Source organism: Pseudomonas sp. PDM09 (assembly GCF_014852305.1).
GTDB lineage: Bacteria > Pseudomonadota > Gammaproteobacteria > Pseudomonadales > Pseudomonadaceae > Aquipseudomonas.
The window spans coordinates 56,851-114,521 of record NZ_JACVBI010000006.1 but is presented as its reverse complement, the minus strand read 5'-3'; the positions used below and the strand labels follow the sequence as shown (position 1 = coordinate 114,521).

50 protein-coding genes and 1 tRNA gene (2 of these 51 only partly in view) are annotated in these 57,671 nt (G+C 59.0%); 22 read left to right on the top strand and 29 right to left on the bottom strand.

Annotated elements, in window-relative coordinates; all coding sequences use genetic code 11:
- The 3 genes in view from IB250_RS16005 to creC are tightly spaced (at most 59 nt apart) and all read left to right on the top strand, a layout consistent with a single transcriptional unit that may run on beyond the window.
- Nucleotides 1–400: the 3' portion of an ATP-dependent zinc protease gene (locus tag IB250_RS16005; protein WP_192344837.1), read on the top strand. 107 nt of this gene lie to the left of the window's left edge; 400 of the gene's 507 nt are visible here — the last part of the coding sequence; the start codon falls outside the window, past its left edge; the stop codon is at nt 398–400.
- Nucleotides 401–459: 59 nt separating this feature from the next.
- On the top strand, nt 460–1,140 hold the full coding sequence (creB, locus tag IB250_RS16000) for a two-component system response regulator CreB (protein WP_192344836.1): 681 nt from the start codon (nt 460–462) through the stop codon (nt 1,138–1,140).
- On the top strand, nt 1,140–2,573 hold the full coding sequence (creC, locus tag IB250_RS15995) for a two-component system sensor histidine kinase CreC (protein ID WP_192344835.1): 1,434 nt from the start codon (nt 1,140–1,142) through the stop codon (nt 2,571–2,573). The genes creB and creC overlap by 1 nt, the downstream gene beginning before the upstream one ends.
- 1 nt (nt 2,574) lies before the next feature.
- On the opposite strand, the gene IB250_RS15990 is transcribed toward creC, so the two are convergent.
- Nucleotides 2,575–3,585 carry an acyltransferase family protein gene (locus tag IB250_RS15990; RefSeq protein WP_192344834.1) on the bottom strand — a complete coding sequence of 337 codons (1,011 nt, stop codon included), beginning with the start codon at nt 3,583–3,585 and terminating at the stop codon, nt 2,575–2,577.
- A 235-nt stretch (nt 3,586–3,820) separates the two neighbouring features.
- On the opposite strand from IB250_RS15990, the gene creD reads away from it, so the two are divergent.
- A complete protein-coding gene (creD, locus tag IB250_RS15985) occupies nt 3,821–5,191 on the top strand; it encodes a cell envelope integrity protein CreD (RefSeq protein ID WP_192344833.1) in 1,371 nt (456 codons plus the stop codon).
- A 180-nt stretch (nt 5,192–5,371) separates the two neighbouring features.
- Here the strand turns inward: creD and IB250_RS15980 are convergent, their stop codons facing one another.
- The 8 genes from IB250_RS15980 to IB250_RS15945 all read right to left on the bottom strand — a co-directional run bounded on the left by IB250_RS15980 (nt 5,372) and on the right by IB250_RS15945 (nt 14,535).
- A complete protein-coding gene (locus IB250_RS15980) occupies nt 5,372–6,001 on the bottom strand; it encodes a glutathione S-transferase (RefSeq protein ID WP_192344832.1) in 630 nt (209 codons plus the stop codon).
- Between the two features lie 83 nt (nt 6,002–6,084).
- The gene (locus tag IB250_RS15975; protein WP_192344831.1) at nt 6,085–6,264 is read right to left on the bottom strand and encodes a hypothetical protein; all 180 of its coding nucleotides are present in this window, start codon (nt 6,262–6,264) and stop codon (nt 6,085–6,087) included.
- A complete protein-coding gene (locus IB250_RS15970; RefSeq protein WP_192344830.1) occupies nt 6,261–7,391 on the bottom strand; it encodes a PepSY-associated TM helix domain-containing protein in 1,131 nt (376 codons plus the stop codon). The genes IB250_RS15975 and IB250_RS15970 overlap by 4 nt, the downstream gene beginning before the upstream one ends.
- Before the next feature lie 77 nt (nt 7,392–7,468).
- Nucleotides 7,469–9,898, bottom strand: a complete 2,430-nt coding sequence (locus tag IB250_RS15965; protein WP_192344829.1) for a TonB-dependent siderophore receptor — start codon at nt 9,896–9,898, stop codon at nt 7,469–7,471.
- 257 nt (nt 9,899–10,155) lie between these two features.
- A complete protein-coding gene (locus IB250_RS15960; protein WP_192344828.1) occupies nt 10,156–11,127 on the bottom strand; it encodes a FecR domain-containing protein in 972 nt (323 codons plus the stop codon).
- A complete protein-coding gene (locus tag IB250_RS15955; protein WP_192344827.1) occupies nt 11,124–11,642 on the bottom strand; it encodes an RNA polymerase sigma factor in 519 nt (172 codons plus the stop codon). Before IB250_RS15955 ends, IB250_RS15960 begins: the two co-directional genes overlap by 4 nt.
- Before the next feature lie 248 nt (nt 11,643–11,890).
- On the bottom strand, nt 11,891–12,598 hold the full coding sequence (locus IB250_RS15950; protein WP_192344826.1) for a PolC-type DNA polymerase III: 708 nt from the start codon (nt 12,596–12,598) through the stop codon (nt 11,891–11,893).
- The gene (locus IB250_RS15945) at nt 12,595–14,535 is read right to left on the bottom strand and encodes a putative nucleotidyltransferase substrate binding domain-containing protein (RefSeq protein WP_192344825.1); all 1,941 of its coding nucleotides are present in this window, start codon (nt 14,533–14,535) and stop codon (nt 12,595–12,597) included. The genes IB250_RS15950 and IB250_RS15945 overlap by 4 nt, the downstream gene beginning before the upstream one ends.
- A gap of 264 nt (nt 14,536–14,799) precedes the next feature.
- Here IB250_RS15945 and IB250_RS15940 point away from each other — a divergent pair, with 264 nt between their 5' ends.
- The gene (locus IB250_RS15940; protein ID WP_192344824.1) at nt 14,800–15,252 is read left to right on the top strand and encodes a response regulator; all 453 of its coding nucleotides are present in this window, start codon (nt 14,800–14,802) and stop codon (nt 15,250–15,252) included.
- 169 nt (nt 15,253–15,421) lie between these two features.
- Here IB250_RS15940 and IB250_RS15935 read toward each other — a convergent pair whose 3' ends face one another.
- Nucleotides 15,422–17,599, bottom strand: coding sequence for a malate synthase G (locus IB250_RS15935; protein ID WP_192344823.1), 2,178 nt, complete (start codon nt 17,597–17,599; stop codon nt 15,422–15,424).
- On the opposite strand from IB250_RS15935, the gene IB250_RS15930 reads away from it, so the two are divergent.
- Nucleotides 17,582–17,848 carry a hypothetical protein gene (locus IB250_RS15930; protein WP_192344822.1) on the top strand — a complete coding sequence of 89 codons (267 nt, stop codon included), beginning with the start codon at nt 17,582–17,584 and terminating at the stop codon, nt 17,846–17,848. The genes IB250_RS15935 and IB250_RS15930 overlap by 18 nt on opposite strands.
- 238 nt (nt 17,849–18,086) lie before the next feature.
- Nucleotides 18,087–18,605, top strand: coding sequence for a glycine cleavage system protein R (locus IB250_RS15925; RefSeq protein ID WP_123497323.1), 519 nt, complete (start codon nt 18,087–18,089; stop codon nt 18,603–18,605).
- Nucleotides 18,606–18,820: 215 nt separating this feature from the next.
- On the opposite strand, the gene rarD is transcribed toward IB250_RS15925, so the two are convergent.
- From rarD to IB250_RS15900, 5 genes are all read right to left on the bottom strand, one after another.
- Nucleotides 18,821–19,708 carry an EamA family transporter RarD gene (gene rarD, locus IB250_RS15920; protein ID WP_038981175.1) on the bottom strand — a complete coding sequence of 296 codons (888 nt, stop codon included), beginning with the start codon at nt 19,706–19,708 and terminating at the stop codon, nt 18,821–18,823.
- Nucleotides 19,709–19,869: 161 nt separating this feature from the next.
- Entirely contained in the window at nt 19,870–20,844 is a 975-nt protein-coding gene (locus tag IB250_RS15915; RefSeq protein ID WP_192344821.1) for a serine/threonine protein kinase, read from the bottom strand.
- A 208-nt stretch (nt 20,845–21,052) separates the two neighbouring features.
- A complete protein-coding gene (locus IB250_RS15910) occupies nt 21,053–22,954 on the bottom strand; it encodes a PhoX family protein (protein WP_192344820.1) in 1,902 nt (633 codons plus the stop codon).
- A gap of 216 nt (nt 22,955–23,170) precedes the next feature.
- Nucleotides 23,171–23,935 (bottom strand): TOBE domain-containing protein, encoded by a 765-nt coding sequence (locus IB250_RS15905; protein WP_192344819.1) that lies wholly within the window; start codon nt 23,933–23,935, stop codon nt 23,171–23,173.
- A gap of 63 nt (nt 23,936–23,998) precedes the next feature.
- Nucleotides 23,999–24,739, bottom strand: coding sequence for a ComF family protein (locus IB250_RS15900; RefSeq protein WP_192344818.1), 741 nt, complete (start codon nt 24,737–24,739; stop codon nt 23,999–24,001).
- A 90-nt stretch (nt 24,740–24,829) separates the two neighbouring features.
- Here IB250_RS15900 and bioB point away from each other — a divergent pair, with 90 nt between their 5' ends.
- The 10 genes from bioB (at nt 24,830) to IB250_RS15850 (ending at nt 37,451) form a co-directional block, all read left to right on the top strand.
- Entirely contained in the window at nt 24,830–25,885 is a 1,056-nt protein-coding gene (gene bioB / locus IB250_RS15895) for a biotin synthase BioB (RefSeq protein WP_007904183.1), read from the top strand.
- A gap of 238 nt (nt 25,886–26,123) precedes the next feature.
- On the top strand, nt 26,124–27,302 hold the full coding sequence (gene bioF, locus IB250_RS15890) for an 8-amino-7-oxononanoate synthase (RefSeq protein WP_192344817.1): 1,179 nt from the start codon (nt 26,124–26,126) through the stop codon (nt 27,300–27,302).
- Nucleotides 27,295–28,026 (top strand): alpha/beta fold hydrolase, encoded by a 732-nt coding sequence (locus IB250_RS15885; RefSeq protein ID WP_192344816.1) that lies wholly within the window; start codon nt 27,295–27,297, stop codon nt 28,024–28,026. Before bioF ends, IB250_RS15885 begins: the two co-directional genes overlap by 8 nt.
- The gene (gene bioC / locus IB250_RS15880; RefSeq protein ID WP_192344815.1) at nt 28,019–28,831 is read left to right on the top strand and encodes a malonyl-ACP O-methyltransferase BioC; all 813 of its coding nucleotides are present in this window, start codon (nt 28,019–28,021) and stop codon (nt 28,829–28,831) included. Before IB250_RS15885 ends, bioC begins: the two co-directional genes overlap by 8 nt.
- Entirely contained in the window at nt 28,828–29,508 is a 681-nt protein-coding gene (gene bioD, locus IB250_RS15875; RefSeq protein WP_192344814.1) for a dethiobiotin synthase, read from the top strand. Before bioC ends, bioD begins: the two co-directional genes overlap by 4 nt.
- A 120-nt stretch (nt 29,509–29,628) precedes the next feature.
- Nucleotides 29,629–29,925 carry a hypothetical protein gene (locus tag IB250_RS15870; protein WP_030129975.1) on the top strand — a complete coding sequence of 99 codons (297 nt, stop codon included), beginning with the start codon at nt 29,629–29,631 and terminating at the stop codon, nt 29,923–29,925.
- Between the two features lie 277 nt (nt 29,926–30,202).
- Nucleotides 30,203–32,008, top strand: a complete 1,806-nt coding sequence (locus IB250_RS15865; protein ID WP_007904189.1) for a phenylacyl-CoA dehydrogenase — start codon at nt 30,203–30,205, stop codon at nt 32,006–32,008.
- A gap of 227 nt (nt 32,009–32,235) precedes the next feature.
- Entirely contained in the window at nt 32,236–33,525 is a 1,290-nt protein-coding gene (locus tag IB250_RS15860; RefSeq protein WP_192344813.1) for a GGDEF domain-containing protein, read from the top strand.
- A gap of 90 nt (nt 33,526–33,615) precedes the next feature.
- Nucleotides 33,616–35,412 carry an acyl-CoA dehydrogenase C-terminal domain-containing protein gene (locus IB250_RS15855; RefSeq protein WP_192344812.1) on the top strand — a complete coding sequence of 599 codons (1,797 nt, stop codon included), beginning with the start codon at nt 33,616–33,618 and terminating at the stop codon, nt 35,410–35,412.
- 260 nt (nt 35,413–35,672) lie between these two features.
- On the top strand, nt 35,673–37,451 hold the full coding sequence (locus IB250_RS15850; protein WP_192344811.1) for an acyl-CoA dehydrogenase C-terminal domain-containing protein: 1,779 nt from the start codon (nt 35,673–35,675) through the stop codon (nt 37,449–37,451).
- Nucleotides 37,452–37,678: 227 nt separating this feature from the next.
- Here the strand turns inward: IB250_RS15850 and IB250_RS15845 are convergent, their stop codons facing one another.
- Complete coding sequence (locus IB250_RS15845; protein ID WP_192344810.1) at nt 37,679–38,608, bottom strand: LysR family transcriptional regulator; 930 nt, start codon at nt 38,606–38,608, stop codon at nt 37,679–37,681.
- A 169-nt stretch (nt 38,609–38,777) separates the two neighbouring features.
- On the opposite strand from IB250_RS15845, the gene IB250_RS15840 reads away from it, so the two are divergent.
- Nucleotides 38,778–40,061: an aspartate aminotransferase family protein gene (locus IB250_RS15840; RefSeq protein ID WP_192344809.1), complete on the top strand. Its 1,284-nt coding sequence runs from the start codon at nt 38,778–38,780 to the stop codon at nt 40,059–40,061.
- Nucleotides 40,062–40,262: 201 nt separating this feature from the next.
- Entirely contained in the window at nt 40,263–40,421 is a 159-nt protein-coding gene (locus IB250_RS15835; RefSeq protein ID WP_007904205.1) for a YqaE/Pmp3 family membrane protein, read from the top strand.
- A gap of 88 nt (nt 40,422–40,509) precedes the next feature.
- Here IB250_RS15835 and IB250_RS15830 read toward each other — a convergent pair whose 3' ends face one another.
- From IB250_RS15830 to IB250_RS15785, 10 genes are all read right to left on the bottom strand, one after another.
- On the bottom strand, nt 40,510–42,342 hold the full coding sequence (locus tag IB250_RS15830) for a S9 family peptidase (RefSeq protein ID WP_192344808.1): 1,833 nt from the start codon (nt 42,340–42,342) through the stop codon (nt 40,510–40,512).
- On the bottom strand, nt 42,308–43,444 hold the full coding sequence (pqqE, locus tag IB250_RS15825; protein WP_192345008.1) for a pyrroloquinoline quinone biosynthesis protein PqqE: 1,137 nt from the start codon (nt 43,442–43,444) through the stop codon (nt 42,308–42,310). The genes IB250_RS15830 and pqqE overlap by 35 nt, the downstream gene beginning before the upstream one ends.
- Nucleotides 43,445–43,454: 10 nt before the next feature.
- Nucleotides 43,455–43,730 (bottom strand): pyrroloquinoline quinone biosynthesis peptide chaperone PqqD, encoded by a 276-nt coding sequence (pqqD, locus tag IB250_RS15820; protein ID WP_192344807.1) that lies wholly within the window; start codon nt 43,728–43,730, stop codon nt 43,455–43,457.
- Nucleotides 43,727–44,479 carry a pyrroloquinoline-quinone synthase PqqC gene (gene pqqC / locus IB250_RS15815; protein ID WP_063342344.1) on the bottom strand — a complete coding sequence of 251 codons (753 nt, stop codon included), beginning with the start codon at nt 44,477–44,479 and terminating at the stop codon, nt 43,727–43,729. The genes pqqD and pqqC overlap by 4 nt, the downstream gene beginning before the upstream one ends.
- A gap of 148 nt (nt 44,480–44,627) precedes the next feature.
- Complete coding sequence (gene pqqB / locus IB250_RS15810) at nt 44,628–45,539, bottom strand: pyrroloquinoline quinone biosynthesis protein PqqB (RefSeq protein WP_192344806.1); 912 nt, start codon at nt 45,537–45,539, stop codon at nt 44,628–44,630.
- An 84-nt stretch (nt 45,540–45,623) separates the two neighbouring features.
- Nucleotides 45,624–45,698 (bottom strand): pyrroloquinoline quinone precursor peptide PqqA, encoded by a 75-nt coding sequence (gene pqqA, locus IB250_RS15805; RefSeq protein WP_009045898.1) that lies wholly within the window; start codon nt 45,696–45,698, stop codon nt 45,624–45,626.
- A gap of 156 nt (nt 45,699–45,854) precedes the next feature.
- A complete protein-coding gene (gene pqqF / locus IB250_RS15800; protein ID WP_192344805.1) occupies nt 45,855–48,293 on the bottom strand; it encodes a pyrroloquinoline quinone biosynthesis protein PqqF in 2,439 nt (812 codons plus the stop codon).
- A 38-nt stretch (nt 48,294–48,331) separates the two neighbouring features.
- Nucleotides 48,332–49,126 carry a carbon-nitrogen hydrolase family protein gene (locus IB250_RS15795; RefSeq protein ID WP_192344804.1) on the bottom strand — a complete coding sequence of 265 codons (795 nt, stop codon included), beginning with the start codon at nt 49,124–49,126 and terminating at the stop codon, nt 48,332–48,334.
- Nucleotides 49,127–49,138: 12 nt separating this feature from the next.
- On the bottom strand, nt 49,139–50,821 hold the full coding sequence (locus tag IB250_RS15790) for a flavin monoamine oxidase family protein (protein WP_008067390.1): 1,683 nt from the start codon (nt 50,819–50,821) through the stop codon (nt 49,139–49,141).
- 215 nt (nt 50,822–51,036) lie between these two features.
- On the bottom strand, nt 51,037–51,498 hold the full coding sequence (locus IB250_RS15785; protein WP_007980298.1) for an Lrp/AsnC family transcriptional regulator: 462 nt from the start codon (nt 51,496–51,498) through the stop codon (nt 51,037–51,039).
- Between the two features lie 158 nt (nt 51,499–51,656).
- Here IB250_RS15785 and IB250_RS15780 point away from each other — a divergent pair, with 158 nt between their 5' ends.
- Nucleotides 51,657–52,304 (top strand): peptidase M41, encoded by a 648-nt coding sequence (locus tag IB250_RS15780; RefSeq protein ID WP_192344803.1) that lies wholly within the window; start codon nt 51,657–51,659, stop codon nt 52,302–52,304.
- A gap of 19 nt (nt 52,305–52,323) precedes the next feature.
- Here the strand turns inward: IB250_RS15780 and IB250_RS15775 are convergent, their stop codons facing one another.
- Nucleotides 52,324–53,115 (bottom strand): helix-turn-helix transcriptional regulator, encoded by a 792-nt coding sequence (locus IB250_RS15775; protein ID WP_192344802.1) that lies wholly within the window; start codon nt 53,113–53,115, stop codon nt 52,324–52,326.
- A gap of 139 nt (nt 53,116–53,254) precedes the next feature.
- Here IB250_RS15775 and IB250_RS15770 point away from each other — a divergent pair, with 139 nt between their 5' ends.
- Both IB250_RS15770 and IB250_RS15765 read left to right on the top strand, forming a co-directional pair.
- Complete coding sequence (locus IB250_RS15770) at nt 53,255–54,358, top strand: polyamine ABC transporter substrate-binding protein (protein WP_192344801.1); 1,104 nt, start codon at nt 53,255–53,257, stop codon at nt 54,356–54,358.
- A 217-nt stretch (nt 54,359–54,575) separates the two neighbouring features.
- Nucleotides 54,576–54,884 carry a hypothetical protein gene (locus tag IB250_RS15765; RefSeq protein WP_192344800.1) on the top strand — a complete coding sequence of 103 codons (309 nt, stop codon included), beginning with the start codon at nt 54,576–54,578 and terminating at the stop codon, nt 54,882–54,884.
- A 61-nt stretch (nt 54,885–54,945) separates the two neighbouring features.
- Here the strand turns inward: IB250_RS15765 and IB250_RS15760 are convergent.
- Together IB250_RS15760 and IB250_RS15755 are read right to left on the bottom strand one after the other, a co-directional pair.
- Nucleotides 54,946–55,022: transfer RNA gene (locus IB250_RS15760), tRNA-Ile, on the bottom strand.
- Nucleotides 55,023–55,037: 15 nt separating this feature from the next.
- Nucleotides 55,038–57,671, bottom strand: the 3' portion of a protein-coding gene (locus tag IB250_RS15755; RefSeq protein WP_192344799.1) for a bifunctional diguanylate cyclase/phosphodiesterase. The gene runs 1,113 nt beyond the window's last position; the window shows 2,634 of its 3,747 coding nt (coding positions 1,114–3,747); its start codon lies beyond the right edge, outside the window; its stop codon occupies nt 55,038–55,040.

The following is a 57,671-nucleotide window of genomic DNA, read 5'->3' as shown; positions in this document are numbered from 1 at the left end:
CGAAGTCCTCAAGGCCAAAATGGACACCGGCGCCCTGACCGCGTCGCTGTCGGCCAAGGACATCGAAACCTTTACCCGCGACGGCGACGAATGGGTGCGTTTCCGCCTCGCCACCAAAGGCGCGAGCAACAAGGTCTACGAACACAAGATCGCGCGGATCAGCAAGATCAAGACCCGCTCCGAAGAAGACGACGATGACAAGGACGCGATCGAACCCACCAAACGGCCAGTGGTTGATCTGGAACTGTGCCTGGGCAATGTCAAGCGCACTGTCGAGGTTAACCTCACCGACCGCAGCAGCTTCAATTACCCGCTGTTGATCGGTGCCAAAGCACTGCGTGAATTCGGTGCGGCGGTGAACCCGGCACGGCGTTTCACGGCAGACAAACCCGACTGCTGATTGACGGCTCATCAGCCTTGGGGCACCGTTCGCCCACTTAACTAGCGGGCTCGGACGCCATGCCTCATATCCTGATTGTCGAAGACGAAGCGGCGATTGCCGACACCCTGATTTTCGCCTTGCAGGGCGAGGGCTTCACCACCACCTGGTTGAGCCTTGGCGCAGCGGCGCTCGAGCATCAGCGCGCCACGCCGGCCGACCTGATCATTCTCGATATCGGCCTGCCTGATATCAGCGGCTTCGAGACCTGCAAGCAATTGCGGCGTTTCAGCGAAGTGCCGGTGATGTTCCTCAGCGCCCGTGATGCCGAGATCGACCGCGTGGTGGGCCTGGAGATCGGCGCCGACGACTATGTGATCAAACCGTTCAGCCCCCGGGAAGTGGCGGCGCGGGTCAGGGCGATTCTCAAGCGCATGGCGCCACGACCGGTGGCGGAGATGGCGCCAGTGCTGTTTCGTATCGACAACGAACGGGTGCAGATCAGCTATCGCAATCAAGCTTTGAGCCTGACCCGCCACGAATTCCGTCTGCTGCAGTGCCTGCTGGAACAACCTGAGCGAGTCTTCAGCCGCGAGCAATTGCTCGATGCGTTGGGCGTGGCCGCCGATGCCGGTTACGAGCGCAGCATCGACAGCCACATCAAGAGCGTGCGCGCCAAATTACGCCTGGTGAAGGCCGATGCCGAGCCGATCCAGACTCATCGCGGCCTCGGTTACAGCTACAGCCCGGGGCACAGCTGATGCCACTGGGGATCCGGATTTTTCTGGTCTACGTGCTGTTCATCGGCCTGACCGGCTACTTCGTGCTCAACACCGTGATGGAAGAAATCCGCCCCGGCGTGCGCCAATCCACCGAAGAAACCCTGGTGGACACCGCGAACCTGATGGCCGAGATCCTGCGCGACGACTTCAAGGCCGGCACCCTCAGCCAGAACCGCTGGCCCGAGTTGCTCAAGGCTTACGGTGAACGGCAGCCGAAGGCGAATATCTGGGGAATGCCGAAGAATCAGGTCAACCACCGCATTTACGTGACCGATGCCAAGGGCATCGTGGTGCTCGATTCCAGCGGCATCGCGGTGGGCCAGGACTACTCGCGCTGGAACGACGTCTACCTGACCCTGCGCGGCGAGTACGGCGCACGTTCGACGCGCAGCAACCCGGATGATTCGAATTCGTCGGTGATGCATGTCGGGGCACCGATTCGCGACAACGGACAAATCATTGGCGTGGTGACGGTGGCCAAGCCCAACAGCTCGCTGCAGCCTTACGTTGATCGCACCGAGCGACGATTGCTGATTTATGGCGCCGGGCTGATTGGCCTTGGTTTGCTGTTCGGTGCGCTGTTGTCGTGGTGGCTGAGCGCGGCGCTGCGGCGGTTGACGGCGTATGCCCAGGCCGTCAGCGAAGGCCGGCGGGTCGAGGTGCCGCATTATCGTGGCGGCGAGCTGGAGCAACTGGCCACGGCGGTGGAGCAGATGCGCACCCAGCTCGAAGGCAAAGCCTACGTCGAGCGTTATGTACACACCCTGACCCATGAATTGAAAAGCCCGCTGGCGGCGATCCGTGGTGCGGCGGAATTGCTGCAAGGCCAGATGCCGCTGGCTCAGCAGCAGCGTTTCGTCAGCAACATCGACAGCGAAAGTGCGCGCATGCAGCAGTTGATCGAACGACTGTTGAACCTGGCGCAGGTGGAACAGCGCCAAGGGCTGGAAGAGCGGGTGGCCGTGCCGTTGGCGGGTTTGGTGGATGAACTGTTAAGCGCGCAGGCTGCGCGAATCGAAGGCAAGCAGTTGCGTGTGGAACTGCAAATTTCTGCGGATCTGAACCTGCTCGGCGAGCCGTTTCTGTTGCGCCAGGCGCTGGGTAATCTGCTGGAGAATGCCTTGGACTTCACCCAGGCGTACGGTGTGCTGCGCTTGCGCGCCGAGCGAGTCGGTGAGCAGATTGAGTTCAGGCTGTTCAACCAGGCCGAGGCGATTCCCGACTATGCATTGCCGCGCTTGAGCGAGCGCTTCTACTCACTGCCGCGTCCGGACAGTGGGCGCAAAAGCACGGGGTTGGGGCTTAACTTCGTTGAAGAAGTGGTCAAACTGCACAACGGCCAACTGTGGGTAGGCAACGTTACTGGCGGTGTAGAGGCCAAGTTGCATTTGCCTGAGGCGACTCGTCATTGACTCAAGGAGCTACCCAACCAGGCACTGATTTTCGGGCCTTGTTTCTATGCACGAACTTGAGTGCCGGCTGCTCGATGAACAACCATGAAAGTGTCGCCAGACCGATGACAATAAAAGTCGTGACAACAATAGACGGTACAAAGGCCAGTGGGGTTTTATTGATGACCAGTTGTTGTACGGGAAAGGCATACAGGTAGATGCCATAGGAGATATCAAACCGGCCCCTGATGGTTTTATCTACGTACAACAGGCCCAGGCTGATGGTTGCCAGACTGACCCCTAGAGTGGCGGTGACCCACACCGACGAAGTCCCCAAGGAAACTACTATCAGTAGGATGGAGGCGGCCAATACGATTGCTTTTGTGCGAGGGCTGTTGAAGTGATGTCGATGAAAGGCGATCAATGATCCCGAGAAAAACGCTATGCCCGCGGCGCAGTAGGCCAGAAATTTCTGCGCCAGTGCGTCCGTGATGTAGTTGCTCAGGACAAGGGTTGCGAGGCCAAACAGCAGTAACAAAGCCAGAGGCATCAAGGGGCTGCGATACAAGGTCAGTATCACCGCCAGCAGAATGTAAAAAACGAATTCGATCTTTAACGTCCACAGGCTTCCGTTAAAGGATTCGCTGAAGATGAAGTCGCTGGTTACTTCATCAATGGAGGCACGTCCAAAAGCTGAAATGCGCAGAAAGTCGACCAAAGCCTCTTTTCCCAAAACATAGTCGCTGGCAAAGAACGCTCCGGCCACGTAGGTCATCAAAAATGAGCAAGCGATAAGCGCCGGAAAGATTCGAGCGACACGCTTTGCCAAGTAGTCTTGAAAGCTAGCGGCGTTCAAATAACTGAGGGTGATCAACAGCCCGGAAATAGCGAAGAAGCAAATGACCGCTATACCGCCCAACGAGTTGTAACCAGTTATCCCCGGCTCGCTCATGCCCGACAGCACAAAGTGATGGCTGACCAGGACCATGAGGGCAGCGAGGTGTCTGATCAGGTCAAATGAGTTGTTTCGCAAAGAGGCGCTCCTTGTCTGGCCTCCTCTATATCAAACAAAGGGGCGAAAATCTGAACTGTAGCTGGCAGTAAAATGTATCCGGAATGGGTGCAGATACCCGCAGGGGCCTGAAGGTAGCGCAGTGTGCCAAGACCCAAAAGGCTTTTACAGGTATTTACACACAATCCCCACAGATCCTCCACGAAACCCCCACACAACTGACCCAGACTTTCCCCATCCAAACAGGGAGAGTCCCATGAACCGTAGCCTGACCCTAAAACTGGGGGCGATTGCCCTTTTGATTCTGTTGCTGCTGATCCCGTTGCTGATGATCAACGGTGTGATCCAGGAGCGCCAGCAACTGCGCGACGGTGTGCTCGAAGACATCGCCCGCAGTTCCAGTTACAGCCAGCAACTGAGCGGCCCGCTGATGGTGGTGCCCTATCGCAAAACGGTGCGCACCTGGAAAACCAACGAAAAAACCAATCAGCGTTACCAGGACGTTCGCGAGGAACGCGGCCGTTTGTATTTCCTGCCGGAGCGCTTCGAACTGGACGGCCAGGTCCAGACCGAACTGCGTGCTCGGGGTATTTACGAGGCGCGGCTGTTCCACGCCGATAACCGCATCAGCGGGCATTTCTCAGTCCCGGCACAACTGGGCATCAAAGAGGACTTCGCCGATTACCGCTTCGATCAACCGTTCCTGGCCGTCGGCATCAGCGACATTCGCGGCATCGAGAATGCGCTGAAGCTCGAACTCAATGGCCAGAGCCAGGATTTTGTACCGGGTAGCCAAGTGGGGTGGTTGGGCGAAGGCGTGCACGTGACGCTGCCAGCGCTGGACACCCAACAGGCCACGGAACTGGCATTCGGTTTCGACTTGCGCCTGCAAGGCACCGGCCAGTTGCAGGTGCTTCCGGTGGGCAAGACCAGCAAGGTCTCACTGGCCGCCAATTGGCCTCACCCCAGCTTCATCGGCAACTACCTGCCGGCCCAGCGTGAAATCACCGATCAGGGCTTCACCGCTAATTGGCAGACCTCATTCTTCTCCACCAACCTGCAAGAGGCGTTGAACAGTTGCGTGTCTGGCGGCCAGTGCGAGGCGTTCAGCGGTCGCAGCTTCGGCGTGAGTTTCATCGACCCGGTGGACCAGTACCTGAAAAGCGACCGGGCAATCAAATACGCGCTGCTGTTCATCGTCCTGACCTTCGCCGGTTTCTTCCTCTTCGAAGTGCTGAAAAGCCTGGCGGTCCACCCGGTGCAATACGCGCTGGTGGGCGTGGCGCTGGCGTTCTTCTACCTGTTGCTGTTGTCGCTGTCCGAACACATCGGCTTTGCCCTGGCGTATCTGCTGTCGGCGAGTGGCTGTGTGGCGTTGATCGGATTCTATGTCTGCCATGTGCTACGCAGCGTGCGTCACGGCGTGAGCTTTTCGGTGGGGTTGGCGGCGTTGTATGGCTTGCTCTATGGCTTGCTGAGTGCCGAGGATTACGCGCTGTTGATGGGCTCGTTGCTGTTGTTCGGGCTGCTGGGCGTGTTCATGGTGCTGACCCGCAAGCTGGACTGGTATGGGATCGGGCAGAAACCGGCCAAGCCGCTGGCCTTCGATATTGGAGCCGTGGAATGAGTCGGTCGTTGGGGTTGCGTGAGGATCAGCGGGTGGGCGAGGTGTTGGCGACGCGGATTGCAGGGTTGTTTCCGTTGGATTGCGGTGGTTCCTTCGCGGGCAAGCCTCGCTCCTACGGATTACTTGGACCTGTAGGAGCGAGGCTTGCCCGCGAAGACGGCAGACCAGTCACCGCGAGTTTCAGACCTTCGGCATCGTCGCAATCATCGAAGGCCGCTGACTCACCTCGAAATACCACTCTGCCAACTTCGGATTCTCTTTGCGCCATTCCAGATCCGGATGGCGCAGATCCAGGTAGCCCAAGGCACAGGCCACACTGATCGCCGCCACATCGAAATGGCTGGTCAGCTCGGCAATCGCGTCGGCTTCCAGCAGGGCCAGGGCGCGACGAATCTTGTCGCGCTGACCGTCAAGCCATTCGTCCCAGTGTTTTTCCGGCGCGCGCAGGGCTACTTCATAGCGAATCATCACCGCGGCATCCATGATCCCGTCTGCCAGCGAAGCCAGGGTCAGACGCCGCCAGCGTGCCGAGCCTTCACGAGGAATCAGCGGATTGCCGACGTGCTGATGATCGAGATAGTCGAGGATCACCCGGCTGTCGTACAACACATTGCCGTCGGCCAGGCGCAGGGCCGGAATCTTGCCTAGCGGGTTGTCTTCGTTGAGGGCCAGATCCGGGCTGACCGGCGTGAGCTGGCTGGCTTGCAGCGCCACGCGGTTCGTTTGCCCGGTTTCGTGCAGCAGCACCATGACTTTGCGAACGAAGGGCGACGCGGGGTTGTGGAACAAGGTCATGCTGGGGGCGGACATGGCAACGATCTCGATCATGGGCAGTGTCGGCAGCATAGCGCGTTGACCCGATAGCTCAAGATGGCTTTAACCCTTGTAGGTTTTTAGCGGTGTTGCAGAAATCCGCGCAGGGCGAGGAAGGCAGGGATGCCCAGCCCGAGCCAGCTCAATGCATCCCACACGCCATCGCCCAGCAACGCGGCAAACAGCCCGGCGGCGCTGAGCAGGGCGATGACGGTGGGCGTGGCGAAGACTTTCCAGAAACTCGACTGTCTCGGCCTCATGTCGGGCACTCCGCGTTTTCGAGCACAGGTTTCGCGACCTTGCGCCGTACCACCCACAAATAAACACCACTGCCGAGCACGATGATGGTCAGCACATCGAGGATCGCCCAGAGGATTTTCATCGGCATGCCGCCGTAATCACCGAAGTGCAGCGGCTGCGACATGCCCATGGCGTCCATGTACCACGGCCGTTCGGCCACCGCCGTGACTTGCAGGGTGCTGGCGTCGATCAGCACCGGGGTCAACAGGTGCGAAGTCAGGTGAGTGCTGCCTTTCATGAACACGGCGTAATGGTGTTCGCTGGAAAATCGCGTGCCGGGGAAGGCTATGAAATCGGGCTGCATGTCTGGCGCGACTTCTTTGGCGATGTCGAGCAGACGGGTCGCAGGCGCCAATTGAGTCAGCGGTGGCGCATCGCGATAAGGCGCGACCATCGCGCTCAGGCTGTCGTTGCGCCACGCGGCGATCAACAAGTCGGCGCAGGCGCTGATCACGCCAGTCACTCCGACCACCAACGCCCAGGTCAGCGTCACCACGCCGATCAGGTTATGCAGATCGAGCCAACGCAAGCGAGTGGATTTGTCGTGGCGCACGGTGGCGAACTTCAAACGCCGCATGAACGGCAGGTACAGCACCGTCCCGGAGACGATCGCCAGCACAAACTGAATCCCCATGAACGCCAGCAGCAACTTGCCCGGCAGGCCGGCGAACATGTCCACGTGCAGGCGCAGCATGACCATCATCAGGCCGCCATTGGCCGAGGGCATTTCCAATGCTTCGCCGGTGCGAGCGTCGAGCATGAAGGTGTGGGACGAGTTCGGCTCGGTGCCGGCGGTGGGCGCCATGATGGCGATGACGCCGTTGGGGTCTTCGTCGTCGTAGCCGAAATACTGCACGACGTCGCCAGGACGATGCTTTTCAGCCGCTTGCACCAACTGCTGCGAATTCAGCTGCGGGGTATCGGCCGGCATGGATTTCAACTCGGCGGCATCGCCCAGCAGATGGTCGATCTCGTGGTGGAAGATCAACGGCAGGCCGGTGAGGGCCAACATCAACAGGAATACCGTGCAGATCAGGCTGGTCCAGGTGTGAACGAATGACCAGCGGCGGATGGTTTTGCTTTTCATTTCACTTCATAGCCTTCAGAAATACCAAAGTCGTCCAGGTAGGACGGCTCGGGTCTTGGGCGTGTCAGTTCAGGCGATTACCACTTGTACGTAGCACTGGCGACGACACTGCGTTGGTCGCCGTAGTAGCAGTAGAAGCTGTCGCAAGTGGAGATGTAGTCCTTGTCGAACAGGTTGGTGGCATTCAATGCCAGTGACGCACCTTTCAGACTGTTATCCAGACGGCCCAAGTCGTAATGAACCGCCGCATCGAACACCGTGTAGGCATCAGCCTTGCCCAGCCAGGTGTTGCCCTGGTCGCCATAAGTATTGCCGGTGTAGCGTGCGCCGGCACCGATGCCGAAACCATCCAGCACACCGTTGTGCCAGGTGTAATCAGCCCACAGAGAGGCTTGCTGGTTAGGCATCAGTTGCAGGCGATTGCCCTTGAAGTCACCCTTTTGTACTTCGGACTTGGCCAGGGTGTAGGCGGCGATGACTTTCAGGTTGTCGGTGACGTCGGAAACGGCTTCCAGCTCCAGGCCTTTGACCTTCACTTCGCCGGTCTGGCTGGTAATCGAGACATTGTCCGCGTTGGTCGTGGTGACGGAGACGTTTTTCTGGGTCAGGTCGTAGACCGCAGCCGTCAGCAGGGTGTTGCTGCCTGGCGGTTGGTACTTGATGCCCAGTTCCCATTGCTTGCCTTCAGTCGGCTTGAACGACTCGGTCGGCGATGCCACGGCTTTGCTCGTCGGCTGGAACGACTCGGCGTAGGACAGGTAGGGCACGAAGCCCGAGTCGAACACATAGCTGATCGCTGCGTTGCCGCTGAATTTCTTGTCCCGTTCGGTATTGGTGGCATCATCTTTGTTGAAGAATTTGGTGCCCGTATGGACCCAGTCCTCACGACCACCGAGGGTCAGACGCCATTGGTCGAGGGCCATTTGGTCCTGGACGTACAAACCGCTCTGGTAGGTCTTCTGGTCATAGTCATAGAACGCCGTCGAGCGCGCCGGGCGAACGATTGGCTGGCCATAGATCGGGTTGTTGACGTTGGTGGTCAGACCGTCACCGAAGATCGAGGTGTAGTTGGTATTGGTGCGCTGGTGATCGAGGCCGATCAACAGGGTGTGACGGATGTCGCCGGTCGCAAAGTCGCCCTGGAAGTTGTTGTCCACGGCGAACTGGCTGATGTCCTCGTCGACACTGGTGCTCGAACGGCCAACATTGCCCTCGGCATCCACTTGGGTGAACGGGTAGGCGCCGGGGGTGAGGGCCTGGAAGGACAGGTCCGACTTGGTGTAACGCAGGTTCTGCTTGAACTGCCAGACATCATTCAAGCGATGTTCAAAGGCGTAACCCAGTGCGTAATAGGTGCGGTCGTAGTATTCCCAGTCCGGGTCACCAAGGTTTTTGTGATGGGAAATATCACCGAGCGGCGAATGGATCTTGGTGCCTTGCACAGGCAGAAACTGGCTGGTAATGCCGGTATCGTCGCGGGTGAATTGCGTCAGCAGGGTGAATTTGGTGTCTTCGTCGATGTTCCAGGTCAGGCTCGGCGCGATGTTGTAGCGTTTGTTATCGATGTGATCGACCTGTGAGCCGCTGTCGCGCAATACACCGCTCAGACTATAGATAAACCGACCGTCGTCATTGATCTTGCCGGTGCTGGCGAAATTGATTTGACGATGGTTGTCGCTGCCGTATTGCACCTGAATTTCGTTGCTCGACTCGGCGCTGGGACGGCGGCTGACCATGTCCAGCAGACCGCCCGGCGGGGTCTGGCCGTAAACCGAAGAGGCCGGGCCGCGCAACAGGGCGAGGCGATCAAGGTTCCAGGTTTCCTGTTTCGGATTGGCGTAGACGCCTTTTGGCAGTGGCAGGCCATCGAGGAATTGCGTCGGTTCGAAACCGCGCACGAGCAACCAGTCGGCGCGGGTGTCACTGCCGAAGCTGCTGGCGACGATGCCAGGCATGTAACGCACAGCGTCATCGAGGTTTTGCACACCGCGATCTTCCATTTGCTGGCGGGTAGCGACGGATATCGAACGCGGCGCTTCGACGAGCGCGGTGTCGGTCTTGGTGCCAGTGGCGGTGCGCGTGGCAACATAACCTTCGACCGGGCTCCAGGCAGTTTCCGCATTTTCCAGGCCAATGACGGCGGTTTCCGGCAAGGCCATTACGCCCTCGGGCACGGCCACCAGGCTGTACGTACCGGCGCTGCTCTGTTCCAGTTGCAGGCCGGTGCCACGCAGGGCTTCACGCAGGGCGCCGGTGGCGTCGAACTGGCCCTTCACCGGGGCCGAGGTCTTGCCCGCCGCCAGCGATGGATTCAACGACAGCGCCAAGCCGGCCTGGCTGGCAATCTGATTCAGGGTGCTGGCCAAAGGCGCAGCGGGCAGGTTGTAGGCGCGAACACTGGACGCCTGTTCGGCGGCCATCAGTGGACCGCTGGCCAAAGGGGCGCAAAGGGCAATGGCGACCGCCAGCAAACGGGGGCGCAACACGGTGTCTAGCGAACGGGACATACAGCGGCTCCTGAATGGAAATATTTCTCAATTGCCTAGATGCCGGACGAGAATTCAAAAGTGATAGGGCGAGATGAAAATAATTTCTATTCGGCCATTTCTAATGTGGGGAGGGGGACTTGCCCTAATGCCAGCCAGTTATGCGCAATGCATGTGGGAGCGGGCTTGCTCGCGAAGAGGGCGTGTCAGTCGACATTAATGTTGCCTGGGACACCGCTTTCGCGAGCAAGCCCGCTCCCACAGGATCTGCGCTGAATTCAGGGCTTGGCGTCAGCCTTCGTCACCGTCACCCACCACGGCGTGTGCTGTTCGATCTGCACCGGCAGGGTCGGTAAAAGCGCACTCAACGCCTTGTCGGTATCGTTCAGCGGGAAGCTGCCGGTGATGCGCAGGTCGGCGACCTCTGGCGTGACGCCAAGATGCCCGCGACGATAGCGAGCGAGTTCCTGGACCAGATCCTCTAGCCGCGCGTTGTCCACCACTAGCATGCCGCGGGTCCAGGCATCGGCGCCGAGGTTGAGGGCGATGATCGGGTCCAGGCCATTGCTGCGCATCAGCACTTGCTGGCCTTCGCGCAGGATCTGTTCCTCGGAACTTGATTCGGGATGGGCGGCTACCGCTGATTGCAACACGCTCAGGCGTGTGCCTTGATCTTCACGCTTGACCAGGAACCGTGTCCCCAGTGCTCGCATGCTGCCTTCGCGAGTTTCGACAATAAACGGCCGGGCATCGCCATGGCCGGTTTCGACGAGGATTTCCCCTTCCTGAAGGACGATCAGCCGCTGCTTCTCATCGAAGCGCACATCCACTGCGCTGTGGGTGTTGAAGTTGATCTGAGTGCCGTCGCTCAGGCGCAGGGTGCGCTGCTCGCCAGTGGCGGTGCGCTGGTCGGCCAGCCAATAGTCGATGGGCAGATAACGATCACCGGCGAACAGCACCAGGCCGATCACCGCGACGACGCTGGCCAGACCGCTGCCGAGCTTGCGCACCCGTCGCCGGATGATTTCGCGCGATTGCAGCAGGGCAGTGCGGGCCGGGCCGCTGGCGACGCTGAAACGCTGGTCCAGCATGCCTAACTGACGCCACGCCCGAGCATGTTCTTCGTGGGCGGCGTGCCATTTAGCGAACTCTTCGCGCTCGACCGCGTTACCGGAATCCAGCGACAGTTGCCAGGCAATCGCGGCATCCAGCACCTGCGCCGACACGGGCTTGGAGTTGACCGGGCTCATACTGGCTCACCGTACAACGCGATGTAGCACTGACGAATGCCTTGGGCCAGGTACTGACGAACCCGCGGCACCGACACCCCCAGGCGCTGAGCGATTTCGGCGTGACCGAGACCGTCGAGACGGTTATAGAGAAACGCCGCCCGGGCCTTGCTCGAGAGCTTGCCCAGCAGATGGTCGATGGCTTTGAGGTCTTCGAGGATCAGTTGCTGTTCTTCCACCGAGGGTTGTTCGCCTTCGGGGATCAGCAGCAATTCGGTGAGGTAGGCCTGTTCCAGTGCGGCGCGGCGGAAATAGTCGAACAGCAGGCCTTTGGCGATCGCCACCAGAAATGCCCGAGGTTCGCGAGGCGCCTTCAGTTCGTCACGGCCCAGCAAGCGCACGAAAGTGTCCTGGCTCAGGTCTTCGGCCCGTTGCGGGCAGGCCACGTTGCGCCGTAGCCAGGCTAATAGCCAACCGCGATGGTCGCGATACAACGCACCAACGAGCTCACTCTGGGGGCTTTGGACTGACGACACGCAACATCACCGAAGGGGAAGTGTTAAGTAACGAGAATTGTTCGCGATTGTGGCAGAGGCGGGGGAGGTAAGCAATTGGTGCTGGTCGGGTGGTTTTGGCGGGGGGATATCCAGTCAGACCAAGTTATCGTTCATCGCGGGCAAGCCACGCTCCCACAGGTTTTGTGCCGCTTGCGAAATCGGCGGACGACGAAAAACCTGTGGGAGCGTGGCTTGCCCGCGATGGGGCCCGAACAGTCACCGAAGATCTAGAAAGACGGAGCCTGTCGCCGCCGCTTCCACTGACTTAGCCGCTGCTGCAAATTCAACGGGCTATGAATCTGCTGCTGTCGCGCCCGGCTGAACAGAATCAGCACCAGCTCCGCTGTCGCCAAGGCATCGGCACTGGCGTTATGCCGCTCGAAAACCTCCAGCTTGAACCAGTCGATCCACTCGTCCAGCCCGGCCTCGCGAATGTGTGCCTGTGGACAAAGCAGCGGCGCGATGTCAGCCACGTCCAGAAACGGATGCTGCAACTTGTAGCCCAGATGTTCTTTCAGCGCCCGCCCCAGCATGTGCTGGTCGAACGGCGCATGAAACGCCAATACCGGACTGTCGCCGACGAACTCCATGAATTCGAGCAAGGCTTGCGCGGGGTCGCTGCCGGCGGCAATGGCGCTCGGGCCCAGACCGTGAATCAACACGCTGGGGCCGAGTTTGAGTTCGGTGCATTGCAGCGTGCGTTCGAACTGCCGGCTGAAATCGATCGCCCCGTCCTCGATCACCACCGCGCCGATGGACAACAGCCGATCTTTATTCAGGTTCAGCCCGGTGGTTTCCAGGTCGAGTACTACCCAGCGTTGTTCGCGCAGGCTGCAATCGCCCAGCTCGGCCACGGCAGGCAAGCACTCCAGACGTTGTTGCAGTTCGCCGGGCAAAACGGGGCTGACCGGGCGCAGCCATGAAAACAGGCTCATAACTGATACCGCAGGGTCAGGCTGCTTTGCAGGCGTTGGGCCTGGCGCAGGGATTCACGCAGGATGCGTCGGTCCAGATGATTGAGGCTGTCGGGATCGACGCGGTTGGAGTAGGGAAAATTCTCCCGGGTCTGTAGCTGATGTTGCTGCATGCGGGTTTGCTGGATGAAGTGATACGCCTCTTCATACGCCGCGCCGTCCAGCCGCTCAATGACCTCTTTGTCTACCAGTTGGCGAAAACGCTCCAGGGTATTGTTGGCGTCGATGCCGTGGGCCAGGGCCAACACTCGCGCACCGTCGACGAAGGGAGTCAGGCCCTGGAGCTTCAGGTCGAGGGTGGCTTTCTCGCCATTCTTGCGCGCCAGCACGAATTCGCGGAAACGGCCCACGGGCGGGCGGTTGCGCAGGGCGTTTTCGGCCATCATGCGTTGGAACAAGCGGTTGTCGCCGACCTGATCGAGAATGCCTTGGCGCAGTTGCTCGCAGCCTCGCTCGTCGCCCCAGACCACGCGCAGGTCGAAATAGATGCTCGACCCCAGCAGGTTTTCCGGAGTCGCCTCGCGGATAAACGCCGCAAAACGTCGCGCCCATTCGGCCCGGGACAAACACAGCTCGGGGTTGCCGGCCATGATGTTGCCTTTGCACAGAGTGAAGCCGCACAGCGCCAGGTTCTGATTGATCTGCTGGGCGATGGGCAGCAACTTGCCGCGAATCTCGGCGGCGTGGGCCGCGTCGCGGGCCTCGAACAGAATGCCGTTGTCCTGATCGGTGTGCAGCGTCTGCTCGCGGCGGCCTTCGCTGCCGAAGCACAGCCAACTGAACGGCACGCCGGGGTCACCTTTCTCGGCGAGCACCAGTTCGATCACCCGGCACACGGTGTGGTCGTTGAGCAGGGTAATGATGTGGGTGATCTGGGTCGAGGACGCGCCATGGGCCAGCATCCGCTCCACCAATTGGCCGATCTCGCCGCGCATCGCCACCAGGTTTTCCAGCTTCAGGGCACTGCGAATAGTCCGCGCCAGATGCACCAGATCGACCCGCTGCAGGGAAAACAGGTCGCGTTCCGAGACCACGCCGCACAGGCGCTGATCCTTGACCAGGCAGACGTGGGCGATGTGCCGTTCGGTCATTGCAATCGCGGCATCGAAGGCGCTGTGGTCCGGCGTCAGGTAAAACGGCGCCCGGGTCATGTGTCCTTCGATGGCTTCATTGAAGTCGCTGGTGCCGTTGGCCACCACATGTCGCAAGTCGCGCAGGGTGAAAATGCCCAGCGGCGCCTTTTGCTCATCAACCACCACAATGCTGCCGACTTGTTGATTGTGCATCAGCGTTACGGCTTCACGTAGCGCAGTGATCGGGCTGCAAGTCACTGGGTGACGCATGGCCAGTTCACCCAGTCGGGTATTGAGCGAGTACTGGGTGCCGAGGGTTTCCACGGCTTTTTGCTGAACTTGCTGGTTGACCTGATCCAGCAAACTGCTGACTCCGCGTAGGGCAAAGTCGCGAAACGGGCTGGAAAGTGCGAACAGTTTGATGAACGCCAGCTTATTCAGCTGTAGGCAAAAGGTATCTTCGGCCGCCAGATGTTCGGTGCGAGTCGCCCGTTCCCCCAGTAGCGCGGCGAGGGGAAAACACTCGCCGGTGGTGATTTCGAAGGTAGTTTCCGTCCCGCCCTTGGCCGTGTGCGGGCGTTCGCCCACGACCCGGCCCTGTTTGACGATGTAGAAATGCTCAACCGGGCCATCGGCAGGTTTGATGATGCTTTCGCCGGGGGCATAAAAACGCAGCTGACATTGCTCGACCAGATAGGCCAGGTGGGCGTTTTCCATCTGATTGAACGGCGGGAAGCGCTGTAGGAATTGCAAAGTGCCCTGGATGTTCTGCAACACCGCGGTTTTCCCTGCCTGGGTGAAGGCGTCCGCTTTACTCATAACCATTACCGCAGTCTTTTTCTGATTGTTGTGTCGGATCGTTGTGTCAGATCGTTACAGGCATGGTCGGCCCCTACGGGCAGGGTGCCCATTGGACGTAAGTCTAGGTAGGCAGTGTTACGGTCGGAATATGGGAAATGTCTGACACAACTGTGGGAAAAACCTCCTACATTGTCTATTGGAAAAGTTTCCGACGAAGTGCACATTGAAGTCTGCTGAGCGATGTCTGACCACTGTGTCAGGGATCGAATCGAAAACGTTGAGAAAGCCATGTCCGACCACGATATTTTGAGTGATGCCGAGCGCGAAGCGCTCAGTGCCGTCATGTTGGAACCAGACTTGCCGCCGCAGCGGGTGTTGATCGTCGATGACGATAAGGACTCCAGGGAATTGCTGTCGGAAATTCTGGGGCTGGACGGCATTCACTGCATGATGGCGGCCAGTGGCGAAACGGCGCTCAAATTACTGGAGACGAAGTCATCAATCGGGTTGGTGATTACCGACCTGCGAATGCGGCATGTCGATGGTCTGGATTTGATTCGTCAGGTGCGGGAGTCGGCGCGTGCGGCGTTGCCGATCATCATCGTCTCCGGCGACGCCGACGTGAAGGATGCCATCGAAGCCATGCACTTGCACGTAGTGGACTTTCTGCTCAAGCCCATCGATAGCGGCAAACTGCTTGAATTGGTCAAGCATGAGCTGGGGATTGAGTCTTTGCCGTGATCGTTCCCATGCTCCGCGTGGGAATGCCTCCATAGACGCTCTGCGTCCGTTTTTGGACGCGGAGCGTCCCGGGCTGCATTCCCACGCGGAGCGTGGGAACGATCAATCTGAAGCAAAAAAGCCCTGATCTTTCGATCAGGGCTTTTTCATGTCCGGCGTCAGCGTTTACTCAAAGGCCATTGGCAGCCTTGAATTCGCGACGACGACGGTGCAGAACCGGCTCGGTGTAGCCGTTTGGTTGTTTGGTGCCTTCCACCACCAATTCGACCGCCGCCTGGAAGGCGATATTGCTGTCGAAATTCGGTGCCAACGGACGGTACAGCGGGTCGTTGGCGTTTTGACGGTCAACCACCGGCGCCATGCGCTTGAGGCTTTCCATCACCTGATCTTCAGTGACGATGCCGTGGCGCAGCCAGTTGGCGATGTGCTGGCTGGAAATACGCAGCGTCGCACGGTCTTCCATCAGGCCGACGTCATTGATGTCCGGCACTTTCGAGCAACCCACACCCTGGTCGATCCAGCGCACCACGTAGCCAAGAATGCCCTGGGCGTTGTTATCCAGTTCGTTCTTGATCTGCTCCGCGGTCCAGTCTGGGTTGACGGCCAGCGGGATGGTCAGAATGTCGTCCACCGAAGCGCGAGCACGTTTAGCCAGCTCGGCCTGACGGGCGAACACGTCGACCTTGTGGTAATGCAGCGCGTGCAGCGCGGCGGCGGTCGGCGATGGGACCCAGGCGGTGTTGGCACCCGCCATCGGGTGAGCGATTTTCTGTTCGAGCATCGCTGCCATCAGGTCCGGCATGGCCCACATGCCTTTACCGATCTGGGCGCGACCTTGCAGGCCGGTGCTCAGGCCAATATCGACGTTCCAGTTCTCGTAGGCGCTGATCCATTTTTCAGCCTTCATGTCGGCCTTGCGCACCATCGGGCCGGCTTCCATGGAGGTATGGATTTCATCGCCCGTGCGGTCGAGGAAGCCAGTGTTGATGAACACCACGCGCTCGGCGGCAGCCTTGATGCAGGCCTTGAGGTTGACCGTGGTACGGCGCTCCTCGTCCATGATCCCGACTTTGAGGGTGTTGCGTGGCAAGCCCAGCACGTCTTCGATGCGACCAAACAGCTCGTTGGTGAACGCCGCTTCTTCCGGGCCGTGCATCTTCGGCTTCACGATATAGACCGAGCCGGTACGGCTGTTCTTGCGCGAGCTATTGCCGTTGAGGCTGTGAATCGCCGCAAGGCAAGTCAGCAGACCGTCGAGAATACCTTCCGGTACTTCGTTGCCGTCTTTATCGAGGATCGCATCGATGGTCATCAGGTGACCGACGTTGCGCACGAACAACAGCGAGCGACCGTGCAGGCTCAGTTCGCTGCCGTCGAGGGCGGTATAGGTGCGATCGGCGTTCATGGTACGGGTAAAAGTCTGACCGCCCTTGGCGACTTCTTCCGACAGATCGCCCTTCATCAAGCCGAGCCAGTTGCGGTAGATCACCACTTTGTCATCGGCATCGACGGCGGCGACCGAGTCTTCGCAGTCCATGATGGTGGTCAGCGCGGCTTCCATCAGGATGTCTTTGACGCCGGCCGCGTCGGTCTGGCCGACGGGGGTGCTGGCGTCGATCTGGATTTCGAAGTGCAGGCCGTTGTTTTTCAGCAGGATCGCAGTTGGAGCCGCTGTATCGCCGTGGAAACCGATCAGTTGCGCATCGTCGCGCAGGCCGGTGTTGCTGCCGCCTTTGAGGGCGATCACCAGTTTGCCGTCAATGATCTTGTAGCCGGTGGAGTCGACGTGGGAGCCGGCAGCCAATGGCGCGGCTTCGTCGAGGAAGGCGCGGGCGAAGGCGATGACCTTGTCGCCGCGAACCTTGTTGTAGCCTTTGCCTTTTTCCGCGCCGTCCGCTTCGCTGATGGCGTCGGTGCCATAGAGCGCGTCATACAGCGAACCCCAGCGGGCGTTCGAGGCGTTGAGCGCGAAGCGCGCGTTCATCACCGGCACCACCAGCTGTGGACCGGCCATGCGGGCGATTTCGTCATCGACGTTTTGTGTCGTTGCCTGGAAATCAGCCGCTTCTGGCAGCAGATAACCGATGTCTTGCAGGAAGGCTTTGTAGGCCACCGCATCGTGCGCAACACCTGCACGAGCCTGGTGCCAGGCATCGATACGTGCCTGGAAATCATCGCGTTTGGCGAGTAGGGCTTTGTTCTTCGGCGCCAGGTCATGGATGACCTTGTCGGCACCGGCCCAGAACGTGTCGGCGTTGAGGCCGGTACCGGGAATGGCTTCGTTGTTCACGAAGTCGAACAGGACTTTGGCGACCTGCAGGCCACCGACTTGAACGTGTTCAGTCATTGCTTGCCTCACTCTGCTCAGCTATTTCGCTTTTCAGCTCTTCAATTTAACAATGAAGCCTCTGGCCATTTAAACCACAAACCCATCTACCAGTACATGCCATTGCTGGCGGCTGGGTTCGATCCGATCAACGGCTTTGCGGCCTTGCTGACAGGGCTTTCGGGGGTTGCGACGACACCTGCGGCAGACATCGATCCAGCGTTATGTAGTGCGCGCTGCGGCATACTACATGATGAATTGCGGTTGTGAAAATTAGACTAATTACGTCGTTCTGCGACCCCATGACGCATTGCGGTCATGGCGAGGAACGGGATGTTCTCAAAAAACTATTGGATTGTTCCAGTTAAATATAAAAACTTGTACACGATTTATGGTTTGGCAGGATTGTTGGTGGGTGTCCGCGAAGACGACAGCCGATTCAGCGCAAGATCAACCCTTGCCTATACTTGTTTTTCTATAACAAAAGTCATGACAAGAGGGCTGCGCCATGAACCACCTCGTACTCACGGTATTCGCTCTGGACAAGCCCGGGCAGGTCGAGCGCATTGCCCAATGCATTGCCGAGCATGGTGGCAACTGGCTGGAGAGCCGCATGTCGCGGATGGCCGGGCAGTTCGCCGGGATCCTTCGGGTGGGTGTACCGGCCGAGGCTTACGATGAACTGGTAGACGCCCTACAGGGACTGTCGGCCCAGGGGATTCGCGTGATGATCGCCGAAAGCGGCATTGAACAATCCTGCACCTGGAAGCCGATTGCCATGGAATTGGTGGGCAATGATCGTCCGGGCATCGTGCGAGACATTACGCGCCTGCTGAGCGAACAGGGCGTGAACCTGGAAAGTCTGGTGACCGAAGTACGCCCGGCGCCGATGAGCAGCGAGCCTTTGTTCCACGCTGAAGCGATTCTCGCGGTGCCACTGACTTTGTCGCTGGAGGTGCTGCAATCGCGCCTGGAAACCCTGGCGGACGATCTGATGGTCGAATTGGTGCTGCGCAGCGAACCCTGAAAAGGTTATCCAAGTTATACGTGCACCTGCCTGTGGATAACCTGTAGAGACACCTCGCCAGGCCACGTCGGCCGGTACTCTTCAGGATCTGATCAAAAAACCAGCAGTTTCAGTGACTTGCGCACAAACGCCGGGGATCACACTGTGGATAACCTTGGGAAGGATGGATGCAGGCCACGGGAGACGTGGCCTGTAGAGATTTGTACGTTTTCTGATCAGCTGCGGCGGCGCAGACTTATCCACGCATCGACGCTGTAAACCGCCAGACCGGCCCAAATAAAGATGAACGCCACCAGCGTGCTGGACGACAAGTGTTCGCCAAACAGCAAAACGGCTTGCAGCAACACCAATGTCGGCGCCAGGTACTGGAGAAATCCGAGGGTGGTGTAGGGCAAATGCCGGGCGGCGGCGTTGAAACATACCAGCGGCACCAGCGTCACTGGACCTGCCGCCACCAGCCACCAGGCTTCAGAGGTGGTCCAGAATTCGGCTTGTGCGCTGCTCGCCGTCGGATTGAACAGTAGCCAGGCGACAGCAATCGGCACCAGCATCCAGGTTTCCACCACCAGCCCCGGCAGCGCCTTGACCGGTGCCTGCTTGCGGATCAATCCGTAGAAGCCGAAGGTCAATGCCAGCACCAGCGACACCCAGGGCAAACTGCCGACTTGCCACACTTGCTGCGCAACACCGACCGCCGCCAGGCCAACCGCCAGCCATTGCATGCGTCGCAGTCGTTCGCCGAGGATCAGCATCCCCAACAACACGTTTACCAGCGGGTTGATGTAGTAACCGAGGCTGGCTTCGAGCATGCGCCCGTTGTTCACCGACCAGACGTAGGTCAGCCAGTTGGCGGCGATCAACGTGCCGCTCAGAGCCAGGATTGCCAGCCGTCGCGGGTTCTCACGCAGCTCGCGCCACCAGCCGGGATGCTTCCAGACGAGTAGCAGCAAAGCACCAAACAGCGCGGACCAAAGCACTCGGTGGATGATGATCTCCACGGCGGGCACGCTGGCGATGGCTTTGAAGTAGAGCGGGAACAGGCCCCAGATGATGTAGGCACTCAGGCCCAGGATGTACCCGCGACGCGGGTTGGCGGCTTGCATGAGAATCCTTGCTTAGGCAGCTAACAAAGAGGGGGATTGTAAGGAGGTTGTATAGATGTGTCGTGTCTGAAAGCAAAAGATCGCAGCCTTCGGCAGCTCCTACGGAGGAATTGCGTACACCTGTAGGAGCTGCCGAAGGCTGCGATCTTTTGATATTGAATTTAAAAGAGCTTCAGTGGCTCTTCATTGAGCGCAGCCAATTGTTCACGCAGCGCCAGCACTTGATCGCCCCAATAGCGCTCGGTACCAAACCACGGAAAGCTGCGAGGGAAGGCCGGGTCGTCCCAGCGACGGGCGAGCCAGGCGCTGTAGTGCATCAGGCGCAAGGCGCGCAGCGGTTCGATCAGCGCCAGTTCCCGCGGGTCGAAGTCGTGGAATTCGTTGTAGCCGTCCATCAATTCCGACAACTGCCCCAGACATTCCTGACGATCACCCGCCAACATCATCCAGATATCCTGCACCGCCGGGCCCATGCGGCAGTCGTCGAGGTCGACGATGTGGAACATCTCGTCGCGGCACATCATGTTGCCGGGGTGGCAATCGCCGTGCATGCGGATGTTCTGGTGCGGCGTGGCCTTGTAGACCTCTTCGACCCGCTTGAGCAGGTCGCGGGCCACGGACTCGTAGGCCGGCAGCAAGCTTTTGGGTACGAAATTGCCTTCGAGCAATGTCGTCAGCGAGTCCTGACCGAAGTTCTTTACTCCCAGCGCTTCACGGTGTTCGAACGGTTTGGTAGAGCCGACCGCGTGCAGGCGACCGAGCAGTTGCCCCAGGCGATACAGCTGATCGAGATTGCCCGGCTCCGGCGCACGGCCGCCACGGCGGGGGAACAGGGTGAAGCGGAAACCGTTGTGTTCGTGCAGGCTGGCACCGTTGTGAATCATCGGCGCGACCACCGGTACGTCGCATTCGGCGAGTTCAAAGGTGAATTGGTGCTCTTCGAGAATCGCTTCGTTGGTCCAGCGCTGCGGGCGGTAGAACTTGGCGATCAGCGGTTCGGAGTCTTCGATGCCGACCTGATAGACACGGTTCTCGTAGCTGTTGAGCGCCAGAATGCGGGCGTCGCTGAGAAAGCCGATGCTTTCGACGGCATCGAGCACGAGGTCTGGGGTGAGCGTTGCAAACGGGTGGGCCATGCTGACTCCTGCGCGCAGCAGGCTGCCGCGTCGGGCCAAACATGGTAGCGCAGACGGGGCTTCTTTAGGGGGATCGTTCCTATGGGATCGTTCCCACGCTCTGCGTGGGAGCGCCTCGCCGGACGCTCCGCGTCCGATTTTGGGACGCAGAGCGTCCCTTGCTGCATTCCCACGCAGAGCGTGGGAACGATCATGAGGGGGGCGTTTATCAGGCGCCGACGATCCCGCCATCCTCGCGGGAAATCGCCATCACCGAAGACCGCGGCTTGCCGTTGGGCAGATGCTCGGGGAACGTCGACCCACCGTTTTCCCCCGGATGCTGGATCCCGACAAACAAGGTTTTCTGATCCGGCGAGAAGCTGATCCCCGTCACCTCGCAGCCCACCGGCCCGACCATGAAGCGGCGGATCTCGCCGGTCACCGGGTCGGCACAGAGCATCTGGTTATTGCCCATGCCCGCGAAATCACCGGCATTGCTCGAATCGCCATCCGTGAGGATCCACAGGCGACCGGCCTCGTCGAAGCCCAGGCCGTCCGGGCTGTTGAACATGTTCTGAGGGGTGATGTTCGACGAGCCGGCCTTCGGCGTGCCGGCGTGGACGCCCGGGTTGCCGGCGACCACAAACAGATCCCAGGCAAAGCTTTTCGAGCCATGATCGTCACGGTCAGTGCGCCAGCGCAAAATCTGCCCGTAGACGTTCTTCTCGCGCGGGTTCGGCCCGCCCACCGGTTGCCCGTCCTCGCCACGCTTGGCGTTGTTGGTCAGCGTGCAATAGACCTGGCCATCCTTGGGGCTGACGACTATCCATTCCGGGCGGTCCATGCGCGTAGCGTTCACAACGCTGGCTGCGAGGCGTGCATGAATCAGCACTTCGGCCTGATCGGCAAATCCGCTGCTGGCATCAATGCCGTTTTTGCCATGGGTCAGTTCGATCCACTCGCCCTGGCCTTTCGGGTGATCGGCATTGCCGTCGCCCGCATCGAAGCGCGCCACGTACAAAGTGCCGTGGTCCAGCAGGTCGCGGTTGGCCTTGGGGTTTTTATGGTTGATCTTGTCGCGGCTGACAAATTTGTAGATGAACTCGCCGCGCTCATCGTCGCCCATGTACACCACGGCGCGACCGTCATTGGTTTCGGCCAGTGCGGCGTTTTCATGTTTGAAGCGGCCCAGCGCGGTGCGTTTGACCGGCGTCGACTGAGGATCGAACGGGTCGATTTCCACCACCCAGCCATGACGATTGAGTTCGTTGGGGTTTTTCGCCAGGTCGAAGCGCGGATCGTGTTGATGCCAGTTGATTTCTTTACTGGCCGCCACCGCGCCGTAGCGTTTCTGCGCGGCATCGAATTTCTGCTCGGCATTGCTACTGCCGAAGCAGTCGGTGAAGTTCTCTTCGCAGGTCAGATAAGTGCCCCACGGCGTCTTGCCGTTGGCGCAGTTCTGGAAGGTGCCGAGGACGTTCTTGCCGTGTTTGTCGGCGCTGGTTTTCATCAGCTCGTGACCTGCCGCCGGACCGCTCAGGCTGATCGGCGCGTTGCCGTGAATGCGCCGGTTGTAGCGCGAGCCCTGGACGAACCGCCACTGGCCGTTCTTGCGCTGCACTTCGATCACCGACACACCTTCGCAGGCCAGGGCCTTGCGCACATCTTCCGCCGATTGCGGCATACCGCCGTGGGGGTAGAGGTAGCGGTAGTTGGTGTATTCGTTGTTTATCGCCATCAGCGCCCGGTCTTTTTCACCGGGGAATTCGAACAGGCTCATGCCGTCGTTGTTGTCGCCGAACTGGACTTCCTGCGCTTGGGCCGTGCCATTGCCGCTCGGGTCGAACGCCGGGCCATTTTTTTGCAGTGGCTGGCCCCAGCTGATCAACACCGAAGATTTGTAGCCCGGCGGCAGGGTGATGGTATCGGTCGTGGTGGCGGCGATGCTGTCGAAACCCAACAGTTTGCTGGAACCGGCGCTGACGCTGGCGGCCAGCACGCTGCGACTCAGCAGGTTGCCACCGAGAAACATCGCCGCACCGCAGAGGGCACCCGCGCTGATGAAGCCACGACGGCTGAGGCCGACCATTTTTTCGAGGTCGGTGGGTTGGTTGTCTTCTAATAAGCTCACATCAGGCTCCCTGCGGGTTTTTGCAGCCACCTTAATGGTGGTCGATGAAGCTTTTGTTGCAGCCGCTGCATTGATTTTTTGTAGCAGCTGCCGAAGGCTGCGTTCGATCGCGAAGCGGTCGTAAACCCGCCACCGCGATTGCCAACGTCGGATGGCGACTGCTGCGCAGCCGAACGCAGCCTTCGGCAGCTGCTACAGGGTTGTGTGGTGTCTGATCTAGAGCGGTGTGCCCAGCAGAATGTTGGATGGCGCGAATTGCACCTGTACCGGTTTTCCGGCGGTGAGTTCGAGGGTCTTCAGGTGCAGCGGCTCGGCCAGGGCGCAAAGTGTCTGGCCATTGGGCAGGCCGATGCGCACTTCGCTGGGGCCGTCGTCGGCGTCGAGGATTTCTTCGATCATGCCCTTCAGGCAATTGTTGCCGGGCGTTGCGGTTTGATCGATGCCCAGCAGTTCCAGCCAACCGGCCTTGATCAGCGCCACTACTTCGGTGCCGGTCTGCAGTTCCAGGCGCAGAGTGCTGTCGTGGGTGATCTGCGCATCGATCCGCAAACCTTCGGCCAGTTCAAGACGGATGCGGTCGTTGCGTCCTTGTGCATCGATCGCCACGACCTTGCCGTGCAGTTGGTTGCGCGCGCTGGTTCTGAGCATCAGGCGACCGAGCAGGTCCAGGTCACTGGCTTCTTCGGCGGCTTCCAGCACCTGAGTCTGCAAGGCTTGCAGCTTTTGATACAGGCGCAACACGCGCTCACCTTCGCTGGACAGTTTGGCGCCGCCACCGCCCTTGCCGCCGACGCTACGCTCCACCAGCGGTTTCTGCGCGAGGTTGTTCAGCTCGTCGATGGCGTCCCACGCCGCCTTGTAACTCAGGCCGGCGCTTTTCGCGGCGCGGGTGATCGAGCCTTGTTCGGCGATGTGTTGCAGCAACGCGATGCGCTGCGGGCGACGGGCAATGTGCTGGGACAACAACGTAGGCAAGGACATGGCGAGACGCTTTGGGCTGTGGCGATGGGGAGGACGTTGGCGGCTTGGCGCGCGGGAGTCAAGTCAGGTCACGTCGCCAGGTTTTGGGGTACGGGCCAGGCAGTAGACATCGACCCGCGCGGCGCCCGCCTCCATCAACAGGCGAGCCAGGGCCTGGGCGGTGGCGCCGGTAGTCAGCACATCGTCGACCAATGCGAAATGGCGACCCTTGATCGAGGCCGCGGGCGCCAGTGCAAAGGCGTTCCGCAGGTTCTTTTTACGGGCATCGGCATTCAGTTCTTGTTGCGCACTGGTGTCCTGAACCCTCAGCAACAGCGTTTCATCGCAAGGAATGTCGAGGCTGACGCTGAGCCAGCGGGCGAGCATTGCCGCCTGGTTGAACCCCCGCTGGCGCAGACGTTTGGCGGCCAGCGGTACGGGTATCAGCACATCGGGCCGATCCAGATCTTCATCGAAGCGATGTTGCAGGAACTGAGCGAGAAGTTCGGCGAGCAGGCGGCCAAACGGCCACTTCGCGTTGTGCTTGAAGCGGGTGATCAAACTGTCGACCGGAAAGCTGTAAGTCCAGGGCGCGGCGACTCGCTCGAAGGCCGGCGGTTGTTTCAAGCATTGGCCGCAGGTCAGGCCCGTGGAAGGCAAGGGCAGGGCGCAGGTTTGGCAGTGCTCGCCCAGCCAGGGCAACTCGGTTTCGCAGGCCATGCAGATTGGGGTGATGTCGTCCGCGGCTTCTGCGCAGAGCAAACAGGTTTGTTTGTTTTTTAACCAGATGTAAACCGGTCCTTCGTATCGTGGTTGACAGCGCATCGCTCTTCCTTAAATATGCCGAACATCCGTGTCGCGTCTGTGGGTATTCCATTCCCCAGCCGCTTGCCAAGCATAAACAAGGAAACGCCCATGAGCGCCAGCACCACTGCAACCCTGCGTCATGACTGGTCTTTGGCCGAAGTCAAAGCTCTCTTCGTTCAGCCATTCAACGACCTGCTGTTCCAGGCGCAGACGGTGCACCGCGCGCATTTCGACGCCAACCGCGTCCAGGTCTCGACGCTGCTGTCGATCAAGACCGGTGCGTGCCCTGAAGATTGCAAATATTGTCCGCAGTCCGGTCACTACAACACCGGCCTGGAAAAAGAAAAACTGATGGAAGTGCAGAAGGTCCTCGAAGAGGCCGCTCGTGCCAAGGCCATCGGTTCGACCCGTTTCTGCATGGGCGCGGCGTGGAAACACCCGTCGGCCAAAGACATGCCGTACGTGTTGGAAATGGTCAAAGGCGTGAAAGCCATGGGCCTGGAAACCTGCATGACCCTGGGTCGTCTCGATCAGGACCAGACCGTCGCCCTGGCCGAAGCCGGTCTGGATTACTACAACCACAACCTCGACACCTCGCCGGAGTTCTACGGCAGCATCATCACCACCCGTACGTACAGCGAGCGCCTGCAAACCCTGGCTTACGTGCGTGATTCGGGGATGAAGATCTGCTCCGGCGGCATTCTCGGCATGGGCGAGTCCCTCGATGACCGCGCCAACCTGCTGATTCAGCTGGCCAACCTGCCTGAGCATCCAGAGTCGGTGCCGATCAACATGCTGGTGAAAGTTGCCGGTACGCCGCTGGAAAATGCTGACGACGTCGACCCGTTCGACTTCATCCGCATGCTCGCTGTCGCTCGCATCCTGATGCCAAAATCCCACGTGCGCCTGTCCGCCGGCCGGGAAGCGATGAACGAGCAGATGCAAGCCCTGGCGTTCTTTGCCGGCGCCAACTCGATTTTCTACGGCGAAAAACTGCTGACCACCGCCAACCCGCAGGCGGACAAGGACATGCAACTGTTCTCGCGTCTGGGGATCCTGCCGGAAGCGCGCGAAGAGCACGCCGACGAAGTGCATCAGGCCGCCATCGAACAAGCGCTGGTGGAGCAGAAGAGCAGCGAGATGTTCTATAACGCTGCTGTCTGAAACCCTCACCGATTTCTCTGAAGGAATGCAAAACCCTGTGGGAGCGAGCCTGCTCGCGATAGCAATTAGATATTCAACACAGATGTTGGATGTCATGGCCTCATCGCGAGCAGGCTCGCTCCCACAAGGAGCTGCGTAGAACCTGTGGGAGCGTGGCTTGCCCGCGATGGCTGCGGCTCGGTTTGCAGCCAAGTCCATTGTTCCTGCATCAGATTGTCAAATGACCTTCGAGGCCTGCATGTCTTTCGATCTCGCCGCACGCCTTGCTGCCCGTCGTGCCGAAAACCTTTATCGCCAGCGCCCATTGCTAGAAAGCCCCCAAGGCCCGGAAGTGGTGGTCGATGGTCAGCCATTGCTGGCCTTCTGTAACAACGATTACCTGGGCCTGGCCAATCATCCGCAAGTGATCGAAGCCTGGCGCGCCGGCGCGTCGCGCTGGGGCGTGGGCGGTGGTGCTTCGCATCTGGTGATCGGCCACAGCGGCCCGCATCACGCACTGGAAGAAGCCCTCGCCGAGTTCACCGGCCGCCCGCGAGCTCTGCTGTTCACCACCGGTTACATGGCCAACCTCGGCGCGGTCACCGCGTTGGTCGGGCAGGGCGATACGGTGCTCGAAGACCGTCTCAATCACGCGTCGTTGCTGGACGCGGGGTTGTTGTCCGGTGCGCGTTTCAATCGCTATCTGCATAACGACGCGGCCAGTCTGGCCAAGCGCCTAGAGAAGGCCACCGGCAATACGCTGGTGGTCACCGATGGCGTGTTCAGCATGGACGGTGACGTCGCCGACTTGCCGGCGCTGGCGCGGGAAGCCAAGGCCAAAGGCGCGTGGCTGATGGTCGATGACGCGCACGGTTTTGGTCCGCTGGGCGCCAATGGCGGCGGGATCGTCGAGCATTTTGGTCTGAGTCAGGAAGACGTGCCGGTACTGGTCGGCACCCTCGGCAAGGCTTTCGGTACGGCCGGTGCTTTTGTGACTGGCAGTGAAGAGCTGATCGAAAGCCTGATCCAGTTCGCTCGGCCTTACATCTACACCACCAGCCAACCGCCGGCGCTGGCCTGCGCGACGCTGAAAAGCCTGGAGCTGTTGCGCAGCGAACACTGGCGACGTGAGCATCTGCAGGGGCTGATTCGCCAGTTCCGCCATGGCGCCGAACAGATTGGCCTGGAGTTGATGGACAGCTTCACGCCGATCCAGCCGATCATGATTGGTGATGCCGGGCGCGCGGTGCGGTTGTCGCAGATGCTGCGCGAACGCGGGCTGATGGTGACTGCGATTCGTCCGCCGACCGTACCTGCCGGCAGTGCCCGATTGCGGGTGACCCTGACCGCCGCTCACAGCGAGGCGCAGGTACAGCTATTGTTAAATGGACTGGCCGATTGTTTTCAACAACTGGGACCGGAGCCAAGCCATGCGTGATCGTCTGATTCTGCTGCCGGGTTGGGGGCTCGGGATTTCGCCGCTGGAACCCTTGGCGGCGGCCTTGCAGGGGTTGGATGAGCACCTGCGCGTCGAGATCGAGCCGTTGCCGGAACTGGAATCGAGCGACCTCGAAGAATGGCTCGATGAGTTGGACTCGACGCTGCCACAGGATGCCTGGCTCGGTGGCTGGTCATTGGGTGGCATGCTGGCGTCCGAGTTGGCGGCGCGACGCGGTGACCGCTGCTGCGGCCTGGTGACCCTGGCGAGTAACCCTTCTTTTGTCGCCCATGAACAATGGTTAAGCGCGATGCCCGGCGAAACCTTCGATGCGTTTCTGGCCGGCTGCAAGGCTGACTCGCGCATGACGTTGAAACGTTTTTCGCTGCTGTGCGCCCAAGGTGCCGAAGACCCGCGCGGGATATCGCGACTGTTGCTCGCTGGCGCACCGCATACGTCTTCGCCGGTGCTGATGAGCGGCCTGGAGTTGCTTGCCCAGCTGGATACCCGGCAAGCGTTGCAAGCGTTTCGCGGCCCGCAATTGCACTTGTTCGCCGGCCTCGACGGGCTGGTCCCGGCCGAAGCGGCGGGGGACTTGCTGACGCTTCTCCCGGATGTCGAAATCGGTCTGATTGAACAGGCCAGTCACGCGTTTCTTCTGGAAGACCCCCACGGTGTGGCGGGGGCGATTCAGGCCTTTTTGCATGAGTTCGGTGATGACTGATTTATCCCTTCCCAACCTGCCCGGCGGCTTGCCCGACAAACGCCAAGTGGCGGCATCCTTTTCCCGTGCGGCGGCGAGCTACGACAGCGTGGCTGAATTGCAGCGCGATGTGGGCAGCGAGTTATTACGTCGGTTACCGGAAGATTTTGTCCCTGCTCGTTGGCTGGATATGGGCTGCGGCACCGGGTATTTCAGCCGAGCCTTGGCGCAGAAGTTTCCTGCGAGCGCCGGAGTGGCGCTGGACATCGCTGAAGGCATGCTCAATCACGCTCGTCCCTTGGGCGGCGCGACCCATTTCATCGCGGGCGATGCCGAGCGCTTGCCGTTGCAGGACTCGACCTGCGACCTGGTCTTCTCCAGCCTGGCGGTGCAATGGTGCGCGGATTTCGCCTCGGTGCTCAATGAGGCGTATAGGGTACTGAAACCGGGCGGTGTTTTTGCGTTTGCTAGTCTGTGTGTAGGCACGCTGTACGAATTGCGCGACAGCTGGCGTCAGGTGGACGGCATGGTGCACGTCAACCGCTTCCGCGAGTTCGATGTTTACCAACAGCTTTGCGCGGGCAGCGGCTTGAAGATCGTCAGCCTCGAAACGCAGCCGCATGTGTTGCATTACCCCGATGTCCGCAGCCTGACCCATGAGCTCAAGGCACTTGGGGCGCATAACCTGAACCCTGGTCGGCCAGGCGGTTTGACCGGCAGGGCGCGGATCCTCGGCCTGATCGAGGCTTACGAGCAGTATCGTCAGGCACAGGGACTGCCGGCGACTTATCAAGTGGTTTACGCCGTGTTGGAGAAACCCTTATGAGTGCAGCCTATTTCATCACCGGTACTGACACCGATGTCGGCAAGACGACCGTCGCCGCAGGTTTGCTGCATGCCGCGCGGTTGGCGGGCTTGAGCACGGCAGCGGGCAAACCGGTGGCCTCCGGTTGCGAGCTGACGCCCAAGGGGTTGCGCAACGCCGATGCGCAGGCCCTGTTGGCCGAGTGCTCGATACCGTTGACCTACGAACAGGTCAATCCGGTCGCGTTCGAACCGGCGATTGCACCGCATCTGGCGGCGCGAGAGGCTGGCGTGGCATTGACCGTGCAATCGCTGCTAACACCGATGCGGCAGATTCTCGATATGCAAGCGGACTTCACCTTGATCGAAGGTGCTGGCGGCTGGCGAGTGCCGTTGGCGGATCAGGACAATCTGTCGGACCTGGCGATGGCGCTGGGTCTGCCGGTGATCCTGGTGGTCGGCGTACGGCTGGGTTGCATCAATCATGCGCTGCTGACAGCCGAGGCGATCGCACGGGATGGTTTGCAGTTGGCAGGGTGGGTGGCCAACATCATCGATCCTAAGACGTCGCGCCTTGAAGAGAACCTCGCGACATTGGCCGAGCGCATCCCCGCGCCATGCCTGGGGCGAGTGCCAAAACTCAAGTCGGTGACAGCCGATGCGGTGGCCGCGCATTTGCAGCTGGACCTGCTGGACTGAATTTGTTGGCTTGGGTTTTAGCTATGACAAGGCACTGTGCCATTAGTGTTTTTGTCGGGCCTTTTGTCGGCGTGTCTGGTTCAATGGCCGCTGTTGATCCTTTGTCGGACGAGTTCCCCCATGGAAATCTCAGGAAACACCGCTTTTTATGCCGGTCTGAGCACTATTCAGACCGGGCAGAACCGCGTCGATCAGGCTTCGGGTCAGATCGCCAACAACACCATTGAGCGTTCGGTCACCAGTCAATCCTCCGAGATTCAAGTTGATCGCCTGCGTTCGGTAGACCGCAGCCAGCAATCGGATCTGGCCAGCAATATGGTCGAGATGTCCCAAGGCAAGTTCCAGGTGGAACTGGGCGTCAAAGTCGCCAAGGCATCCGATGAAATGCTCGGTACGTTGATCGATACATTTGCCTGATCCCTCGCTGAATCCGCTACTCCAACGCCGCGCCTGTTCGCGGCGTTTTTCTGCGTAAGTCCTTCTGCCTCAACTAATCTCTCCTGCATGACGTGTTGCTCAGTCAACGGCGGTGGGCAGCGGCGTGTCCGAGGTTTTCGTGACGCGATGACGAACGGCAAAAGATCGGCGCTTGACAAGAATTGGGCGTAAACGTATGTTTCAAACAACTGTTTGACCGCCACAACAAATCAACGCGGTCGTTCATTCCCGGTTACATCAGCAGAGGTTTATCGCTATGCCTGACTACAAGGCCCCCTTGCGTGATATTCGCTTCGTTCGTGACGAACTGCTCGGCTACGAAGCGCACTATCAGAGCCTTCCGGCTTGTGCAGACGCAACTCCAGACATGGTTGACGCCATTCTCGAAGAAGGCGCCAAGTTTTGTGAGCAGGTACTGGCTCCGCTGAACCGCGTGGGTGACACCGAGGGTTGCACCTGGAGCGAGTCCGGCGTTAAAACCCCGACCGGTTTCAAAGAAGCCTACAAGCAATTCGTCGAAGGTGGCTGGCCAAGCCTGGCTCACGACGTAGAGCATGGCGGCCAAGGCCTGCCAGAGTCTCTGGGGCTGGCTGTCAGCGAAATGGTTGGCGAAGCCAACTGGTCGTGGGGTATGTACCCAGGCCTGTCCCATGGCGCGATGAACACCATTTCCGAACACGGTACGCCTGAGCAACAAGAGGCTTACCTGACCAAACTGGTTTCCGGCGAATGGACCGGCACCATGTGCCTGACCGAACCGCACTGCGGCACTGACCTGGGCATGCTGCGCACCAAGGCCGAACCTCAGGCCGACGGTTCCTACAAAGTCTCCGGCACCAAGATCTTCATCTCGGCCGGTGAACACGACATGGCCGACAACATCGTCCACATCGTTCTGGCACGTCTGCCAGATGCACCGGCCGGTACCAAAGGCATTTCCCTGTTCATCGTTCCGAAGTTCCTGCCGAACGCAGACGGCTCGATTGGCGCACGCAACGCTGTGACCTGCGGTTCCCTGGAACACAAGATGGGCATCCACGGCAACGCCACTTGCGTGATGAACTTCGACGCGGCCACCGGATACCTGATCGGCCCGGCGAACAAAGGCCTGAACTGCATGTTCACCTTTATGAACACCGCACGTCTGGGTACCGCGCTGCAAGGTCTGGCTCACGCCGAAATCGGTTTCCAGGGCGGCCTGAAATACGCTCGCGATCGTCTGCAAATGCGCTCCCTGACTGGTCCGAAAGCGCCGGACAAAGCCGCTGACCCGATCATCGTTCACCCTGACGTACGTCGCATGCTGTTGACCATGAAGGCGTTCGCCGAAGGCAACCGTGCGATGGTTTACTTCACCGCCAAGCAAGTCGACATCGTCAAGTACGGCGTCGATGAAGAAGAGAAGAAGAAAGCCGACGCACTGCTGGCCTTCATGACGCCGATCGCCAAAGCCTTCATGACTGAAGTCGGTTTCGAATCCGCTAACCACGGCGTACAAATCTACGGCGGCCACGGCTTCATCGCCGAGTGGGGCATGGAGCAGAACGTTCGCGATAGCCGCATTTCGATGCTGTACGAAGGCACCACCGGTATCCAGGCACTCGACCTGCTGGGCCGTAAAGTGCTGATGACTCAAGGCGAAGCGCTCAAAGGCTTCACCAAGATCGTCCACAAGTTCTGCCAGACCAACGAAGGCAACGACGCGGTCAAAGAGTTCGTCGAGCCATTGGCTGCGCTGAACAAAGAGTGGGGCGAGCTGACCATGAAGGTTGGTATGGCCGCCATGAAAGACCGCGAAGAAGTTGGCGCCGCGTCGGTGGACTACCTGATGTACTCCGGTTACGCCTGCCTTGCCTACTTCTGGGCTGACATGGCGCGTCTGGCTGCCGAGAAACTGGCTGCCGGCACCACCGAAGAGGCGTTCTACACCGCCAAGCTGCAGACTGCGCGCTTCTACTTCCAGCGTATCCTGCCGCGTACTCGCACTCACGTTGTAACCATGCTGTCGGGCGCCAACAACCTGATGGACATGAAAGAAGAAGACTTCGCACTGGGTTACTAAGCCCTACGCAGTCTCTTCACAAAGCCGCTGCTTCCTCGGGAGCAGCGGTTTTTTTATGCCTGACGCAAACGATCACGCCTGTAAATATTCCTGACTAAAACGCTAAGAAGAAAGCCACTGCTGCCGTTAAAGAGGATGGCGATGTGACACACGTCACATTGCATGTGCTTAGTTGCGCTAAATGCAGGCACAATGCCATCTTTGTTTGCCGGGTCGGAGTTTTACCCTTGCCGCGTTCTTCCGCTGTACGTTTCAGTCATTTTTTGCCATCGCTACTGTTATTGCTGGCGGGGCTTGCGGCTGCCTACGTCAAGGATCTCAACGTCTTCTTCACCTCGTTGTTCAACGTGCTGCCTACGCTGGTGCTGTTGCTCGGCGGGGCGTATTGCGCAGTTTACCGGCGTCAGCGTGAACTGTTTCTGATGGTCACGGTGTACATCGCCTACTTCTTGCTCGACACCCAGACCGACTACTATCGCGACAACGGTAAAGTCCGTGACGATGCCGCCGTGGTCTTCCATCTGTGCTGTCTGTTGCTGCCATTACTCTTCGGCTTGTTCGCCGCCTGGCAGGAGCGCACCCATCTGTTTCAGGACATGGTGGCGCGTTTCGCCGTGTTGCTGGCGTTCGGCAGCGTGGCGCTGGGGCTGGAACAGAGTTACCCACAGGCGCTGTTGATGTGGCTCTCGGAGATCCGCTGGCCAGCTCTGCATGGCGCCTGGATGAGCCTGATCCAGTTGTCCTATCCCGTGTTCATCGCCTCGTTCCTGTTGCTGGCCTGGCAATACTGGCGCAACCCAAGACCTTTGCACGCTGCGCAACTGGTGGGGCTGTTGGGATTGTTCTGGATGTTGCCGAAGACCTTCATCCTGCCTTTCACCCTGAACATCATGTGCAGCCAGGTGATGTTGATGATTGCCGCAGCGGTCGCCCATGAAGCCTATCAAATGGCATTCCGCGATGAGCTCACCGGCCTGCCGGGTCGCCGCGCCCTGAACGAACGCATGCAACGGCTGGGGCGCAATTACGTGCTGGCCATGGGCGACGTCGACCACTTCAAGAAATTCAACGACACCCATGGCCACGATGTCGGCGATCAGGTGTTGCGCCTGGTCGCCAGCAAGCTGTCGAAAATCAGCGGGGGCGGTAGAGCATATCGCTACGGCGGTGAAGAATTTGCTCTGGTGTTCGCAGGCAAAACCCTCGAAGAGTGTATGCCGCACCTGGAAGTCATCCGCGAATCCATCGCCACCTACAACATCCAGCTGCGCAATCAGGACAGTCGTCCCCAGGATGACCAGCAGGGACGCCAGCGCCGCGCCGGTTCAGGCGCCTCGAGTGTATCGGTCACCGTCAGCATCGGTGTCGCCGAGCGGTTGGAGCAGCGCACGCCGGAAGAAGTGCTCAAATCCGCTGACCAGGCGCTCTACAGCGCCAAAGGCGCGGGGCGAAACTGTGTGATGGCTTTCGGTCAGAACCGCCGTGGCGCGGTGCGCATGGACGCCGCTGCGGGTTGAGTGATGATGGCGCATTCAGCGTCTGGACTGTGATTGTGAGGCGTGGTGCGCGGCAGTAGGTTTGAGCTATCTGCTGCCGGAGAAATGACCATGCCCGAGTACAAAGCTCCCCTGCGCGATATGCGCTTTCTGATCGACCACGTCTTCGATTTTCACAGCAACTACGCCGCGCTGGGCGCCACCGATGCCAGTCCGGACATGATCAATGCGATCCTTGAAGAAGGCGCGAAATTCTGTGAGAACGTTCTCGCACCGCTGAACCGAAGCGGCGACGAAGAAGGCTGCCATTTCGACAACGGCGTGGTCACAACGCCTACAGGTTTCAAGCAGGCTTTCGCGCAGTACGTGGAAGGCGGCTGGCATGGTCTGGCGGCAGATCCCGCTTACGGCGGCCAGGGTTTACCCAGTTCTTTGGGGCTGGTCATCAGTGAAATGGTCGGTTCCAGCAATACCTCCTGGGGCATGTACCCCGGCCTGACGCACGGTGCTATGTCGGCGATCCATGCCCATGGCACCGAAGAACAGAAACAGACCTATCTGAGCAAGCTCACCGCTGGCCAATGGACCGGCACCATGTGCCTGACCGAAGCCCATTGCGGCACCGATCTGGGCATCATCAAGACCCGCGCCGTGCCTCAGGCTGACGGCAGTTACGCGATTTCCGGCAGCAAGATTTTCATTTCCGCCGGCGAACACGACATGAGTGACAACATCATCCATCTGGTGCTGGCCAAACTGCCGGACGCGCCGGCCGGTACCAAGGGCATTTCGCTGTTTATCGTTCCTAAATACCTACCCGATGCCGAGGGCGAGGCGGGTGAGCACAATGGTGTTTCCTGCGGCTCGATCGAACACAAAATGGGCATCAAGGCCTCGGCCACCTGTGTGCTCAATTTCGACGACGCAAAGGGATTCTTGATTGGTGAGCCGAACAAGGGCCTGAACTGCATGTTCACCATGATGAACCACGCGCGGCTCGGCACCGGCATGCAAGGTCTGTGTCTGGGTGAGGCAAGTTTCCAGGGCGCAATCAAATACGCCAACGACCGCCTGCAAATGCGCTCGCTGACCGGCCCGAAAGCGCCGGAAAAAGTCGCCGACCCGATCATCGTTCATCCCGATGTGCGCAGGATGTTGCTGACCATGAAGGCCTTCAATGAAGGCAACCGGGCGCTGACTTATTTCACCGCGCAGTTGCTGGACGTCGCTCATCTGAGCCCGGATGAAACGGCGCGCCAGGATGCCGAAGACTTGTTGGCATTCCTGACGCCGATCTGCAAAGCCTTCATGACCGACACCGGGCTGGAGGTGACCAACCTCGGCATGCAGGTGTTTGGCGGCCACGGTTTCATTCGTGAGTGGGGCATGGAGCAGCTGGTTCGCGACTGCCGGATCGCGCCGATCTACGAAGGCACCAATGGCATTCAGGCGCTGGACTTGCTTGGGCGCAAAGTCCTTGGCAGTCAGGGAAAACTGCTGCGCGGCTTCACCAAAATCGTCCACAAATTCTGCGCGGCAAACGCTGAACATCCGCAACTCGGCAGCTATGTGGCGCAGCTCAACAGTCTGAATCAGCAGTGGGGCGAGTTGACCACCAAGGTCGGCATGGCCGCGATGAAAAATCCGGATGAAGTCGGCGCTGCCTCGGTGGATTACCTGATGTACAGCGGCTACATCATCCTCGGCTACCTGTGGCTACGCATGGCGTTGGTGGCTCAGGCGCAGCTGGATGCGAGCGGCGGCGATGCCGATTACTGCAAAGGCAAACTGGCGACCAGCGAGTTTTACTTCAAGCGTTTGCTGCCACGTACGGCTGCTCATCGGGCGGCCATCGAGGCGGGCAGCGATTGCCTGATGAAGCTGCCGGCAGAGTTGTTTGCGCTCTGACGATCAGGCTTGAAAAGCTTCGCGGGCAAGCCTCGCTCCTACGGTTCTATGTCGTCCATGTGAAATGCGCTGCGACACGACCTGTAGGAGCGAGGCTTGCCCGCGAATGCGTTCTGGCAGGCGCAGATGAAATGCCTGTGACTAAAAATTACAAAACGGTCACTAGTCGACCCTATGTGTCGTAAAAGTTGTTGGGGTACACTCGGACACAACGAAATCACATTCTACGAACCACCTGTTTAGATCTTGCGAGGTTTGCCATGGCTGACTACAAAGCGCCCCTGCGCGATATGCGCTTCGTCCTCAATGAAGTTTTCGAGGTCGCCAAACTCTGGGCCGAACTGCCTGCGCTGGCCGAGACCGTCGATGCGGAAACGGTCGAAGCCATTCTCGAAGAAGCCGGCAAGGTCACCAGCAAAAGCATCGCGCCCCTGAGCCGTGCAGCTGACGAAGAAGGCTGCCACTGGGCCGACGGTGCCGTCACCACCCCGGCCGGTTTCCCACAGGCTTATCAGACTTATGCTGAAGGCGGTTGGGTCGGTGTCGGTGGCGATCCGACCTATGGCGGCATGGGCATGCCCAAGGCGGTTTCGGCGCAGGTCGAAGAAATGGTCAACTCTGCGAGCCTGTCGTTCGGTCTATACCCGATGCTGACCGCCGGCGCCTGCCTGTCGATCAACGCCCACGCCAGCGAAGAGCTGAAAGCGGCGTACCTGCCAAACATGTACGCCGGTGTCTGGGCCGGTTCCATGTGCCTGACCGAGCCGCACGCCGGTACTGACCTGGGGATTATCCGCACCAAGGCCGAGCCTCAGGCCGACGGTTCCTACAAAGTCAGCGGCACCAAAATCTTCATCACCGGCGGTGAACACGACCTGACCGAGAACATCATTCACCTGGTACTGGCCAAGCTGCCGGACGCCCCGGCGGGGCCGAAAGGCATTTCGCTGTTCCTGGTGCCCAAGTTCATGGTCAATGCCGATGGCAGCCTGGGCGCACGTAACCCGGCGAACTGCGGTTCGATCGAACACAAGATGGGCATCCAGGCGTCCGCGACCTGTGTGATGAACTTCGACGAAGCCGTGGGTTACCTGGTCGGCGAGCCGAACAAAGGCCTGGCGGCGATGTTCACCATGATGAACTACGAGCGTCTGGGCGTCGGCATCCAGGGCCTGGCCACTGGCGAGCGCTCGTACCAGAACGCTATCGAATATGCTCGTGACCGTCTGCAAAGCCGCTCGCCGACCGGCGCGCAAAACAAAGACAAGGTCGCTGACCCGATCATCGTCCACCCGGACGTGCGTCGCATGCTGCTGACCATGAAAGCCTCGAACGAAGGCGGCCGTGCTTTCTCGACTTACGTGGCGATGCAGCTGGACACCGCCAAGTTCAGCGAAGACGCCACCACCCGCAAGCGCGCAGAAGACCTGGTTGCACTGCTGACGCCGGTGGCCAAGGCATTCCTGACCGACCTGGGTCTGGAAACCACGGTTCACGGCCAGCAGGTATTTGGCGGTCACGGCTACATCCGTGAGTGGGGCCAGGAGCAACTGGTGCGCGACGTTCGCATTACGCAAATCTACGAAGGCACCAACGGTATTCAGGCGCTGGACCTTGTAGGACGCAAAATTGTCGGCAGCGGCGGGGCGTTTTACAATCTGTTCGCTGATGAGATTCGTCATTTCATCGGGACAGCCAGTGCTGACCTGGCGGAGTTCATCCAGCCGCTGAATGATGCGGTGGACACCCTCGACGAACTGACTGCGTGGTTGCTGGACCGGGCGAAAAACAACCCGAACGAGATCGGTGCGGCGTCGGTGGAGTATCTGCAAGCATTCGGCTACATGGCCTACGCCTACATGTGGGCACTGATGGCCAAGGCAGCCTTCGGTAAAGAAGCGCAGGACGATTTCTACGCGAGCAAATTGGGTACGGCGCGGTTCTATTTCGCACGTCTGCTGCCGCGTATTCACTCGTTGAGCGCGTCGGTAAAGGCAGGCAGCGAATCGCTGTTCCTGCTGGACGCAGGACAATTCTGATCCTTTGACGTTATGTAAGCATTCTCTTACATAACGTGCTGCTGTTTTCCCATAGGCGAAGATTGGATCCAGAGCTAATCTACTTCACATGGACGTCGCGCAGGAAGCGCAAAGCAACAACACGGACACGTAGGATTCTGCCAGGACGGCGGAGTGAAATGGATGTCAGGGAAACAGTCTGCAAAGCCCCGCTTCGGCGGGGTTTTCTTTTGCCTGGAAAAAAGTGCTCAGCTCAACCCGTCCAGTGTCGCCGGGCCATTCAAGTGGTCATCTGGCCCATTCATCACTTCTTCCAGCAATGTCCGTAACAACGTCAGCGAAGCCTGTTGCCGCTGCACATCCCGACACACCAATCCGACTTTCAGCGGCACCCGCGGTTCGCTCAGTGGTTTCCACAGCAAGGCCTGATCGCCATGGGTCTTTTGCGAGCGCCCAGGCAGAACCGTCGCCAGTCGCGTGTGCGGCAGGCTGTCGAGAATCCCCGCCATGTTGTTCAGCTCAGCCTGCACTTGGGGGCGACGTCCCAGATTGGCTAATTGTGCCTGCCAGATCTGCCTCACTTGGAACTCTTCACCCAGTAGCAACATCGGTAACTCGGCGGCCTGGCTCATAGAGACTTTCTTGAATTCGCGCAACGGGTGGTCCGCCGGGATGACAAGGGTCAGTTCATCTTCGTACAACTGCACGCCGTGCAAACCCGGCTGACGGGGCGGCAGGTAACTGATGCCGATGTCCAGTGAACCGTTGAGTAGCCGCCGCTCGATTTCCAGGCCGGTCAGTTCATATATCTGCACCACCAAATGTGGCTGTGCCTTGCGCACGCGTTCGAGCATTTGCGGCACGAGGCTGGAGTGGACGGTCTGCAGTACGCCGATGGCCAAGGTTCGTAGCGCCTTTCCCTTGAAGTTGCCCAAGGCTTCGCGTGCGCGCTGCAAGCCATCGAGCAAGGGCAGAGCATGGTTGTACAGCGTATGGGCAGCCAGAGTGGGCAGCAGACGTTTGCTGCTGCGCTCGAATAGGCTCACATCGAGGTCTTTTTCGAGTTGGCGAATCTGCTGGGACAACGCTGGTTGGGAGATTGAAAGTCGCTCGGCGGCCCGGCCGACGTGGCCTTCTTCGTAGACCGCGACGAAATAACGCAGTTGCTTGAAATCCATAAGTAATACTTATCGAAAATGCTGGAAAATCGAAATGGCTCAGTGCCTTGCCTAAGCCTAGTCTAACCACATTCACAGGGCTTACAGGGCCATAGCGCACGATGAATACCGTTTACGACGATGGTGTTTACATAGGCAAGACAGAAAACCTCAAACGAGGTTTTATCCAATGAATCTGTTCAACCTGCGACGCAAGCCACCGAGCCTTGATGACCTGGCAATGGACACCTCCCTGTCGTCCAGAAGCGACAACTTAACCAGCGAGTGTCTGATGCCCAGTGTCGAACGGCCGAAACAGATTTTCGTGCGGGGCCAAGGCTCATGGCTGTGGGACAGCGATGACCGCGCTTATCTTGATTTCTCACAGGGTGGCGGCGCCAATAGCCTTGGACATAGCCCTTCGGCACTGGTCAAAGCCATTTCGGAACAGGCTCAGTCGTTGATCAACCCAGGTTTCAGTTTGCATAACCGTGGCATGCTCAACCTCACGGAACGGCTCTGTACCAGCACCGGCAGTGACCAGGCGCACCTGCTCAACAGTGGCAGCGAAGCCTGTGAAGCAGCGATCAAGTTGGCGCGCAAATGGGGTCAGCGACATCGCGGCGGTGCTTCGAGGATCATTGTTGCCAGTAAAGGTTGTCATGGCCGTAGTCTCGGGACGATTTCAGCGTCGGACAGTTCCAATCTGATCAACCGATTCGAGCCACAACTGCCGGGCTTCAGTCATGTTCCGTTCAATGACCTGCCGGCGTTGCATGCGGCCGTGGACGCCCAGACTGTCGCGATCATGCTCGAGCCGATCCAGAGCGAGGCCGGAGTGATTCCCGCCACCGAACACTACCTCAAAGGTGTCGAGCGCCTGTGTCGTGAGCTTGGCATCTTGCTGATACTCGACGAAGTGCAAACCGGCATCGGTCGCTGCGGCAGCTTGCTCGCCGAACAGTCCTACGGCGTGCGGGCAGATATCGTCGTGCTCGGCAAAGGACTCGGCGGTGGCGTGCCATTGGCGGCATTGCTGGCGCGAGGCAAGGCCTGTTGTTTCGAAGTCGGCGAACTGACCGGCACGCATCACGGCAATGCGCTGATGAGTGCTGCCGGTCTTGTCGTCCTCGACAATGTGCAGGACAAGGGCCATCTCGATCATGTGCGCGAGGTCGGTCAGCATCTGCGTGAAGGCTTGAGTCGTCTGGCTCATCGCTACGGTCACGGTGAGTTGCGCGGGCAAGGACTGCTCTGGGGTCTTGATCTGTCCGACGATTCGGCTGAGGCCGTAGTCAAGGCTGCGCTGTACGAAGGATTGCTGCTCAACGCCCCGCAACCCGATTGCTTGCGCTTTACCCCAGCCCTCACCGTTAGCAAGGCCAATATCGACGAAATGCTCCTGCGCCTGGCCCGTGCCTTCTCCCGCGTACGCACCGCGCAACTGCAGTGCCGCAAAGGTATTGCGGTCTGATCAGACCCGTCCTACACGAATTCTCGAACCGTCTCGCGGTATAACGCATCGCCCTACACCTGATTCTTTTGGCGTGGGGCGTTTTTTTGTCTTCCTTTGGAGGGAGGCAGTGATCGGAATTGACAACTGAACCCCGTAGAACGCCGCAGGTCGATTAGCTGTATGGTTTCACAAGAGCCAACTTCAATCAGGAGCTACCCCATGGACTTTATTCGAATCATCATAGCCATTCTGTTGCCGCCACTGGGTGTGTTTCTGCAAGTCGGTTTCGCTGGGGCGTTCTGGCTGAACATTCTGCTGACGTTGTGCGGTTACATTCCGGGGATCGTGCATGCGGTATACATCATCGCCAAACGCTGAGTTTTGATGTGTCAGGTAAACAGCCTTCGCGGGCAAGCCTCTACGTTCTGTAGGAGCGAGGCTTGCCCGCGAAGGGCACGACGCGGTTTCAGCCCGCCAACTCCATCACCCGCCGATAAAACAACCACTCCTGTTCCAACGCATGGGCCTGATTGCCGGCCTTGCGAAAGCCATGGCGCTCGTCGGCGTAGTAATGCGCTTCGACCAGAATGCCGTTGTCCTGTAGCGCAGTGACCATGTCGCGGGTCTGTTGCGGTACCACCACGGCGTCCAGTTCACCCTGAAAGAAAATCACCGGAACGCTGATGTTGTTCGCGTGCAGCAATGGCGTGCGCGCGGCGTAGCGTTCGGCGTCCTGCACCGGGTCGCCGATCAACCAATCCAGATAATCACCTTCGAACTTGTGAGTGGCGTGGCCTAGCGCAACGGGATCGCTGACGCCATACAGGCTGGCACCCGCACGAAAGACCTTGTGAAAGGCTAGTGCGCACAACGTGGTGTACCCGCCGGCGCTGCCGCCGCGGATAAACGCCTTGTCGCCGTCGATCAGTCCCTGATCGGCGAGGTAGGCCACCACCGCACAGGCGTCTTCCACATCCACGTCACCCCAGCTCAGATGCAACGCCTGGCGATAAGCCCGGCCATAGCCGCTGCTGCCTCGGTAATTGAGGTCGGCCACGGCGAAGCCGCGTTGTGCCCAATACTGGATCCGCGGATCGAACATCGGGTAGCAGGCTGAAGTCGGGCCGCCGTGAATGAACACCACCAACGGCGGTTTCGTGTTGTTGGTCATCGCTGGGTAGAAAAAACCATGGGCCTCGCCCGAACCGCTTGGATAACGCAGGGTTTTCGGGCAGCTGATCTGTTCGGCTGGCAGCGGTGCGATACCGCCGGCCAGAACGTTGACCTGGCGTGTTTCACGGTCGATGGCAATGATTGCCGATGAACTGACCGGCGAAGCGGCGATGCAGTAGATGAACTGCTCATCCTGTGCGAGGTGGCGGAAGCGGCTGTAGTCGCCAGTGAAATCGTCACGGGAACCATCGCCATGACAAAGCCCCAGTCGACCAAAACCACCTTCGGTCCAACTCGCCAGATAAGTGTCTTCGCTCAACGGTAACCAGGTGCAACCACCCAGTTGCCAAGGCGCGGGTCCATGGTCGGCGGCAGCGCTTGGAAGTGGACTCAGACCGTTGCTCGACTCCACCCACGGCTGCCAGAGACCACCGCGATCCGTCAGACAATACAGGCGGCTGCTGTTATCGAATCGAGGTTGTTGCAGTGACTCCTGGGCACTATCGCCGGCCACACATCGAGGTTGCGCAAAACTGCGATCGCTCTGGCGTTCGGCAACCATCAGGCGGGTAACGGTCCAGGGCTGATCCGGGCGATTCCACTCGATCCAGGCCAGACGCTGCCCGTCAGGGCTCACGGTCGGTGCCGAGTAGAAATCGGCACCTTCGGCCAGCAGATGACGTTGGCCGTCAACCAGATCGATAGCCACCAGGCGATGTTGATCGCGGTTCTCTTCCACCGCCAGCACCTGCCCGTCGGCGAATTGCAGATCGCCGTAACGGCATTCATTTGAAGTCAGGGCCTCAGGTGCCTCACCCGTCAGCGATTGCCGATACAGCTGCTGATCGGCCTCGTTGACGAAAACCAGCCCGTCATCGGTCAGACAAAACGCGCCGCCGCCATATTCGTACACCCGGCTGCGCACACTGAAGGTGGGCGGCGTCAGGCAACGAGCCTGGCCGTCGCGCCACTGCCAGATCCGGCAGGCGGCGTCCTCGGGGCGGTATTCGTTCCAGAACAGGCCATGTTGCCCGACCTGTAACTCGGCGAAGTCGATGCCGGACGCGACAGCCCTGGCGGCGCTCAAGGGTTCAGCTTTTGGCGATGAGGCGTGAGTTTCGTTCATTGCGAAAGGCCAGTTGTTCAATGGTCTGGGTCGCGTGTTCGGCTTCTTCGCGGGCCTTGAGAATCACGCCGTGATGTTCCGACTTGCTGCACACCGGGTCGGCGTTGCTCGCGTCACCCGTGAGCATGAACGCCTGACAGCGACAGCCGCCGAAGTCTTTTTCTTTCTCGTCACAGGAGCGGCACGGCTCGGGCATCCAGTCGTAACCGCGAAAGCGGTTGAAACCGAACGAGTCGTACCAGATGTGCTGCATGCTGTGGTCGCGCACGTTGGGAAACTGCACCGGCATCTGTCGGGCACCATGACAAGGCAGGGCGGTTCCGTCCGGGGTGACTGTCAGAAAAATACTGCCCCAGCCATTCATGCAGGCTTTCGGGCGTTCTTCGTAATAGTCCGGCGTCACGAAAATCAGCTTGCACGGATGCCCTTCGGCTTCCAGTTTGGCGCGGTATTCATTGGTGATGCGTTCGGCGCGAACCAATTGTTCTTTAGTCGGCAACAGGCCAACCCGATTGAGCTGGGCCCAGCCGTAGAACTGGCACGTCGCGAGTTCGACGAAGTCCGCTTCAAGGGCAATGCACAGCTCGATGATCCGGTCGATCTTGTCGATGTTGTGCCGATGGGTGACGAAGTTCAGCACCATCGGGTAGCCGTGAGCCTTCACCGCGCGAGCCATTTCGAGCTTTTGCGCGAAGGCCTTTTTTGAGCCGGCCAGCAGGTTATTCACTTGCTCGTCGCTGGCCTGAAAACTGATCTGGATGTGGTCCAGACCGGCCTTCTTGAAGTCGCTGATTTTCTGTTCAGTGAGGCCGATGCCGGAGGTGATCAGGTTGGTATAAAAACCCAGCTTGCGCGCTTCAAAGATCAACTCGGCGAGGTCTTGGCGCACCAGCGGCTCACCGCCGGAAAAACCCAGCTGCGCCGCACCCATCTCCCGGGCTTCGCGAAAGACTTTGATCCACTGCTCGGTGGTCAACTCTTTGCCCTGCTCGGCGAAATCCAGCGGATTGGAGCAGTACGGGCATTGCAACGGGCAGCGATAGGTCAGCTCGGCCAGCAACCACAGTGGCAGGCCGATTTCAGGCTTGGGCGGTAACTTGATTGACGTGGAGTCAGGCAAGTTCGATCCAGTGCTGAGCACGGGCAACCTCCATGAATTGCTCGATGTCTTCACCAAGCTCGGGCACGTCGGGGAACTGCGCGTCCAGTGCGGCGATGATCGCTGCGACGTCCCGCTGGCCATCGATCAAGCCGCCAATCAGCGCGGCGCTGTCGTTGAGTTTGATCATGCCTTCCGGGTAGAGCAGCACATGGCCTTTTTGCGCCGGTTCGTACTGGAAACGGTAGCCGGGACGCCAGGTCGGGGTTTTGCTGCGATCGAAACTCATAAGGTGATTCCTTTATGCCAGACCCGCTGTTCGGTCACGCTGTGGTACGGCGGGCGGTTCAGTTCGTAGGCCATGCTCATGGCATCGAGCATGCTCCAAAGAATGTCCAGTTTGAACTGGAGAATTTCCAGCATGCGCTCCTGGCCTTCCCGGGTAGTGTAGTGCTGCAAAGTGATCGCCAGACCATGCTCCACATCCCGGCGCGCCTGGCCCAGGCGAGTGCGGAAATACTCGTAGCCGGCCGGGTCGATCCACGGGTAATGCTGCGGCCAGCTGTCAAGGCGCGATTGGTGGATCTGCGGCGCGAACAGCTCGGTCAGCGAACTGCTGGCGGCTTCCTGCCAACGGGCCCGGCGGGCGAAGTTGACGTAGGCGTCGACGGCGAAACGCACGCCAGGCAGCACCAGTTCCTGAGAGCGCAGTTGATCCGGGTCGAGGCCGACGGCTTGGCCGAGGCGCAGCCAGGCTTCGATACCACCCTCTTCGCCGGGGGCGCCGTCATGGTCCAGCAAACGCTGAATCCACTCGCGACGAATCTCCCGGTCCGGGCAGTTGGCCAGAATCGCGGCATCCTTGAGTGGAATGTTCACCTGGTAATAGAAACGGTTAGCGACCCAACCCTGGATCTGCTCGCGCGTCGCCCGGCCTTCATACATCGCCACGTGATACGGGTGATAGATATGGTAGTAGGCACCCTTGGCGCGCAGGGCCGCTTCGAATTCGGCGGGGGACATTGCGGTGTCAGTCATTGCGGTTCTCCGGGAAACAAACCTAGATGTGTAGCGCTTGTGCGGGCCTCATCGCGAGCAGGCTCGCTCCCACAGGGTTTCGCGTGGCAACCCCATCCAGTGTGGGAGCGAGCCTGCTCGCGATAGACCGCGCAGCGGTCTCGGTTTCCTACAACACAATACTCATGCCGTCATACGCCACTTCAACCTCGCGCCGAACCAGCTCCGCACGCTCCGGCGAATCTTCATCGAGAATCGGGTTGGTGTTGTTGATGTGGATAAGCACTTTGCGTTGCTTGGGCAGCTGTTCCAGCACTTCGAGCATGCCGCCAGGGCCGTTCTGCGCCAAGTGGCCCATTTCCCGGCCAGTGCGCGTGCCGACGCCACGGCGCTGCATTTCGTCGTCGTCCCACATCGTGCCATCCACCAACAGGCAATCGCTGCTGGCCATGATCTTCAGCAGCGATACGTCGACCTTGCCCAGGCCCGGTGCATAGAACAGTTTGCCGCCGGTGCTCAGATCTTCGACGATCAGGCCGATGTTGTCGCCCGGGTGCGGGTCGAACCGATGCGGCGAGTACGGTGGTGCAGCGCTACGCAGGGGCAGCGGGGTGAAGCGCAGGTTCGGGCAGGCCGGGACGGTGAAGCTCTGATCGAGTTCGATACGGTTCCAGTTCAACCCGCCATTCCAGTGAGTCAGCATGGTGAACAGAGGGAAACCGGTGCTCAGGTCTTCGTGGACCATGTCGGTGCACCAGACCTGATGCGGGCAACCTTCGCGCAGGCTGAGCAGGCCGGTGGTGTGATCGATCTGGCTGTCCATCAGGATGATTGCGCTGATGCCGGTGTCACGCAGCGCGCGGCCCGGCTGCATTGGCGCAAAACTCTGGAGCTGGGCGCGGATGTCCGGTGAAGCATTGCACAGCACCCAGTTCACGCCGTCATCGGAAATCGCGATGGACGACTGGGTGCGCGCCTCGGCCCGCAGGCTGCCGTCGCGAAAACCTGCGCAGTTCACGCAGTTGCAGTTCCACTGGGGGAAACCGCCGCCGGCGGCGGAACCTAGAATCTGGACAAACATGGCCGCTCCATCATTGAAAGCTGAAAATAAAAACGCCCCGGCGAGCCGAGGCGTAGCACTGCATTCTCTACCAGACGGCAGAGCTTAGCGGCTTGCGAAGTACATGGTGACTTCGAAGCCGATACGCAGGTCGGTGTAAGCAGGTTTGGACCAGGACATAGAAGCGCTCCTTCAGGTGGATGGGACAGTTGAGACCTATACATATAGTCCACCTCCAGCTGGAGATGTTCAGATAGTTAGGTGGCTATGTTACTCAAAATTACAGAGCGATTGGCCACGAATCTTTGAGAAAGCTAATTGCAGCGCCGGTAATGATCATTTTGCCACTTGCCAAAGCGTAGTCGGGCAAGGCCCATTGGCCAGGCAGCACCATCCGCCGTCGGCTCGGTTCAGTCGTTGTGCCGCCGCCAGCAAGGCTTCACGGTCGATCATCAGAATCGCCTGAGGCAGACGCTGCAGGTAATCAGACGAGTGGCCGGCCAGTTTGCCTTGCCAGAGCAGCTCGGCGGCCTGGGCGTTGGGCAGGGCGATGCTGTCGAATTGATCGGCCAGGGCTTGGCGCTGAGCGATGAAGGTCGCGTCATCGATGCGTTCGATCATCCCTTCCAGTTCGCTGAGGAACTGTTCGATGTGTTCCAGTAAATTCATGGGCGCGACGCTCGGCGATTGCACGCCGAACAGCAGCCCGGTCTGACCGTTTAGCTGGCGTAGTCCACTGAATACGGCGTAACCGAGCTGCAGCTCCACCCGCAGGCGCTGGTAGAACGGCGTCTGACATACGTGTGCGAGCAAACGCCAGGCGGCCTCATCGGCGATGTCATGGGTTGCTGTCGGACAAAAGAGCAACAGCGCGTGTTCGCTGGAGGCGGTATCGACGGAGTTCCAGAGATGCTGCGACCGAATCGACGGAGGCGGCGTCAGTTGACTGTCCGCAGAGCCGGGAATACGACTCAAGGCAAGCCCCATCGCCGCTTGTGTCTGGGCAGACAGGCTTGTTGCCAGACCGTCCCAGCGTGCGCCCGACCAGAGTTGCTGTAGGTCATCTGAGGCTACGCTGTGCTCATGGCATAGATCGGGCAATGCTTTGAGAAGCTGTCGAATCGGCATCAATGCAACAGCCGCCGGCTCTTCCTGTGAGAAATCGGCATCAGGTTTTGTCAGTTCTTTCAGCGCATGTTCGAGGACTGTCGGCATCGGTTCCTGCAGCCCCGTCATTTTCAATAGCCATTCGTTGCCCGAAGCACTGAAGGAAAAGTCGACACCGGCCTGACGCGCATCTTCGCGCAGCAACCGCAGGTTGTTTTCCAGGTTCGACTGAAGGCGGCTGTGGGGTACGAACTCCAGGCGCCAGCGCAGATAAACCGCACCTTGATCGGTGTTGTCCGGCAATGCCTGACTGAACTGCATCGGCGATCGTTCACGGCGACTGCGTGAGCGATCCTGGGCAAAAGTCCGCAGGCCGCGGTGGGCGCTGGTCTGGCCGCGAATCAATCCGGCATTCGGGGCTGGCGTCTCGGCGCGCAAAAACGGGTTGGGAGTCGGCAGTTGCCATTGGCCGGTAAAGTTATCCACAGCGCCGATTTGTTCAAGGATTGCCTTGAGGGCGACAACGCCCTGTTCGGACAGTCCGAGTTCAAGCTGTTCGCTGTCTCGTCGGGCCAATTGCAGGGCGCTGCTGACTTGCTGTTGGCGCTGCAGCAGGGCTGCATACTCTTCGCGCAATTCGGCCCAATTCTGATGAGAGGCAAAAAAGCCCAGCCAATCCAGGAGCTGTTCGCGGATCATTTTGGCCGGTTGCGTGGCGTGGGCGGGCCGTGTGAGTTCGATGTGCAGCAAGGCTTGGCCTGCATAGTGATAGAGAGGCGTGGCTTTCAGGTTGTCCGCCAGCCCATGCTCTCGCAGCTGCGCCACCAGGCCGCCGGGTTTTTCGGCGTTCAGCCTATGGCACAGGAACGCCAGCGCTTCGGGCGATGAGTCGGGTAGCGCTTCGAAGGTGAACAGCAGATCCAGCCGACGTTCTCCAGCCTGTTGATAACTATTGTCTGAAGAATCCATCAACAGGGTGGGTTTTGTCTGAGGGACTTTCTCGCCGGAGGGAATAGCAACGGCAAACGCCTGTGCCATCCGCTTCAATTCATCGAGATTCTGTGGCCCGGCCAGACTCAGCGTCATCTGCCCGGTCTGGTAAAACCGCTGATAGAAGTCCTTCAGCGCTTGCTGAAATTCGGGCTGCGGTACCGGCAGGCTGTAACGGTTTCCCGCATGAAACGCCCGCAACGGATGAGCCGCCGAGAGCCCATCGAACAGCGCAAACTGCTGTTGGGCCGTCGCATCCCGCGACCAGGCGACAAATTCGGCGTGCAGAACTTCCCGTTCCCGCCGCTGATCGTCCGGATTCATACGCGGATGAGCGAGCATGTCTGACAGACGCTCCAGCCCACCCCTGAACGCCTGAGGTGGCAGCTCGAAAAAGAAGTCCGTCGTACGTTCGCTGGTTCGCGCATTCACCTGCCCGCCATGACCTTGTACGTAGGCCATCAACCCCTGCTCTGCGGGAAAGCGCTCTGTACCCAGGAACAGTAAATGCTCAAGAAAGTGCGCCAGCCCCGGCCAGGCCAGTGGCACGTCGTGACTGCCTGCTGCGACCCGCAACGCAGCGGCGCAACGCTTCAAATCCGGCGCATGACGCAACGTCACCCGCAGGCCGTTGGCGAGGGTTTCAGTATGAAGGCGAGGGTGATTCAGCGCAGGCATGAGCACTTCCAGAACAGAGAAGCGCTAATGCTAGCGGATTAGGGCTTGTTCAGCTCGCCGTATAGCTCGGGACGGCGGTCGAGGAAGTAGCGATTGGCGGCGCGGGAATCGATCATCAGCTGACGATCCAGTTCACCGACAATCAGCGCTTCATCAAGTCCGGCCAGGGCGATGCGGCTGCCATCCGGCGCGGCGATGCTGCTTTGGCCGCAATACTGGATCTCGCCTTCGTGCCCGCAATAGTTGGCGTAAGCCACATAACACTGGTTTTCGAAGGCCCGTGCCCGGACGGTGACGTCGGCAATGAAATCGTAGGGAATCATGTTAGCCGTCGGTACCAGGATCAGCTCGGCACCGGCCAATGCCAGGCGGCGGGCGTTTTCCGGGAACTCCAGGTCGTAGCAGATCAAAAAGCCAAGCTTCCAGCCGTTGAGTTCAACCAGCGGAAACTCATCCGGCCCGGGGCTGAACATCGAGTGATCGAGGTCGCCGAACAAGTGAGTCTTGCGGTAGTTGCACAACCGCTCGCCATTGGCGTCGATCAACTGCACGGCGTTGTAGATCTGCCCGTCTTCGGTACGCTCCGGGTAGCCATACAAAATGGCGATCCCCGTCGTTTTGGCAATGCGCGCGATTTGCTGCGCCGATTCACCGTTGTGCACCTCCGCCAGCACGCTGACCGCATCGATGCCGATGTTGTAGCCGGTCAGGAACATCTCCGGCAGCACCAGCAAATCTGCGCCCTTGGCCTCCAGCGCCAGTTGATGCAGGCGTTGCAGATTACCTGCGACATCCAGGGGCAGCGGTGGACATTGGTAAAGGGCTACGCGCATTTCGGATTCCTCTTACTCGGGCAGGGCGATCGGACCGATCTCGTTGAACACATCTCCTGGACCCGGGTTTTCGGCGTGAGTTTCACCGCCGAAGTGTTTCATGATCCCCCACACCGCGTTGAGCGACGTCTGCACCGCGCCTTCGACCCATGCCGGCGTCCAAGAAACGTCGTCGCCGGCGATGAAAATCCCGCGCTGCTCGGCCGGCATGTCGTCCTGCATGAAGTGCGCGTACATGCGCTGATTGTAGCGGTAGTGGCCGGGCAGGGCGCCTTTGAAAGCGCCGAGGAAATGCGGGTCGGCTTCCCACGACACGGTGATCGGATCGCCGATGATCCGCGCGGCGATATCGACTTTCGGGTAGATCTTCTTCAATGCATCCAGCGCCAGCTTCACGCGTTTTTCCACCGGGTGCGGGAGCATTTTCAGGGCGTCGCTCATCCACGAGTACGACAGGCAAATCACCCCTGGCTTGTCGTCGCCGTTATCGAACAGGTACGTGCCGCGGGTCAGGCGATCAGTGAGGGTCATGCTCATCAGGTCGCGGCCTGTTTCCGGGTCCTTGTCCTTCCAGAATGGGCGATCGACCATCACAAACGTCTTCGACGATTGCATGTAGCGGGTGCGGTCCAGGGCCATCCACATCTTTTGCGAGAACAGGCTTTCGTCGCATTCGATCTGGGTGGTCAGCAGCCAGCTCTGGCAGGTGGTCAGTACGGCCGCGTATTCGCGTGTGTCGCCGTAGTTATCGGTGACCGTAAAACGCCCATTCGGCGCGTGGGCAATTTTCTTCACGCCGGAACGTGGCGCACCGCTGTGCAACGAACTGAGGCTGGTGCCTTCAGGCCAGTGCACGCAACGTTCCGGCACATGGCGCCAGATGCCCAACGGCACTTGTTCCACGCCACCGACTACCAAGTGCTGGTGATCGTCGCAGTTGGTCATCACCACGCGGAAGATTTCCAGCATCGAGTTGGGGAAGTCCGAGTCCCAGCCGCCAGTACCGAAACCGACCTGGCCGAACACTTCGCGGTGATGGAACGAGAGCTTGGCGAAGGCTTCGGAGGTGGCGACGAAATCGTAGAACGTGCGGTCGTCCCACAGCGGCACCAGGGTGTTCCACAGTTCCTTGAGGCGCGGCACGTCGCGGTCACGAATCGCTTGCTGGATGTCGGAGAACTGCGAGCCGGCTTCCAGAGCATCGGCCCAGGCGTCAGCGACTTCCTGGAACAGCGCAGGAAGATCCGCCAGTTTCTGTGCGTAATGAGTTTTGCCTTCCAGATCGATTACCGTGCTGCCCGACGCAGGCGTCAGGGGGTTGGGGAAGGGCTTGGTCTGGAGGCCGAGCTTGTCGACGTAGTGATAAAACGCAGTGGACGATACCGGGAAACGCATACCGCCGAGTTCAGCGATGATGCCTTCGGCGCCGTTGAAGGCCTGGGAGCGCAGACGGCCGCCCATCTTCGAGGCTTCGTAGACGACGGGTTTGAGGCCCAGCTTCATCAATTCGTAGGCGGCCACCAGACCGGCAATGCCTGCCCCGACAATCGCCACTTCGGCGCCGTGATTGTGCGCCGGAATGCTGCCCAGCCCGGCCGGGTGCTCGATCCAGTCGTCGAAAGCGAAAGGAAAGTCCGGGCCGAAAACGGTGACCGGTTTTTTACCGTCTGCAGGATGGCGATTGTTCTTGTTCATGGCTGACCTTGCTGGCGACCTGACGCAGAGTGCGCGTCTGAGTATAGGAAAAGATGGCAGCCATTCTAGAGAGCGTAGAACACGTTAATAAGACGCAATGTGTCGTCGTTTTGCTAATTGCTTGATCAATATGACGACGTATCGCTGCATACTGTAGGAGCGAGGCTTGCCCGCGAAGAGGTTCGACCAGGCACCGAAGACCTACCGGCAGAAACTCAAACCGGCTGCCCCCGATCAATCTTGCTGCTCAGGATGATCGAAGTCGTCGTTTTCTCCACCCCATCCACACTGCCAATCTGATCCAGCAACTGATCCAGCTGCTCCGGCGAGTCGGTGCGCAACCACGCCACATAATCGAATTCGCCACTCACCGCACACAGCTGCTGCACCTGCGCCATGGCGCTGAGACGACGCAGCACTTCCTTGCCGGACCGTGGTTGCACCGTGATCCCGACGTACGCCTGCAATCCGCCATCCACCACGCGCTGTCCCAGGCGCACACCGTAACCGGTGATTACCTTGGCCTTTTCCAGCCGCGCCAGGCGCGACGTGACGGTGGTGCGGGCGATGCCCAGCTGCCGGGCGAGCATGGCGACACTTTCGCGGGCATTGATTTGCAAGGCCGCGATCAATTGGCGGTCGATTTCGTCAAGGACGGGCGGGCGGGTGTCAGGCAAAGGGGCATCTCCAGCGGTATAGAGCAATGGGCAGGCATGTTACAGGCACATCCTGCACGGTGCTCGTGGCGGTTGACTGGACTAGCCTTGGATGAGACACAAGCCGTTACTCTCATAGTCGAATACGCAACGGAGAGCTGTGACGGGAGATGATGGGAATGAACAAGAAAATGCCTCCCGCTATACGGGAACATGCATTGCAGATCGCGAATCACGAAATGGGACACTACGTGGTTGCCCGAGCTTTGGGCTTTGAAACGGGTGATGTGACCTTGAAAGTCACCATGGATTTGAGGCATCAGGCCGGGGCTTCCATTATCTTGACGCGGTCAATTTCCTCGATAGAAGAAATGAAGGAACATTTGGAAAGTCGGCTGATCGTCCTCTTTGCAGGCGCCATGAGTCAGACCTTGCCTGCAAAGCATTCGGCCAGGAAACTTGTCGATAAATTGAAAGCGACAGCCATCCTGAATGGAGAGCTCGGGGCAGAACAGGATTACGCAAAAGTAAGGGAGTTACGGCACTTGCTGCGAAATATCTCCCACCCCGCTACGGATCCTGCGTCGTCCGAGCGCATAACTGCCGAGCTTAAAGAAATCACTGATCGTGTGTGGTTGCGGACCCAACAAATCGTAGAGGCATTGGCCGATACGATTACCGGACTGGGCGCGACGCTGGTAGACGGCATGGTCATCGTGGAGCAATGGGGGAGGCCGGCGGATACTTATGAGGTCGTGTTGACGGGGGAAATGCTTGAACGGTTACAGCCAGTGCAGGCCATTCCATCGTTGAGTGTTCGGGCCTGAAAAGTGCCAAGCACTGACTTCAATTTACAGGGCCGATATCCTGTTTTGGCATAAAAAATCGAGCAAACAATTCGGGTTGTGATTTGATGTTTAATTTGGCGTAAATATTTCGGCGGTGAACTTTTATCGTTTCTGCCGACAGGGAAAGTTTTCCTGCTATCTCTTTGTTAGAGAAGCCGCTAAGTAATAACTTGAGGACGTCCTTTTCGCGTGTTGTTATTTGTGTGCCAAGCCGGAGAATTGTTTCTGGCCATAGAGTTGGTTCGGGGAGGTCTTTTTCTATGTCAGTTTCAAAACACATGCGTTGATGCATTAATGCAATTACCCATGGTTTGATAATGTCAAGTATTGTTATTTGCTCTTGGTTGAAGCGGGCGTTACTGCCAAAGGAAATGCATAGTGTTCTATCGGCATCGAGTTGAACATTGTACTGCGCTTCATCTACAGAAATATACTGTGCGAAGTATTGGTGATAATACTCGGTTTCAAGAAAGTGCTCCGGTGCAATATCCAGCATATGAAAAAAACCGCTCTGCGGGTTTTCTCGATTAGCTATGTAAAATGGATCCAGCATATAAAGTCCCTTCACGTAGCGATGAATGAATGCATCTACCTCTTCGGTATCTGCTACTTCAGGAAGACTAACAACTTTCACTTGCTGATTGCTAAATATTAATACGACCCAGTTATCAATTTGCACATATTCATTTAGAGTGCGAATAAGTGAACTCCAGAATTCTGGACGGTTCAACTGCATGATCAGCTTTCCAATCGATCGGTGCCAAGCCAGGCTATGAAGGTCGAGTGGCATTTTCTACCCCTTTAGGGTTAGGGACTCGTAGGTTGCAGGTAAGTATTCGTAGGTATTTACTATTCGTCAATGCCGGGTATATTCACGATCAGGATTCACGATAGCCATGAGGGCATGTCGTCTTGACAAGGATAGTTGTATGAGCAAATCACCTTTGCGAACCATTTTTGCAGCCTCGCTTCTCTGTGCAGGGATAAGCACATCAGTGGGGGCTGTAGAGCCTGGGGTGAATCTGTATAACTGGTTCGGGTTTATCGCACCGGAGACCCCAAAGGAGTTTGAGCAGGAAACCGGCACCAGCATCCATATGGATGCGTTCGACAGTGCCGAAATCATGCAGAGTAAAGTGATGTCTGGGCGCACGGGGTACGACGTGGTTGTGGCTACCTCCAACGTGTTGCCAAGCCTGATCCAGGCGGGAGTACTTCAGCCGTTGGATCGTAATCAACTGAGTAATTTGTCACACATCGATCCTGATATCTTGGCCCAGGTTGCGGTCAATGACCCTGGTAATCGCTACGCTGTTCCCTATTTATGGGGCACCACCGGCATTGGCTATGACGTTGATAAAGTCAAAGCGGCATTGGGTGATAATGCTCCGGTGAATAGCTGGGACTTGATCTTCAAAGAAGAAAACATCAGCAAGCTCAAGTCTTGCGGTGTGGCAATGCTCGATTCTCCAAGTGAGATCATTTCAATTGCTTTGCATTACCTTGGGCTTCCTAGCAACAGTAGGAACCCCGATGATTACCAGAAAGCTCAAGCCCTGTTGTTAAAAATCCGGCCCTACGTCCTCTATTTCGACTCATCCAGAATCGACTCTGACCTGGCTGATGGCAATATTTGTGCAGTTGTAGGTTGGGCCAATGGTGCCCTTGCTGCGCAGGCCATCAACGAGAAGGCTAATACAGGACGCAAGATTGCATACAGCCTTCCTCGCGAGGGCGCGCTGGTTTGGTCAGAAAATCTGGTTCTGTTAAAAGATGCTCCCCACCCAAAGGAAGGCATGGCATTTATTAATTATATGTTGCGACCAGAAATTATTGCCAAGAGCTCAAATCACACGTTGTATCCGAACGCTAATAAAGATGCCACGGAGTTTGTTGAGCAGAAACTGCGCGACAATACTTGGATTTATCCAGACAAAAAGACCTTTGCTGCACTTGTTCCACTTGAGCCGCTGCCATTGAAGTTGGAGCGAATCCGCACTCGGGTTTGGATCAAGGTGAAGAGTGGTACGTGATCTTTGTTGTTCTAAGAGGATCTTTGTTTTTCCAATACCCCTGCACCTAACGGTTCGGGACTCCTGAAGGGAAGGTTCTGTATATGCGAAATGGGTGCGTTTCCTGCAATAGTCCGCGTTTATTTGGAGCGCTGGTAATCACGTAGGGAGCAGGGGCATCCCTATCAGCCGACTTACTTAGGGGTTGTCACAAAGATTCTAGGGAAGGAGAAAAATCATGTACCAAGGTGATTGCCAATGCTACTTGGAGTCGGACGAATACAAAGCCTACAAGGAGATTGAGGAGCAGATCGGCCACTGCACGCCCGAACAAGCCTGGGCCATGTATTACGTCTCGATCGGGATGGTGCGTGAAAACATCGCCATGGCGGTGATGGAACACATCGCCAGAGGTAACAAGGCACTGCTGGTTGAGTTCCCCGAACTTGCACCGGCTGAAAGGGAGTTCACCAATCGAGTTAAGGCGGATCACGCAAGCCTTTACAGCGAGGGGGTCACCAGTCCTGGATCGCGACGGTGTCCATAGGATTGTATCAGCGGTGGCCGACCAGAAAACACGAAAGCCGCGCATTGCGCGGCTTTGAGTATGGTGGGCCCAGTAGGACTCGAACCTACGACCAAGGGATTATGAGTCCCCTGCTCTAACCAACTGAGCTATAGGCCCTCAGTAGGCCGCGGATTATAGCGATGGTTTCTCGGCTGTGCTATCCGAAAAATCCAATATGGCTGTACGAAGAAACGTCGCGGCGAATTCGTCGGGGGGAAGTGGCAGGCTGACGATGTACCCCTGGATCTGTTCGCAGCCTTCGGCGGTGAGAAATTGCTGCTGCGCCTGGGTTTCGACGCCCTCGGCGATGACGGTGAATTGCATGCTGCGGCCCAGGGCGATGATTGCGCGAACAATGGCCGCGTCGTGTGGGTCGTCCGGCAGGCCGCGGACGAAGGATTGGTCGATCTTGAGGATGTCCAGCGGCAGGCGTTTGAGGTAACTCAGGGACGAATAGCCAGTACCGAAATCATCGATCGCCAGTTGCACACCCAGGCGTTTGAGTTGATGCAGCACCGCCAGCGCTTCTTCGGCCTGGCTCATGATGAAGTTTTCAGTGATTTCCAGTTGCAGGAAGCCGGGATTGAGGTGGTTGTCCTTGAGCAATTGCTCGATCCGGCCGAGCAGGTTCGGCTGACGCAGTTGCGCGCCTGCGAGGTTGACTGAGAGTGGGCCCAGGCACTCATAGACCTGATTCCACTCGTACATCTGTCGGCAGGCGGTCTCAAGTACCCAATCTCCGATTTGCAGGATCATGCCGTTTTCTTCAGCCAGGGGAATGAAATGCTCGGGAGGTACATCGCCAAAGGTGGGGTGATGCCAGCGGATCAGCGCTTCGGCACCTACCACCCGATGGTCATCCAGACTGATTTTGGGCTGGTAGTACAAAAACAGCTCACTGCGCTCGATGGCGCGCCGCAGTTCATGCTCCAGCGCCACGCGCTCACTGGCTTGGGCGGTGAGGTCGCGGGTATAGCTTTCAACCCGGTTACGACCCTTGGCCTTGGAACGATACATCGCGGCATCGGCGTTCTTGACCAGCGTGGCGACGTCGCAGCCGTCCTTGGGGTACAGGCTGGTGCCGATGCTGGCGCTGATGAAAAACTCGTGCTCACCGGCCTGGAAAGGGGCGGTGAAGCAGTTCAACAGCTTGGTGGCAATGTTGTCGGCATCGCTGGATTGTTGCAGCCCCGGGAGCAGGATGATGAACTCGTCGCCACCCAGCCGCGCCACGGTATCGATATCGCGCAGCTGCTCCTTGAGGCGCACGGCGATGCCTTTGAGCAGCAGGTCGCCGACCGGGTGGCCGAGGCTGTCGTTGATGTGCTTGAAGCGGTCCAGGTCGAGGAACAGCACTGCGCCCTGTCCCCCGTTTTCCTGCTGGCTGTTCAGTGCGGTCAGCAGCCGACTCTCGAACAATGTGCGGTTTGGCAGGCCGGTCAGCGGGTCGTGGTGCGCCTGGTAGTCGAGTTTGGCCTGAGCATGCTTGAGGCTGGAAATGTCAGCGAACACCGCAACAAAGTGGGTGATGAATTTGTCCCGGTTGCGCACTGCGCTGATAGTCAGCCAGCTCGGGTAAAGTTCGCCATTCTTGCGCCGGTTGGAAATCTCGCCCTGCCAATGACCGTCGGCGGTCAACTGATGCCACATCGCCGCATAAAACGCGCTGTCATGCAGACCCGAGGCGAGCAGGCGAGGAGTATGGCCCAGCGCTTCGCTCTCGCTGTAGCCGGTAATTTCGGTGAATGCACGATTGACCGCACTGATGTGCTGCTGGGTGTCGGTGATCAATACACCCTCGGCAGTGCTCTCGAACACCGTGGCGGCCTGCTGCAGTTTCTCCTGCATCAGATGCCGCTCGGTAATGTCCCGGGCAATGGTCAACATGCAGTCTTCATCGCCGATGGGCAACGGCCGGCTTGAAACCTCACAAAGCCGGATCTGCCCGTCTTTGCGGCGGATGTGGCAACTGAAGTCGCGCACGAAACCATCCCGGTGCAACAGCTCGAGCATCTGCTTGCGTTCGTTGAGATTGACCCAGATCCCCAGGTCCAGGGCCGATCGATCCACGGACATCGCGCTGTTGAAACCGGTAATACGGCTGAAGCCTTCGTTGACTTCCAACAGCAAACCGTCGCTCTGCCGGGACAAGAGCAAGCCGTCGGGAGACGCATGAAAGGCTTTGGCGAATTTCTCTTCGGAGGTTTGCAGTTGTTGCTGGGTTTCTTTGAGCTGACTGATGTCCCGCACGACGACCACCAAGGCCGGGGTCGTATCGAGATCGAAAGGCTCGGCGGAAATCAGGCCGGTAAACACCTGGCCATTGCTGCGGCGAAAGGGCATCTCCAGGTTGCGGATGCTGCCAGCCTGCAAACGCTGCAACAAACCTGGGCCCACGCCGGGTACGCCCCAGATGTTCAGGTCGGTGGCGGTCTGGCCTATGACGTCTTCGGCCTTGAGACCGATCTGTTCTTCGAACGCTTCGTTGACTTCCAGCAGACAACCGTCGGAAAGCCGGGCGATCACCAGAATATCCGGGCATTGCTGGAACACTGAAGCGAACTTCTGTTCCGACAGGCGCAACGCCTCTTCGGTGCGCTTGGCTTCGCTGATGTCGATCATCAGCCCGCGCAGTACCGGTTCATGGGCGTGCTCGATCAGGCTGACGATATCGCGGACCCACAGGCAGCGGCCGTCGGCGGTGATGACCCGGTAATCGACGCTGTGATCGCGCCCGGCTGCCACTTCACGGTCGCAGAAGGTTTG

What these genes read in the sequence shown, in the direction of transcription:
- creB (WP_192344836.1), top strand. Translation starts at nt 460, where the DNA reads ATGCCTCATATCCTGATTGTCGAAGACGAAGCGGCGATTGCCGACACC.
- creC (WP_192344835.1), top strand. Translation starts at nt 1,140, where the DNA reads ATGCCACTGGGGATCCGGATTTTTCTGGTCTACGTGCTGTTCATCGGC.
- creD (WP_192344833.1), top strand. Translation starts at nt 3,821, where the DNA reads ATGAACCGTAGCCTGACCCTAAAACTGGGGGCGATTGCCCTTTTGATT.
- IB250_RS15980 (WP_192344832.1), bottom strand. Translation starts at nt 6,001, where the DNA reads ATGTCCGCCCCCAGCATGACCTTGTTCCACAACCCCGCGTCGCCCTTC.
- IB250_RS15975 (WP_192344831.1), bottom strand. Translation starts at nt 6,264, where the DNA reads ATGAGGCCGAGACAGTCGAGTTTCTGGAAAGTCTTCGCCACGCCCACC.
- IB250_RS15970 (WP_192344830.1), bottom strand. Translation starts at nt 7,391, where the DNA reads ATGAAAAGCAAAACCATCCGCCGCTGGTCATTCGTTCACACCTGGACC.
- IB250_RS15965 (WP_192344829.1), bottom strand. Translation starts at nt 9,898, where the DNA reads ATGTCCCGTTCGCTAGACACCGTGTTGCGCCCCCGTTTGCTGGCGGTC.
- IB250_RS15960 (WP_192344828.1), bottom strand. Translation starts at nt 11,127, where the DNA reads ATGAGCCCGGTCAACTCCAAGCCCGTGTCGGCGCAGGTGCTGGATGCC.
- IB250_RS15950 (WP_192344826.1), bottom strand. Translation starts at nt 12,598, where the DNA reads ATGAGCCTGTTTTCATGGCTGCGCCCGGTCAGCCCCGTTTTGCCCGGC.
- IB250_RS15945 (WP_192344825.1), bottom strand. Translation starts at nt 14,535, where the DNA reads ATGGTTATGAGTAAAGCGGACGCCTTCACCCAGGCAGGGAAAACCGCG.
- IB250_RS15940 (WP_192344824.1), top strand. Translation starts at nt 14,800, where the DNA reads ATGTCCGACCACGATATTTTGAGTGATGCCGAGCGCGAAGCGCTCAGT.
- IB250_RS15935 (WP_192344823.1), bottom strand. Translation starts at nt 17,599, where the DNA reads ATGACTGAACACGTTCAAGTCGGTGGCCTGCAGGTCGCCAAAGTCCTG.
- IB250_RS15925 (WP_123497323.1), top strand. Translation starts at nt 18,087, where the DNA reads ATGAACCACCTCGTACTCACGGTATTCGCTCTGGACAAGCCCGGGCAG.
- rarD (WP_038981175.1), bottom strand. Translation starts at nt 19,708, where the DNA reads ATGCAAGCCGCCAACCCGCGTCGCGGGTACATCCTGGGCCTGAGTGCC.
- IB250_RS15915 (WP_192344821.1), bottom strand. Translation starts at nt 20,844, where the DNA reads ATGGCCCACCCGTTTGCAACGCTCACCCCAGACCTCGTGCTCGATGCC.
- IB250_RS15905 (WP_192344819.1), bottom strand. Translation starts at nt 23,935, where the DNA reads ATGTCCTTGCCTACGTTGTTGTCCCAGCACATTGCCCGTCGCCCGCAG.
- IB250_RS15900 (WP_192344818.1), bottom strand. Translation starts at nt 24,739, where the DNA reads ATGCGCTGTCAACCACGATACGAAGGACCGGTTTACATCTGGTTAAAA.
- bioB (WP_007904183.1), top strand. Translation starts at nt 24,830, where the DNA reads ATGAGCGCCAGCACCACTGCAACCCTGCGTCATGACTGGTCTTTGGCC.
- bioF (WP_192344817.1), top strand. Translation starts at nt 26,124, where the DNA reads ATGTCTTTCGATCTCGCCGCACGCCTTGCTGCCCGTCGTGCCGAAAAC.
- IB250_RS15885 (WP_192344816.1), top strand. Translation starts at nt 27,295, where the DNA reads ATGCGTGATCGTCTGATTCTGCTGCCGGGTTGGGGGCTCGGGATTTCG.
- bioC (WP_192344815.1), top strand. Translation starts at nt 28,019, where the DNA reads ATGACTGATTTATCCCTTCCCAACCTGCCCGGCGGCTTGCCCGACAAA.
- bioD (WP_192344814.1), top strand. Translation starts at nt 28,828, where the DNA reads ATGAGTGCAGCCTATTTCATCACCGGTACTGACACCGATGTCGGCAAG.
- IB250_RS15870 (WP_030129975.1), top strand. Translation starts at nt 29,629, where the DNA reads ATGGAAATCTCAGGAAACACCGCTTTTTATGCCGGTCTGAGCACTATT.
- IB250_RS15865 (WP_007904189.1), top strand. Translation starts at nt 30,203, where the DNA reads ATGCCTGACTACAAGGCCCCCTTGCGTGATATTCGCTTCGTTCGTGAC.
- IB250_RS15855 (WP_192344812.1), top strand. Translation starts at nt 33,616, where the DNA reads ATGCCCGAGTACAAAGCTCCCCTGCGCGATATGCGCTTTCTGATCGAC.
- IB250_RS15850 (WP_192344811.1), top strand. Translation starts at nt 35,673, where the DNA reads ATGGCTGACTACAAAGCGCCCCTGCGCGATATGCGCTTCGTCCTCAAT.
- IB250_RS15845 (WP_192344810.1), bottom strand. Translation starts at nt 38,608, where the DNA reads ATGGATTTCAAGCAACTGCGTTATTTCGTCGCGGTCTACGAAGAAGGC.
- IB250_RS15840 (WP_192344809.1), top strand. Translation starts at nt 38,778, where the DNA reads ATGAATCTGTTCAACCTGCGACGCAAGCCACCGAGCCTTGATGACCTG.
- IB250_RS15835 (WP_007904205.1), top strand. Translation starts at nt 40,263, where the DNA reads ATGGACTTTATTCGAATCATCATAGCCATTCTGTTGCCGCCACTGGGT.
- IB250_RS15830 (WP_192344808.1), bottom strand. Translation starts at nt 42,342, where the DNA reads ATGAACGAAACTCACGCCTCATCGCCAAAAGCTGAACCCTTGAGCGCC.
- pqqD (WP_192344807.1), bottom strand. Translation starts at nt 43,730, where the DNA reads ATGAGTTTCGATCGCAGCAAAACCCCGACCTGGCGTCCCGGCTACCGT.
- pqqC (WP_063342344.1), bottom strand. Translation starts at nt 44,479, where the DNA reads ATGACTGACACCGCAATGTCCCCCGCCGAATTCGAAGCGGCCCTGCGC.
- pqqB (WP_192344806.1), bottom strand. Translation starts at nt 45,539, where the DNA reads ATGTTTGTCCAGATTCTAGGTTCCGCCGCCGGCGGCGGTTTCCCCCAG.
- pqqF (WP_192344805.1), bottom strand. Translation starts at nt 48,293, where the DNA reads ATGCCTGCGCTGAATCACCCTCGCCTTCATACTGAAACCCTCGCCAAC.
- IB250_RS15795 (WP_192344804.1), bottom strand. Translation starts at nt 49,126, where the DNA reads ATGCGCGTAGCCCTTTACCAATGTCCACCGCTGCCCCTGGATGTCGCA.
- IB250_RS15790 (WP_008067390.1), bottom strand. Translation starts at nt 50,821, where the DNA reads ATGAACAAGAACAATCGCCATCCTGCAGACGGTAAAAAACCGGTCACC.
- IB250_RS15780 (WP_192344803.1), top strand. Translation starts at nt 51,657, where the DNA reads ATGAACAAGAAAATGCCTCCCGCTATACGGGAACATGCATTGCAGATC.
- IB250_RS15775 (WP_192344802.1), bottom strand. Translation starts at nt 53,115, where the DNA reads ATGCCACTCGACCTTCATAGCCTGGCTTGGCACCGATCGATTGGAAAG.
- IB250_RS15770 (WP_192344801.1), top strand. Translation starts at nt 53,255, where the DNA reads ATGAGCAAATCACCTTTGCGAACCATTTTTGCAGCCTCGCTTCTCTGT.
- IB250_RS15765 (WP_192344800.1), top strand. Translation starts at nt 54,576, where the DNA reads ATGTACCAAGGTGATTGCCAATGCTACTTGGAGTCGGACGAATACAAA.